This is a genomic window from Streptococcus sp. CL5.50 (genome assembly GCF_049738015.1).
GTDB lineage: Bacteria > Bacillota > Bacilli > Lactobacillales > Streptococcaceae > Streptococcus > Streptococcus mitis_CA.
The window spans coordinates 1-44671 of record NZ_JBKOTR010000014.1; the positions used below are offsets into that span (position 1 = coordinate 1).

The 44671-nt window shown below is 40.9% G+C and carries 44 protein-coding genes and 2 tRNA genes; 39 read left to right on the top strand and 7 right to left on the bottom strand.

The window, feature by feature from the left end; all coding sequences use genetic code 11:
* Nucleotides 1–70: 70 nt before the first annotated feature.
* Nucleotides 71–301 carry a DUF1797 family protein gene (locus tag ACLNCV_RS08385; RefSeq protein ID WP_000443570.1) on the bottom strand — a complete coding sequence of 77 codons (231 nt, stop codon included), beginning with the start codon at nt 299–301 and terminating at the stop codon, nt 71–73.
* A gap of 189 nt (nt 302–490) precedes the next feature.
* On the opposite strand from ACLNCV_RS08385, the gene ACLNCV_RS08390 reads away from it, so the two are divergent.
* The 5 genes from ACLNCV_RS08390 (at nt 491) to ACLNCV_RS08410 (ending at nt 4696) form a co-directional block, all read left to right on the top strand.
* Nucleotides 491–1174, top strand: a complete 684-nt coding sequence (locus ACLNCV_RS08390) for an amino acid ABC transporter permease (protein WP_001011642.1) — start codon at nt 491–493, stop codon at nt 1172–1174.
* Nucleotides 1174–1908, top strand: a complete 735-nt coding sequence (locus ACLNCV_RS08395) for an amino acid ABC transporter ATP-binding protein (protein ID WP_000140955.1) — start codon at nt 1174–1176, stop codon at nt 1906–1908. The genes ACLNCV_RS08390 and ACLNCV_RS08395 overlap by 1 nt, the downstream gene beginning before the upstream one ends.
* A gap of 177 nt (nt 1909–2085) precedes the next feature.
* Nucleotides 2086–2946 carry a bifunctional methylenetetrahydrofolate dehydrogenase/methenyltetrahydrofolate cyclohydrolase gene (locus tag ACLNCV_RS08400; RefSeq protein WP_424845084.1) on the top strand — a complete coding sequence of 287 codons (861 nt, stop codon included), beginning with the start codon at nt 2086–2088 and terminating at the stop codon, nt 2944–2946.
* Between the two features lie 63 nt (nt 2947–3009).
* Nucleotides 3010–3831: a phosphate ABC transporter ATPase gene (locus tag ACLNCV_RS08405; protein ID WP_261008807.1), complete on the top strand. Its 822-nt coding sequence runs from the start codon at nt 3010–3012 to the stop codon at nt 3829–3831.
* 13 nt (nt 3832–3844) lie between these two features.
* Nucleotides 3845–4696: an NAD(P)H-hydrate dehydratase gene (locus ACLNCV_RS08410; RefSeq protein WP_424845085.1), complete on the top strand. Its 852-nt coding sequence runs from the start codon at nt 3845–3847 to the stop codon at nt 4694–4696.
* Nucleotides 4697–4720: 24 nt separating this feature from the next.
* Here the strand turns inward: ACLNCV_RS08410 and ACLNCV_RS08415 are convergent, their stop codons facing one another.
* Entirely contained in the window at nt 4721–4906 is a 186-nt protein-coding gene (locus tag ACLNCV_RS08415) for a hypothetical protein (protein WP_001068558.1), read from the bottom strand.
* Nucleotides 4907–5136: 230 nt separating this feature from the next.
* On the opposite strand from ACLNCV_RS08415, the gene rpiA reads away from it, so the two are divergent.
* The 6 genes from rpiA (at nt 5137) to deoD (ending at nt 10822) form a co-directional block, all read left to right on the top strand.
* The gene (gene rpiA / locus ACLNCV_RS08420) at nt 5137–5820 is read left to right on the top strand and encodes a ribose-5-phosphate isomerase RpiA (RefSeq protein WP_261239679.1); all 684 of its coding nucleotides are present in this window, start codon (nt 5137–5139) and stop codon (nt 5818–5820) included.
* Nucleotides 5821–5843: 23 nt separating this feature from the next.
* Complete coding sequence (locus tag ACLNCV_RS08425; RefSeq protein ID WP_261239678.1) at nt 5844–7055, top strand: phosphopentomutase; 1212 nt, start codon at nt 5844–5846, stop codon at nt 7053–7055.
* A 1-nt stretch (nt 7056) separates the two neighbouring features.
* The gene (locus ACLNCV_RS08430) at nt 7057–7599 is read left to right on the top strand and encodes a DUF1697 domain-containing protein (protein WP_261239677.1); all 543 of its coding nucleotides are present in this window, start codon (nt 7057–7059) and stop codon (nt 7597–7599) included.
* A gap of 15 nt (nt 7600–7614) precedes the next feature.
* Nucleotides 7615–8424, top strand: coding sequence for a purine-nucleoside phosphorylase (locus tag ACLNCV_RS08435; RefSeq protein ID WP_084929861.1), 810 nt, complete (start codon nt 7615–7617; stop codon nt 8422–8424).
* 2 nt (nt 8425–8426) lie between these two features.
* Entirely contained in the window at nt 8427–9710 is a 1284-nt protein-coding gene (locus tag ACLNCV_RS08440; RefSeq protein ID WP_424845086.1) for a chloride channel protein, read from the top strand.
* Between the two features lie 401 nt (nt 9711–10111).
* Nucleotides 10112–10822: a purine-nucleoside phosphorylase gene (gene deoD / locus ACLNCV_RS08445; RefSeq protein WP_153198799.1), complete on the top strand. Its 711-nt coding sequence runs from the start codon at nt 10112–10114 to the stop codon at nt 10820–10822.
* Nucleotides 10823–10847: 25 nt separating this feature from the next.
* Here deoD and ACLNCV_RS08450 read toward each other — a convergent pair whose 3' ends face one another.
* From ACLNCV_RS08450 to coaA, 3 genes are all read right to left on the bottom strand, one after another.
* Nucleotides 10848–11372: a DNA topology modulation protein gene (locus ACLNCV_RS08450; protein ID WP_153198800.1), complete on the bottom strand. Its 525-nt coding sequence runs from the start codon at nt 11370–11372 to the stop codon at nt 10848–10850.
* A 52-nt stretch (nt 11373–11424) separates the two neighbouring features.
* Nucleotides 11425–11661: a 30S ribosomal protein S20 gene (gene rpsT / locus ACLNCV_RS08455; RefSeq protein ID WP_001274000.1), complete on the bottom strand. Its 237-nt coding sequence runs from the start codon at nt 11659–11661 to the stop codon at nt 11425–11427.
* 67 nt (nt 11662–11728) lie between these two features.
* Nucleotides 11729–12649: a type I pantothenate kinase gene (gene coaA, locus ACLNCV_RS08460; RefSeq protein ID WP_020902939.1), complete on the bottom strand. Its 921-nt coding sequence runs from the start codon at nt 12647–12649 to the stop codon at nt 11729–11731.
* A gap of 200 nt (nt 12650–12849) precedes the next feature.
* Here coaA and ACLNCV_RS08465 point away from each other — a divergent pair, with 200 nt between their 5' ends.
* The 9 genes from ACLNCV_RS08465 to ACLNCV_RS08505 all read left to right on the top strand — a co-directional run bounded on the left by ACLNCV_RS08465 (nt 12850) and on the right by ACLNCV_RS08505 (nt 21212).
* Nucleotides 12850–13254, top strand: a complete 405-nt coding sequence (locus ACLNCV_RS08465) for a hypothetical protein (RefSeq protein ID WP_424845087.1) — start codon at nt 12850–12852, stop codon at nt 13252–13254.
* Nucleotides 13255–13459: 205 nt separating this feature from the next.
* The gene (locus ACLNCV_RS08470) at nt 13460–14050 is read left to right on the top strand and encodes a class I SAM-dependent methyltransferase (protein WP_282184772.1); all 591 of its coding nucleotides are present in this window, start codon (nt 13460–13462) and stop codon (nt 14048–14050) included.
* A complete protein-coding gene (locus ACLNCV_RS08475; protein WP_265480661.1) occupies nt 14047–15324 on the top strand; it encodes a pyrimidine-nucleoside phosphorylase in 1278 nt (425 codons plus the stop codon). Before ACLNCV_RS08470 ends, ACLNCV_RS08475 begins: the two co-directional genes overlap by 4 nt.
* 19 nt (nt 15325–15343) lie before the next feature.
* Nucleotides 15344–16006 carry a deoxyribose-phosphate aldolase gene (deoC, locus tag ACLNCV_RS08480; RefSeq protein ID WP_424845088.1) on the top strand — a complete coding sequence of 221 codons (663 nt, stop codon included), beginning with the start codon at nt 15344–15346 and terminating at the stop codon, nt 16004–16006.
* Entirely contained in the window at nt 15993–16382 is a 390-nt protein-coding gene (locus ACLNCV_RS08485) for a cytidine deaminase (protein ID WP_000246088.1), read from the top strand. Before deoC ends, ACLNCV_RS08485 begins: the two co-directional genes overlap by 14 nt.
* Nucleotides 16383–16471: 89 nt before the next feature.
* Nucleotides 16472–17524, top strand: coding sequence for a BMP family lipoprotein (locus tag ACLNCV_RS08490; protein WP_424845089.1), 1053 nt, complete (start codon nt 16472–16474; stop codon nt 17522–17524).
* 142 nt (nt 17525–17666) lie between these two features.
* A complete protein-coding gene (locus tag ACLNCV_RS08495) occupies nt 17667–19202 on the top strand; it encodes an ABC transporter ATP-binding protein (RefSeq protein ID WP_424845090.1) in 1536 nt (511 codons plus the stop codon).
* The gene (locus ACLNCV_RS08500; protein WP_023942990.1) at nt 19195–20253 is read left to right on the top strand and encodes an ABC transporter permease; all 1059 of its coding nucleotides are present in this window, start codon (nt 19195–19197) and stop codon (nt 20251–20253) included. Before ACLNCV_RS08495 ends, ACLNCV_RS08500 begins: the two co-directional genes overlap by 8 nt.
* Before the next feature lie 2 nt (nt 20254–20255).
* Nucleotides 20256–21212 carry an ABC transporter permease gene (locus ACLNCV_RS08505; protein ID WP_033677420.1) on the top strand — a complete coding sequence of 319 codons (957 nt, stop codon included), beginning with the start codon at nt 20256–20258 and terminating at the stop codon, nt 21210–21212.
* 34 nt (nt 21213–21246) lie between these two features.
* On the opposite strand, the gene plsY is transcribed toward ACLNCV_RS08505, so the two are convergent.
* Nucleotides 21247–21888, bottom strand: coding sequence for a glycerol-3-phosphate 1-O-acyltransferase PlsY (gene plsY, locus ACLNCV_RS08510; RefSeq protein WP_424845091.1), 642 nt, complete (start codon nt 21886–21888; stop codon nt 21247–21249).
* Between the two features lie 135 nt (nt 21889–22023).
* Here plsY and parE point away from each other — a divergent pair, with 135 nt between their 5' ends.
* The 17 genes from parE to sufB all read left to right on the top strand — a co-directional run bounded on the left by parE (nt 22024) and on the right by sufB (nt 40480).
* On the top strand, nt 22024–23967 hold the full coding sequence (parE, locus tag ACLNCV_RS08515) for a DNA topoisomerase IV subunit B (protein WP_424845092.1): 1944 nt from the start codon (nt 22024–22026) through the stop codon (nt 23965–23967).
* Nucleotides 23968–23994: 27 nt separating this feature from the next.
* Complete coding sequence (locus ACLNCV_RS08520) at nt 23995–24813, top strand: aminoglycoside 6-adenylyltransferase (RefSeq protein WP_424845093.1); 819 nt, start codon at nt 23995–23997, stop codon at nt 24811–24813.
* A 340-nt stretch (nt 24814–25153) separates the two neighbouring features.
* The gene (parC, locus tag ACLNCV_RS08525) at nt 25154–27625 is read left to right on the top strand and encodes a DNA topoisomerase IV subunit A (protein WP_424845094.1); all 2472 of its coding nucleotides are present in this window, start codon (nt 25154–25156) and stop codon (nt 27623–27625) included.
* 134 nt (nt 27626–27759) lie between these two features.
* Nucleotides 27760–28782, top strand: a complete 1023-nt coding sequence (locus ACLNCV_RS08530; RefSeq protein ID WP_424845095.1) for a branched-chain amino acid aminotransferase — start codon at nt 27760–27762, stop codon at nt 28780–28782.
* Nucleotides 28783–28804: 22 nt separating this feature from the next.
* Nucleotides 28805–30772: a peptide ABC transporter substrate-binding protein gene (locus tag ACLNCV_RS08535; protein ID WP_424845096.1), complete on the top strand. Its 1968-nt coding sequence runs from the start codon at nt 28805–28807 to the stop codon at nt 30770–30772.
* 97 nt (nt 30773–30869) lie between these two features.
* Nucleotides 30870–31100, top strand: a complete 231-nt coding sequence (locus ACLNCV_RS08540; RefSeq protein WP_000037113.1) for a DUF2969 domain-containing protein — start codon at nt 30870–30872, stop codon at nt 31098–31100.
* Nucleotides 31101–31149: 49 nt separating this feature from the next.
* Nucleotides 31150–31230 (top strand) — tRNA-Tyr (locus ACLNCV_RS08545).
* A gap of 9 nt (nt 31231–31239) precedes the next feature.
* A tRNA-Gln gene (locus ACLNCV_RS08550) sits at nt 31240–31311 on the top strand.
* A gap of 161 nt (nt 31312–31472) precedes the next feature.
* Nucleotides 31473–32675: a 30S ribosomal protein S1 gene (rpsA, locus tag ACLNCV_RS08555; protein WP_001001631.1), complete on the top strand. Its 1203-nt coding sequence runs from the start codon at nt 31473–31475 to the stop codon at nt 32673–32675.
* Nucleotides 32676–32760: 85 nt separating this feature from the next.
* Nucleotides 32761–33258, top strand: coding sequence for a GAF domain-containing protein (locus ACLNCV_RS08560; RefSeq protein WP_424845097.1), 498 nt, complete (start codon nt 32761–32763; stop codon nt 33256–33258).
* Nucleotides 33258–34913, top strand: a complete 1656-nt coding sequence (gene dnaX, locus ACLNCV_RS08565) for a DNA polymerase III subunit gamma/tau (RefSeq protein ID WP_424845098.1) — start codon at nt 33258–33260, stop codon at nt 34911–34913. Before ACLNCV_RS08560 ends, dnaX begins: the two co-directional genes overlap by 1 nt.
* Nucleotides 34914–34940: 27 nt before the next feature.
* Complete coding sequence (locus ACLNCV_RS08570) at nt 34941–35135, top strand: DUF3272 domain-containing protein (protein ID WP_001081602.1); 195 nt, start codon at nt 34941–34943, stop codon at nt 35133–35135.
* A gap of 150 nt (nt 35136–35285) precedes the next feature.
* A complete protein-coding gene (gene sufC / locus ACLNCV_RS08575; protein WP_000114489.1) occupies nt 35286–36056 on the top strand; it encodes a Fe-S cluster assembly ATPase SufC in 771 nt (256 codons plus the stop codon).
* A 27-nt stretch (nt 36057–36083) separates the two neighbouring features.
* Nucleotides 36084–37346, top strand: a complete 1263-nt coding sequence (gene sufD, locus ACLNCV_RS08580; protein WP_424845099.1) for a Fe-S cluster assembly protein SufD — start codon at nt 36084–36086, stop codon at nt 37344–37346.
* A 10-nt stretch (nt 37347–37356) separates the two neighbouring features.
* Entirely contained in the window at nt 37357–38583 is a 1227-nt protein-coding gene (locus ACLNCV_RS08585) for a cysteine desulfurase (RefSeq protein ID WP_125454569.1), read from the top strand.
* Nucleotides 38570–39010: a Fe-S cluster assembly sulfur transfer protein SufU gene (gene sufU / locus ACLNCV_RS08590; RefSeq protein ID WP_125454570.1), complete on the top strand. Its 441-nt coding sequence runs from the start codon at nt 38570–38572 to the stop codon at nt 39008–39010. Before ACLNCV_RS08585 ends, sufU begins: the two co-directional genes overlap by 14 nt.
* A 57-nt stretch (nt 39011–39067) precedes the next feature.
* Nucleotides 39068–40480 (top strand): Fe-S cluster assembly protein SufB, encoded by a 1413-nt coding sequence (gene sufB, locus ACLNCV_RS08595; protein ID WP_125454571.1) that lies wholly within the window; start codon nt 39068–39070, stop codon nt 40478–40480.
* A gap of 198 nt (nt 40481–40678) precedes the next feature.
* Here the strand turns inward: sufB and pbp3 are convergent, their stop codons facing one another.
* A complete protein-coding gene (gene pbp3, locus ACLNCV_RS08600) occupies nt 40679–41920 on the bottom strand; it encodes a D-alanyl-D-alanine carboxypeptidase PBP3 (protein ID WP_261035587.1) in 1242 nt (413 codons plus the stop codon).
* A gap of 102 nt (nt 41921–42022) precedes the next feature.
* Between pbp3 and ACLNCV_RS08605 the strand changes: the two genes are divergently transcribed.
* Entirely contained in the window at nt 42023–43132 is a 1110-nt protein-coding gene (locus tag ACLNCV_RS08605) for an AI-2E family transporter (RefSeq protein ID WP_023947789.1), read from the top strand.
* A gap of 206 nt (nt 43133–43338) precedes the next feature.
* Nucleotides 43339–44535, top strand: coding sequence for an elongation factor Tu (gene tuf, locus ACLNCV_RS08610; RefSeq protein ID WP_001040726.1), 1197 nt, complete (start codon nt 43339–43341; stop codon nt 44533–44535).
* Nucleotides 44536–44671: the final 136 nt, after the last annotated feature.

A 44671-nucleotide genomic window follows, 5' to 3' on the forward strand; every position in this document is an offset into this window, starting at 1 on the left:
AAAAATCCTATTTGTGAGACAAAAAGGATTTTGGTTAGACATGCAGGGTGTAATCCCAGCTTGTTTTGTATTAGTAAAGGAGTTCGTAAATCTCCATTGCAATCAAGTCAATGCTATCAAACGTATATGTTTCGCGAGCTTCGACATCACGAAGGGTAAAGATTGAGCCGTTTTCTTCGTCGTGGCTGTATGCAACTTCTGCAACAACAACTCCTTCGCGTTCAAAATTACGTTTTAAATTTCCGCCGTCTTTTGCCATTGCTTCAAGGCGGTTGATGATTCTAACCAAATGTGATTCCATTTTGATTCTCCTTCATTTCTTATCGTTACTATTTTACCATAAAGGAGGCCAACTTGCCTAGAAAAAACTAAGATTTCTCGCTAATTCTACCAGCTTAAAGTTTTTTGAATAAATTGGATAAAAGGTTTGAATTTTAATTCAATACATGTTATAATCATACAGTATTCTATTTTAGAAAGCAGTGTGACTATGAATTTTTCTTTTTTACCTAAGTATTTACCTTATTTTAACTATGGGGCTGTCGTGACGGTTCTCATTTCTATCTGTGTTGTCTTTTTGGGAACTATTTTGGGTGTTGTCTTGGCTTTTGGGCAACGTTCAAAGTTTAAACCGCTTGTCTGGCTCGCCAACTTGTACGTTTGGATTTTCCGTGGGACACCGATGATGGTTCAGATTATGATTGCCTTTGCCCTTATGCATATCAATGCTCCGACTATTCAGGTTGGGATTTTGGGTGTTGATCTTTCTCGCTTGATTCCAGGGATTTTGATTATCTCTATGAACAGTGGTGCTTATGTTTCTGAGACTGTTCGTGCCGGAATTAATGCGGTGCCTAAGGGGCAGTTAGAGGCGGCTTATTCGCTAGGGATTCGTCCTAAAAATGCCATGCGCTATGTGATTTTGCCACAAGCAATCAAAAATATCTTGCCAGCATTGGGGAACGAATTTATCACCATTATCAAGGATAGTTCCCTCTTATCAGCTATCGGTGTTATGGAGTTGTGGAATGGAGCTACAACAGTTTCTACAACAACCTATCTACCTTTAACACCACTTTTATTTGCAGCCTTTTATTACTTGATTATGACCTCTATTTTGACAGTAGCCTTGAAAGCTTTTGAAAAACGTATGGGACAAGGAGATAAAAAATAATGACAGAAACCTTGATAAAAATTGAAAATTTACATAAATCCTTTGGAAAGAATGAAGTATTGAAGGGCATCAACCTCGAGATTAAAAGAGGAGAAGTTGTCGTTATCATCGGTCCTTCAGGGAGCGGGAAATCTACCTTGCTTCGCTCTATGAATTTGTTGGAAGAAGCAACAAAAGGGAAGGTTATCTTTGAGGGAGTTGATATTACGGACAAGAAGAATGACCTGTTTGCTATGCGTGAGAAGATGGGCATGGTTTTCCAACAATTTAACCTCTTTCCTAATATGACTGTGATGGAAAATATCACCTTGTCACCTATCAAGACCAAAGGTGAGAGCAAGGCAGTGGCTGAGAAGAGAGCCCAAGAACTTTTGGAAAAAGTTGGTTTACCAGATAAGGCAACTGCTTATCCACAGAGTTTGTCAGGTGGCCAGCAACAGCGGATTGCTATTGCGCGTGGTTTAGCTATGGAACCTGATGTTTTGCTCTTTGACGAGCCAACTTCAGCCCTGGACCCTGAAATGGTAGGTGAGGTGTTGGCTGTTATGCAAGACTTAGCCAAGTCAGGAATGACCATGGTTATCGTAACACATGAAATGGGATTTGCTCGTGAGGTGGCAGACCGTGTCATCTTTATGGCAGATGGTGTGGTTGTTGAAGATGGAACACCTGAACAGATTTTTGAACAAACCCAAGAACAACGGACTAAAGACTTCTTGAGTAAGGTTTTATAAGTTAGTTTTGTGGAGCTATTTGTAGCTAACTTTACATATAAAGTATAGATTAATGAAAAGCTCGACTAGAGCTTTTTCTTATAGTTTGAAACTATAGGATAGCCTAGGAAAGAAGTGTTAGAGGGGATTAGCAGTTTTTGGTATAATGGAAGATATTTGAAAGAAAAGAGAAGTGATATGACACAGATTATTGATGGGAAGGCTCTAGCAGCTAAGTTACAAGGACAGCTGGCTGAAAAGACTGAAAGATTAAAGGAAGAAACGGGGCTAGTACCTGGTTTAGTAGTGATTTTGGTGGGAGATAATCCTGCCAGCCAAGTCTACGTTCGTAACAAGGAACGTTCTGCCCTTGCGGCAGGATTCCATAGTGAAGTTGTGCGAGTTCCAGAGACCATTACTCAAGAGGAATTGTTGGACCTAATTGCTAAATACAATCAAGATTCAGCTTGGCATGGGATTTTGGTCCAGTTACCTTTACCAAAACATATCGATGAAGAGGCAGTTTTGTTGGCCATTGATCCTGAGAAGGATGTAGATGGTTTTCATCCCTTAAATATGGGGCGTCTCTGGTCTGGTCATCCGGTCATGATTCCTTCGACACCTGCAGGAATTATGGAAATGTTTCATGAATATGGGATTGACTTGGAAGGTAAAAATGCGGTCGTCATCGGTCGTTCAAACATTGTTGGAAAACCCATGGCCCAGCTTCTTTTAGCCAAAAATGCAACAGTGACCTTGACCCACTCACGCACCCATAATCTTGCCAAGGTGGCTGCAAAAGCTGATATTCTTGTGGTAGCAATTGGTCGTGCTAAATTTGTGACTCCTGATTTTGTGAAACCAGGTGCGGTTGTCATTGATGTAGGGATGAACCGCGATGAAAATGGTAAGCTCTGTGGTGATGTTGATTATGAGGCAGTTGCCCCACTGGCTAGCCATATCACGCCAGTTCCTGGAGGTGTTGGTCCTATGACCATTACCATGCTGATGGAGCAAACCTATCAGGCAGCCCTTCGGACTTTGGAGAGAAAATTTTAAAAGTAAGTTTATAAAAGGAGGTATGCGCTTCCTTTTTGTTGTATAATGGAGTGAGGTGATTAGATGATTTTAAAAATTTATAATGGAGAATATAGTTTACAATGGGATAGAATATACTACTTAGCACTAATTGATTATCCAAATATTCAAGAGTGGGAATTAGAAAAAATTGCTAAATTTATAGCTTACGAAAAACTTCATAGACGTCAAACAAGTATTGAGTGTGCTGATTCTTGTTTAAAAAAAGAAATTTTAGATTACATCTGTCAGCATCCCTTTCTGCCACCATTTACCCCTACAGATAAAAGAGTAGCCTCGACTTATGATCTACATAAGAGGTTAGTGACTTCAGACTACTGTAGTCATACTACGACTATAGATGCAGCGATTTCTATCTTTAAAACAGGTCAGATTTTATCTGCTGTGAAAGCCTTTGGGCGAGATGCTGAGGAGTTGGTTTTGGATAGTAGAAATGCTGCATCGGATCCGATAGATTATTTTGACTATGTCATGTTAGGGTGGTCAAATACAAGTTCTGGTTATCGATTAGCGATGGAGCGTTTATTAGGTCGAGCTCCTTCAGAGAAAGAATTACAAGACAAGTTTATTCCTGGAGTAAGTTTTCATTTTATCTATACAGATTTGATTAAAGTTCCTGGTTATATTTTTGATGGTTACCATGCTGTAAAAATTAAGGACATGCTTAATTTATTAAGTGAGTTGTATATTTGCATTATTCCAACTCATAATAAGAGCCAATTTGAAAATATTATTCCAACCAAAATACAAGATAGGGTGTATTATCTTGACTATGCTGGAGAAGACTTAGAAGAGTGGACTAAGAAAGTCTATCAAGTTGTTTTAAAACAATCAGATAAAGGATAGTTGAGGAAAAACGATGAGAGTGATTGAGCAAGCATTATTAGAAAAAGTCATTATTGAACGTTCTCGCACCAGTCATAAAGGAGACTATGGTCGTTTGCTGTTGCTTGGTGGGACTTATCCTTATGGTGGTGCTATCATCATGGCTGCTTTGGCGGCTGTTAAAAGTGGAGCTGGTTTGGTGACCGTTGGAACGGACAGGGAAAATATCCCTGCTCTACACAGCCATTTGCCTGAGGCTATGGCCTTTTCTCTGCAAGACCAGCAATTGTTACAAGAGCAATTGGAGAAGGCAGAAGTTGTCTTGCTGGGACCTGGTTTACGAGACGATGCTTTTGGAGAAGATCTAGTAAAACAAGTCTTTGTTAATTTAAGCCAAAATCAGATTTTGATTGTAGATGGTGGTGCCCTGACCATTCTTGCTAGAACAAGTTTGTCATTTCAATCTAACCAGCTTATCCTAACTCCCCACCAAAAAGAATGGGAAAAGCTGTCTGGTATTGCTATTGAAAAGCAAAAGGAAGCTGCAACGGCTAGTGCCCTGACTTCCTTTCCTCAAGGAACAATTTTGGTGGAGAAAGGTCCAGCTACTCGTATTTGGCAAGTTGGCCAATCTGATTATTACCAGTTACAGGTTGGTGGTCCCTATCAGGCGACTGGGGGAATGGGAGATACACTGGCTGGAATGATTGCAGGATTTGCAGGCCAATTTCGACAGGCCAGTCTCTACGAACGTGTGGCAGTAGCGACTCATCTTCATTCAACAATAGCCCAAGAACTATCTCAAGAACATTATGTGGTATTGCCGACGGAAATTAGCAGTCATCTTCCCAAAATAATGAAAAAAATATTTCAAAAAGGCACCTGATCGTTTCAGGCGCCTTTATATCTTTTAGAAAAATCCTTTAATCTTTCCAACGAGGCCATCTAGACCTTCAGAACCAGAAATCAACTGTTGAGCTTGAGAGAAGTATTCTCCAAGCTGTTCTTGATTTTCTGCAACAAATGTTTTTGCAGCTTCGAAATCTTTTGTTTCGATTAACTCTTTTACTTGATTAAACAAATCTAATGGGTTCATCCTATTTCTCCTTTTCTGTACTTAACTATTTAACCATCTTTATGATAAAAAATCAACTGTTGCTGCTTTTGGCTAGGACCTGTTTTATCTACAAGTTCTCATATCTAAGATTCTAACTACCAAAACAAGGTGGACATAAAAATAAAAATGTTCGGGTTTTTCTAGTGTATCCATGAAATAAAAACGGATACATGTTATAATAAAAGTAGCTCTTTAATGGAGGTGTTTGAGTGGAAAATCTGAAGAAAATGGCAGGCATCAAGGCTGCTGAGTTTGTCAATGATGGGATGGTTGTCGGACTGGGAACGGGTTCTACTGCCTATTATTTTGTCGAAGAAATCGGTCGTCGTATCAAGGAAGAAGGGTTGCAGATTACAGCTGTAACGACTTCTAGTGTGACTAGTAAACAGGCTGAAGGGCTTAATATCCCGCTCAAGTCTATTGACCAAGTAGACTTTGTCGATGTGACAGTCGACGGGGCGGATGAAGTGGATAGTCATTTTAATGGAATCAAAGGTGGTGGTGGTGCCCTTCTGATGGAGAAGGTTGTGGCAACGCCCTCAAAAGAATATATTTGGGTGGTGGATGAAAGCAAGCTGGTAGACAAACTAGGTGCTTTTAAATTGCCTGTGGAAGTGGTTCAGTATGGCGCAGAACAGGTCTTTCGTCGTTTTGAGCGAGCTGGCTACAAACCAAGTTTCCGTGAAAAAGACGGCCAACGTTTTGTGACCGATATGCAGAACTTTATCATTGACCTTGCCTTGGATGTCATTGAAGATCCAATTGCCTTCGGGCAAGAATTGGACCATGTCGTTGGCGTCGTGGAGCATGGCTTATTCAACCAAATGGTGGATAAGGTCATCGTTGCTGGACGAGATGGAGTTCAGATTTTAACTTCAACAAAAGCAAACTAATCAAAGTAATAAGGAGACATACTATGCCAAAATTTAATCGTATTCACTTGGTGGTACTAGATTCTGTAGGAATCGGTGCTGCACCAGATGCTAATAACTTTGTCAATGCAGGGGTTCCAGATGGAGCTTCTGACACACTGGGACACATTTCAAAAACAGTTGGTTTGAATGTCCCAAACATGGCTAAAATCGGTCTAGGAAATATTCCTCGAGAAACTCCTCTTAAGACTGTTCCAGCTGAAAGCAATCCAACAGGATATGCAACAAAATTGGAAGAAGTATCTCTTGGTAAGGATACCATGACTGGACACTGGGAAATCATGGGCCTTAACATTACAGAACCTTTCGATACTTTCTGGAATGGATTCCCAGAAGAAATCTTGACGAAAATTGAAGAATTTTCAGGACGTAAGGTCATTCGTGAAGCCAACAAACCTTACTCAGGTACAGCTGTTATCGATGATTTTGGACCACGTCAAATGGAAACTGGAGAGTTGATTATCTATACTTCAGCTGATCCTGTTTTGCAAATTGCTGCCCACGAAGATATTATTCCTTTGGACGAATTGTACCGTATCTGTGAATACGCTCGTTCAATTACACTTGAGCGTCCTGCCCTTCTAGGTCGTATCATTGCCCGTCCTTATGTTGGTGAGCCTGGAAACTTCACTCGTACAGCAAACCGTCGTGACTTAGCCGTTTCTCCATTTGCACCGACTGTTTTGGATAAATTGAATGAAGCTGGTATCGATACTTACGCTGTTGGTAAAATCAATGATATATTTAACGGTGCTGGTATCAACCACGACATGGGCCATAACAAGTCAAATAGCCATGGAATTGATACACTATTGAAGACTATGGGCCTTGCTGAGTTTGAAAAAGGATTCTCATTCACAAACTTAGTTGACTTTGATGCCCTTTACGGCCACCGTCGCAATGCTCATGGTTACCGTGATTGTTTGCATGAGTTTGATGAACGCTTGCCTGAAATTATCGCAGCCATGAGAGAGAATGACCTTCTCTTGATTACTGCGGATCACGGGAACGATCCAACTTACGCAGGAACAGACCACACTCGTGAATATATTCCATTATTGGCCTATAGCCCTGCCTTTAAAGGGAACGGTTTGCTACCAGTCGGACATTTTGCAGATATCTCAGCGACAGTTGCGGATAACTTTGGTGTTCAAACTGCCATGATTGGTGAAAGTTTCTTAGATAAATTGGTGTAAGATGACTCGCTATGCTTTGCTAGTGAGAGGCATCAATGTTGGTGGTAAGAATAAGGTCGTTATGGCGGAGATTCGTCAAGAATTGACAGACTTCGGACTGGAAAAGGTTGAGACCTACATCAACAGTGGCAATGTTTTCTTTACTTCGACAGACTCAAAATCCCAATTGATTGAAAAGTTAGAGGCTTTCTTTGAAGTCCGTTATCCATTTATTCAAAGTTTTTCTTTACTGAGTCAAGAAGACTATGAAGTAGAAGTGGAGAATCTACCAGCTTGGTGGAACGAAGACTTGACACGAAAAGACGTTCTCTTTTATACAGAGGGTTTAGATGTGGATCAAGTCATTGAGAAAGTAGACAGTTTAAAACTGGAAGATGAGGTGCTTCATTTTGGAAAACTTGGGATTTTCTGGGGAAAATTCTCTGAAGAATCCTACTCTAAGACTGCCTATCATAGGTACTTACTCAAGATGCCTTTCTACCGCTACATTACTATTCGTAATGCTAAAACCTTTGACAAAATTGGTCAAATGCTAAAAAAATAATAAAGGAGACACACAATGACATTTTTAGACAAAATCAATGAAACAGCTGCTTTCCTGAAAGACAAGGGAATCCAAGCGCCTGAGTTCGGTCTAATCCTTGGGTCAGGACTGGGAGAATTGGCAGAAGAAATCGAAAATCCAGTTGTAGTAGACTATGCTGAGATTCCAAACTGGGGCCGTTCAACAGTAGTCGGTCACGCTGGTAAATTAGTATATGGGGAACTGGCAGGTCGCAAGGTCTTAGCTCTTCAAGGGCGTTTCCATTTCTACGAAGGAAATCCTCTGGAAGTGGTGACATTCCCAGTTCGTGTCATGAAAGTTCTCGGATGTGAAGGTGTCATTGTAACCAATGCAGCTGGCGGTATTGGATTTGGTCCTGGTACCTTGATGGCTATCTCAGACCATATCAATATGACGGGGCAAAATCCATTGATGGGTGAAAACTTGGATGATTTTGGTCCTCGTTTCCCAGATATGTCTAAGGCCTACACACCAGAATACCGTGCTACTGCCCATGAAGTGGCTAAGAAACTTGGTATCAAGCTTGACGAAGGTGTTTATATCGGTGTTACTGGTCCGACTTATGAAACACCAGCAGAAATCCGTGCTTATAAGACACTGGGAGCAGATGCAGTTGGTATGTCCACTGTTCCTGAAGTTATTGTGGCAGCCCACTCAGGCTTGAAAGTTCTAGGAATTTCATGTATTACTAACTTTGCAGCTGGATTCCAAGAAGAACTCAACCACGAAGAAGTTGTAGAAGTGACTGAACGTGTTAAAGGCGACTTCAAAGGCTTGCTTAAAGCGATTCTTGCTGAATTGTAATCATGTTAATAGAATTGAGGAGTATTTTTCGAAAAATCCCTTATAATTTTAGATTACTCATAGCAGTAATTCTGCAAGGAATAGTTTCGGGTTTATCTGGTATATTTCTCCATTATCTTTTAGAGATGGTGGAGGAGCTAGCTTTTGGTCGGTCAGAGCATCATAGTGGATTTTTGACAGATGGAGTTTCCTCCTCAAGAATAGGACTAAGTTTAATAATCGTGGGTCTTGGCTCATCCTTTGTCTGGTATTTCTTGCAAAAAGGGTCGAAGATTTATTCCATCAAAACTCAGATGAAGGATGAGACTTCACAATACAAGCTTCATTTTTTAAGACAGCTATTTCATTCAATTTGGCAGATCATTTCAGTTGGAGGGGGAGCCCCTATTGGCAAAGAAGCTGCACCACGAGAAATTGGAACTCTATTTGCAGGACAAATTGGAAAAGTATGTTTTCTCTCTAAGAAGGATCAAATCTTTCTCCTTTCTTGTGGTGCTGGTGCTGGTTTAGCGGCTGTCTATCAGGTTCCATTAACAAGTGTCTTCTTTGTTTTTGAAACCCTAGGAATTGCTCTATCTATTAAACGATTTGTCTTAGTCGGTTTGACTACCTATGTTTCAACCTATATAGCAGGCTTGGTTATTTCAGATCAGGCTCTCTACCAGATTCCAGCCATCTCATGGTCATTAAAGGAAATATGGATTATTCCCTTATTACTTTTTTTCTTAACCCCACTAGCTTGGCTTTTTGGTCGCTTAAGTAAAGAAGTGTCTTCAAACAGGATAAAAGATAAACGAATACTTCTCACATTGCCTATAGCTTTTCTTTTTCTTGCTGGGTTGGCAAGTTATTTTCCACATCTACTTGGAAATGGACGTATGATGGCTCAGGAAGTATTGAATGGTAGCAATGGCAAAACAGTATTCCTCTTGTTTATCCTAAAAGCACTGGTCGTTCTTATTATTCTGTGGGCAGGGGCCTATGGTGGTACACTTACGCCATCTTTTGCCTTGGGGATGGCTGGAGCTGCTCTCTTTGGAATGATTCTAGGTGGGGATAGCCATCCAACCGTTTTACTTTTTGGGTCGGTTTGCTTTTTGTCTGTGACTTTGAGGGCTCCCTGGTCTGCAACTGGATTAGTAATAGGCTTCACTGGTATCGGTTTAGATTCTCTTCCATATCTCTTAGTAACAGCTTTCCTAGCTTATGGTTTTGCAAAAGTGTTAGATAGCTTTCCTTGGGCTAGCATACTGTGTCAGAAGTCAAAGAATAAAGTAATAAGATAGAGAACGACCGTTTCTTCTAATCAAAGATTTATCTTAAAAGATTAAAAACTATTGTCAGTTTATCAATAACTGTTTTAAATAAAAATGTAGTAGGCTTATCGGAGTCATGATTGAATCCGATTTTTCCTAGCTATGAAATATAAAAATAAAAAAAGAAAGGTAGAGCGAGATGTTCTGATTTGAACACGAGCGGAAAACTTTTCTAAAAACTCAGAAGAGAAGGGAGTTCGGATTTGAATAAAAGCCGGTCTAATCTTCTCAATATCATCAAAATTAAGAAAGAAAGGAATTGAACCCACCCTAAAAGCAGTGGGAAAAAGATAGTTGGTCTAGCGAGCATCGCTCACTGCACCCAACTCCTATTTTCCCTTTGCTTTTTGACGGGTTTGGTATCTTATATTATGTCTATCCATATTGCTGCTCAGCAGGGTGAAATTGCTGATAAAATTCTTCTTCCTGGGGATCCTCTTCGTGCGAAATTTATTGCGGAGAATTTCCTTGAAGATGCTGTTTGTTTTAACGAAGTGCGTAACATGTTTGGTTACACTGGTACTTACAAGGGCCACCGTGTATCTGTTATGGGAACTGGGATGGGGATGCCATCTATTTCGATTTATGCGCGTGAGTTGATTGTTGACTACGGTGTGAAGAAATTGATCCGTGTGGGAACAGCAGGTTCATTGAATGAAGATGTTCACGTCCGTGAATTGGTTTTGGCGCAAGCAGCTGCAACCAACTCTAACATCATCCGCAATGACTGGCCACAGTACGATTTCCCACAAATCGCTAGCTTTGATTTGCTGGACAAGGCCTACCATATCGCTAAAGAACTTGGTATGACAACCCACGTTGGGAACGTTTTGTCTTCTGATGTCTTTTACTCAAACTACTTTGAAAAGAATATCGAGATTGGTAAATGGGGAGTCAAGGCTGTGGAAATGGAAGCAGCAGCTCTCTACTATTTGGCTGCCCAACATCATGTTGATGCCCTTGCTATCATGACTATTTCTGATAGTTTGGTCAATCCAGATGAAGACACGACTGCAGAAGAACGTCAAAATACCTTCACTGATATGATGAAGGTCGGTTTGGAAACCTTGATTGCAGAATAATTATAGCCAAAAAGGAAGCCCTTCTTTATGAATTGGAGGACTTCCTTTTCTTATCCAGAAATTGATCTAGTTCTTTCTGATTTCGAAGAATAGTGACTTTATGTGAGTATTCTTGGCAAAGTTTTTGGTAATTTTCTTTTTGAGCTTTAGCCCGCCCCTCCCAAAGAATCCATCTGATAAACTCCCAATTAAATTGTTCTTGACAACCAGCTGCCATACTTTCTCTGACCTTGCCTCGGTATGTGAGGTATCGTTTAAAGGCTCGTAGCAGACAATTCCAGCGAGAAAAATTGAGAAAGATGATTTGGTCAGCATCCTGCATTCTTTCCTCATAGAAACACCAAGAATAATTCCCATCAATGACCCAAGCTTCATGCTTTGTGAGAAAATTTTCCATCTCGGTCAACATCCATTCACGATCACTGTCTTGCCAACCGGGTTGAAATTGGAGTGTGTCCATGTGAAGTTTTGGGATGGAGTAGCAGTGAGACAGCTTTTCAGCTAGAGTTGACTTACCAGCACCAGAATATCCGATAATTGCGATTTTCATTTTCTACCTTTTCCTATTTGGGGACAAAAAAACAGCCTCTATGGACTGTTTCTTATTTAGCAAGTTTAGCTGAAAGACGAGCTTTATCGCGGCTTGCTTTGTTTTTGTGAATCAAACCCTTAGTTTCTGCTTTATCGATAGCTGAGCTAGCAGCACGGAAAAGTTCTTCAGATGGGTTTGCTTCGAAAGCTTTGATAGCAGTACGCATAGCTGATTTTTGAGCTGAGTTCTTTTCGTTTTGTTTAACGTTCAATTCAGCGCGTTTGATAGCTGATTTAATGTTTGCCAATGTTCTTACCTCCATATTTACTAACTATACCATTATATCTGAAAACTTACGTTTTGACAAGGGAAAATTATTTTTTTAAGTAAATTTCATCGATTTCATGGTTCTTTGTTTTATGAAGAATCACTTCTGCACGATTTCTAGTTGGTTCAATATAATTTTGTAAATTTGTGAGATTGATACTGGTCCAGACCTGATGGGCAAAGGATTCCACTTCCCCAATCGGCATTTGTGTAAAACGATAATAGTAGCTATCAGGGTCGTTTTGGGCTAGGCTCAGCATTTTCAAGAAACGGTCTAGATACCAACTCTCGATGTCATCGACTGCAGCATCAACATAGATGGAAAAGTCAAAGAAGTCAGTAATGTAGAGACGCTCATTTTGTGGATTTTGAAAGACATTTATTCCCTCAACAATGACAAAATCAGCAGCTTTGACGCTCTGCTTTTCCTCAGGTACGATGTCGTAGACTTCATGAGAATAGACAGGAATATCTACATCTTGTCCATTTTTGATGTGATCCAGGAAGTTGAGAAGAGCTTCCATATCATAGCTTTCAGGAAATCCCTTACGATTTAGAATCCCTTGCTCAATCAAGGTCTGGTTGGGATAGAGAAAGCCATCGGTTGTTACCAACTCAACCCTAGCATCTGTAAGTGTACGGGACAGTAGGATTTGAAGTAGGCGACTGGTTGTGGATTTTCCAACGGCAACACTCCCAGAAACCCCAATGATAAAAGGCTGGGACTTGCTTTCACGTTGAAGGAAAATCCCTTTTGAAAAGGCCAAATCATCCTTGGTACGCTTGTAAATCTGGATGAGATGGGCTAGGGGGAGATAGACATCGGTAACATCCTGCAAGCTAATCTGGTCATTAAAACTCTTGATGGATTCTAATTCCTCTTCTGTCAAAGGAGGTGTTGTCTTTCGATGTAACGATTGCCAAGTCTGGCGGCTGATTTTTTCAAAATGTAAAAATTCGTTGGTCATTTGTTTTCCCCTAGATATTTTGTTTATCATACCATAAAAAGCTAAAAAAATAAAGCGGTTTCTTGATGATAGTAAGCCAATATCGTATAATAGAGGTAGATAGAGGTTGACCAATTTATTGATGAAGTAGGAGCTGGTTTATCCTGACTTATAAGCTAATAAGGGAGGCTTTGAGGGTTACAACTTATAGGAGGTGTACTATGAAAATCTTAAAACGTTACATACTGGAACTTTGTTTTATTTTAAGTTTTGCACTACCTTTTATAAAAGGGGCGAATGCGGATAATGGTAGACGCTTTGTGGAAATCTATTACGGTTTTACTTTTTTGATGGAACATGCTATTGTAACAGTTGTCTTTATCTGTTCGCTCTTGATTGCTTGGCTACTAAAAAAACGGTGGACGAAATGGCTTGCTGCTGGTAGTTATGTCTTTTTAGTTCTATGGATTGCTACAGAGGGTTATTTCTTCCGCATGTCGCTAGAAGATTTGGTACGACTTTGGACAAGTTGGGAAATCCTGACAAAAACGTATCAGTTGGGCTTTTATCTAAACATCCTGTTGGGAATTTTGTTGATAATTAAGTATCTGAAGGTTAAGCAATAGTAATAAGAATGCGCCTAATTATAGATGATAAACATTTTGTTATATCCTAATTATGATATCTCTAGTTCTAAATGGCTTATTATTTATAAGTGTTTAAAGAGATTGAAGAAAATGTTTTACTTACTAGCTTTCTTCAGTCTTTTTCGTTTTATGATCAATTTGTAAACGATTTACAATTTAAGTCAAATTATGGTAAAATAGTTTCATGAGTAAAATGTATTATGCAGAAAATCCTGACGCTGCTCACGACATTCATGAGTTGAGAGTGGACTTGTTGGGAGAAAAAATGACCTTTTTGACAGATGCGGGTGTTTTTAGCAAGAAAATGATTGACTTTGGCAGTCAACTTTTGCTCAAGTGTCTTGAGGTCAACCAAGGAGAGACTGTCCTTGATGTAGGCTGTGGTTATGGGCCTCTGGGCTTGTCCTTGGCTAAGGCTTATGGAGTTCAGGCGACCATGGTCGATATCAATAATCGTGCCTTGGATTTGGCGCGACAAAATGCTGAACGAAATAAAGTAGAAGCGACGATTTTCCAGTCCAACATCTATGAACAAGTTGAAGGGGAATTTGACCATGTCATTTCCAATCCTCCTATCCGTGCGGGCAAGCAAGTGGTTCATGAAATCATTGAGAAAAGTAAAGATTTCTTGGAAACTGGTGGAGATTTAACAATCGTTATCCAGAAAAAACAAGGGGCCCCAAGTGCTAAATCCAAGATGGAAGAGGTGTTTGGCAATTGCGAAATCTTAAAAAAAGATAAGGGATACTATATCCTTAGAAGTGTGAAAGAATGAGAGCAGTTGATTTAATCCAAAAGAAACGAGATGGTCAAGAACTGACTTCGAGTGAAATTGAGTGGCTGGTTGAAGGCTATGTGTCAGGAACTATCCCTGATTATCAGATGTCTGCTTTTGCTATGGCTGTCTATTTCAAAGGAATGACGACTCGAGAAATCTCTGACCTAACTATGAAGATGGTCAAGACAGGGCAAGAGTTTGATTTATCAGCTATTGATGGGGTTAAGGTTGACAAGCATTCTACGGGTGGTGTTGGTGATAAGGTAACCTTGATTTTGGCTCCTCTTGTTGCTAGCTTTGGTGTGCCTGTAGCCAAAATGAGTGGTCGTGGTCTCGGCCATACTGGTGGGACAATTGATAAATTGGAGTCCATTAAGGGCTATCAAGTAGAGCGTAGTCAAGAAGATTTTATTCGTCAGGTTCAGGATATTGGTGTATCTGTCATTGGGCAATCAGACCAGCTGGTCAAAGCAGATAAGCTTCTCTATGCCCTTCGTGATGTGACCGCAACTGTCGACACGATTCCTTTGATTGCGAGTTCGGTGATGAGCAAGAAAATCGCGGCAGGAGCGGATGCTATTTTGCTTGACGTAACTGTCGGAGAGGGTGCTTTCATGAAGACGGTTGATGAGGCACGCGAATTGGCTCAAACCATGGTGGATCTTGGTAAGGCTGTTGGTCGGAAGACGGTAGCAGTCATTACGGATATGAGTCAGCCCTTGGGACGAGCGATTGGAAATCGCCTTGAAATCCTTGAGGCATTGGAGATTTTACAAGGTCAAGGCCGTCAGGATATTACCCACTTCATCTGTGAATTGGCTCAAATTATGCTTGGTCTGGCAAATGTAAATAAAACAGTTGAAGAAGTTCGCCAACATCTTGAAAATGATCAAGCGCTAGCTAAGTTTGAGGAGATGGTCCAAGCCCAAGGTGGAGACTTGGAAGACCTCTATCGTCCTGTAAATGTAGCCCATGTGGTGGAAATCCCTGCCCAGGAAACGGGTATTATCTCAGCTCTTCCAGCCATGGAATTTGGTCTTTATGCCATGAGACTGGGTGCTGGTCGTGCAGTTAAGTCTGATGCCTTGGACTATGAAACAGGAATTGTTTTTGAAAAGAAAGTTGGAGATTCCGTTCAACAGGGAGAAATTGTTGCAAAAGTATACACAAATGGGAAAATTTCTCCTCAGCTAGTTACAGATTTTCAAAAATATGTTAAAATAAATGATAGGGTGCAAAGTTTACGAGAAATTATAGAAATTATCTCATAAACCGCAGGAGAATCCGAATATGAAATTAAATAAATATATCGATCATACGCTTTTAAAACAAGATGCAACAGAAAATCAAATTGATTGTTTGTTGTCTGAAGCTAGAGAGTATGATTTTGCCAGTGTTTGCGTTAATCCGACCTGGGTCGAACATGCTAAAAAAGGGCTTGAAGGCACCGATGTCAAGGTCTGCACAGTAGTAGGTTTCCCTTTGGGAGCAACAACTTCAGCTGTGAAAGCTTTTGAAACCAAAGAAGCTATTCAAAATGGTGCAGACGAGATTGATATGGTGATCAATGTTGGAGCTCTCAAAACAGGTAATCTTGATTTGGTTGAGTCAGATATTCGCGCAGTCGCGGAAGCAAGTGGTGACAAGTTAGTGAAAGTCATTATTGAAGCTTGCCTTCTGACCGACCAAGAAAAAGTTGTGGCTTGCCAATTAGCTCAAAAAGCAGGAGCTGACTTTGTCAAAACATCTACTGGCTTTTCAACTGGTGGTGCTACGGTAGCAGATGTTACATTAATGCGTGAAACAGTTGGTCCTGATATGGGTGTCAAGGCTGCTGGTGGAGCTCGTTCTTATGCAGATGCTCTTGCATTTGTGGAAGCAGGGGCGACCCGTATCGGAACTTCAGCTGGGGTAGCCATTTTAAAAGGAGAATTGGCAGATGGCGACTACTGAGTTGATTGAACTGGCAATTGAAACCAGCAAACATGCCTATGTCCCCTATTCTCACTTTCCTATCGGAGCAGTTTTAGTGGCAAAAGACGGAAGTGTTTACACAGGAGTGAATATCGAAAATGCTAGCTATCCTTTGACCAATTGCGGTGAGAGAACAGCCATTTTTAAGGCTATATCTGAAGGACAAAGAGAGTTTTCAGAATTGATTGTCTATGGACAGACTGAAAAACCGATTTCACCATGTGGTGCTTGTCGCCAAGTAATGGTCGAATTTTTTGAACAAGATCTAAAAGTGACCTTAGTCGCAAAAGATAAATCGACGGTCGAGATGACGGTCGGGGAATTACTTCCATACTCTTTTACAGACTTAAACTAGTCTGAGTCGCTCTCTGAGTGACACGGTCCTTGTGGCCAACCAATCCATACTTGCAACATCGTTGCACATCTTATTTAGGAGGTTCAGTAATGAACAAGAAACAATGGCTAGGCCTTGGTCTAGTTGCAGTGGCAGCAGTTGGACTTGCTGCATGTGGTAACCGCTCTTCTCGTAAGGCAGATTCATCTTCTGATGTGAAGACAAAAGCAGCAATCGTCACTGATACTGGTGGTGTTGATGATAAATCATTCAACCAATCAGCTTGGGAAGGTTTGCAGGCTTGGGGTAAAGAACACAATCTTGCAAAAGATAAAGGTTTCACTTACTTCCAATCAACAAGTGAAGCTGACTACGCTAACAACTTGCAACAAGCGGCTGGAAGTTACAACCTAATCTTCGGAGTTGGTTTTGCCCTTCACAATGCAGTTAAAGATGCAGCAGAAGAGCACACTGATTTGAACTATGTCTTGATTGATGATGTGATTAAAGATAAAAAGAATGTTGCTAGTGTAACATTTGCTGATAATGAATCTGCTTATCTCGCAGGTGTTGCAGCGGCTAAAACAACTAAGACAAAACAAGTTGGTTTTGTAGGTGGTATGGAGTCTGAAGTTATCTCTCGTTTTGAAGCTGGTTTCAAGGCAGGTGTTGCCTCGGTAGATTCATCTATAAAAGTACAAGTTGACTATGCTGGTTCATTTAATGATAATGCCAAAGGTAAAACAATTGCAGCGGCACAATACGCAGCTGGTGCAGACGTTGTTTACCAAGTAGCTGGTGGTACAGGTGCAGGTGTCTTTGCAGAAGCAAAATCACTCAACGAGAGCCGTCCTGAAAGTGAAAAAGTTTGGGTTATCGGTGTTGACCGTGACCAAGAAGTAGAAGGTAAATACACTTCTAAAGATGGTAAAGAATCAAACTTCGTTCTTGTATCTACTTTGAAACAAGTTGGCACAACTGTAAAAGATATTGCTAACAAAGCAGAAAAAGGTGAGTTCCCTGGCGGTCAAGTAATCGTTTACTCATTGAAAGATAAAGGTGTTGACTTGGCAGTAACAAACCTTTCAGAAGAAGGTAAAAAAGCTGTTGAAGATGCAAAAGCTAAAATCCTTGATGGAAGCGTAAAAGTTCCTGCAAAATAATGGATGGAAGTCATTTCTTAGGAAGCGGTCCTCGGCCGCTTTTTAAGAGTTGAGACAAAGTCATTTTGTCTCAGTAAAGCTTGCTACTAGACAAACTAGCAAGTTTTATTGAAATAAAATAAGACTCTGAAAGGAAGAGCACATGGCACACGAAAATGTCATTGAGATGCGTGATATTACCAAGGTGTTTGGTGAATTTGTTGCCAACGACAAAATCAACCTGCACCTACGAAAAGGTGAAATTCATGCACTTTTAGGAGAAAATGGGGCTGGTAAGTCCACGCTCATGAACATGTTAGCAGGCCTTCTTGAACCAACTAGTGGTGAAATCGCGGTCAACGGTCAAGTTGTCAACCTTGACTCCCCATCTAAAGCAGCTGGCTTGGGAATCGGAATGGTTCACCAGCACTTTATGTTGGTAGAAGCCTTCACAGTGGCTGAAAACATCATTTTAGGTAGTGAATTGACTAAAAATGGTGTGCTAGATATCGCTGGAGCTAGCAAAGAAATCAAGGCTCTTTCTGAACGTTATGGCTTAGCTGTTGACCCTTCTGCCAAGGTGGCAGATATCTCAGTTGGAGCCCAACAACGTGTAGAAATTTTAAAAACCCTTTATCGTGGGGCTGATATTCTTATCTTTGACGAACCAACGGCTGTCTTGACTCCATCAGAAATTGATGAGTTGATGGCTATTTTGAAAAATCTTGTCAAAGAAGGAAAATCAATTATCTTGATTACCCACAAGTTGGACGAGATTCGAGCAGTTTCTGACCGCGTTACAGTTATCCGTCGTGGGAAATCAATTGAAACCGTTGAAATTGCAGGGGCTACAAATGCTGATTTGGCAGAAATGATGGTAGGACGTTCTGTTTCCTTTAAAACCGAGAAGCAAACCTCTCAACCCAAAGAAGTGGTCTTGTCTATTAAAGACTTGGTGGTCAATGAAAATCGAGGTGTTCCAGCTGTTAAAAATCTGTCCTTGGATGTTCGTTCTGGAGAGATTGTTGGGATTGCGGGGATTGATGGAAATGGTCAGTCTGAACTGATTCAAGCCATTACAGGTCTTCGCAAGGTTGAATCTGGTAGCATTGAGCTAAAAGGAGATTCAATTGTAGGCTTACACCCACGTCAGATTACAGAGTTGAGTGTTGGGCACGTTCCAGAAGACCGTCACCGTGATGGTTTGATTTTAGAAATGATGATCTCTGAAAATATTGCCCTTCAAACCTACTACAAAGAACCACATAGTAAAAATGGAATTTTGAACTATTCAAATATTACTTCTTATGCTAAAAAGCTAATGGAAGAGTTTGATGTTCGTGCTGCAAATGAATTTGTTCCTGCAGCTGCACTCTCAGGAGGAAATCAACAAAAAGCAATTATTGCTCGTGAAATTGATCGTGATCCTGATCTCCTTATCGTCAGCCAGCCAACTCGTGGGTTGGATGTCGGTGCCATTGAATATATCCACAAGCGCTTGATTGAAGAGCGTGATAATGGCAAGGCTGTCCTTGTTGTCAGCTTTGAATTGGATGAGATTTTAAACGTCTCAGACCGTATTGCCGTTATCCACGATGGTAAGATTCAAGGTATTGTATCACCAGAAACAACCAATAAACAAGAACTTGGTGTCTTGATGGCTGGTGGAAACTTGGGAAAGGAGAAGAGTGATGTCTAAAAAATTACAACAAATTTCGGTTCCCTTGATTTCTGTATTCCTTGGAATTTTACTTGGAGCCATTGTCATGTGGATCTTCGGCTATGATGCTATTTGGGGCTATGAAGAATTGTTCTATACAGCCTTTGGTAGTCTACGCGGGATTGGGGAAATCTTCCGTGCTATGGGGCCTTTGGTCTTGATTGGTCTGGGTTTTGCCGTTGCCAGTCGCGCAGGTTTCTTTAACGTCGGGCTTCCTGGTCAGGCTTTGGCAGGTTGGATTCTCAGTGGTTGGTTTGCCTTGTCTCATCCAGATATGCCACGTCCTTTGATGATTTTAGCAACTATCGTGATTGCCCTGATTGCTGGTGGGATTGTCGGAGCGATTCCAGGTATTCTTAGAGCCTATCTAGGGACGTCAGAGGTTATCGTAACCATCATGATGAACTACATCGTATTGTATGTAGGGAATGCCTTTATCCATGCCTTCCCTAAAGACTTTATGCAAAGTACAGATTCGACCATTCGTGTTGGGGCTAATGCAACCTATCAGACACCTTGGTTGGCTGAGTTGACTGGTAATTCGCGGATGAATATTGGTATTTTCTTTGCCATCATTGCCGTTGCAGTTATTTGGTTCATGCTCAAGAAAACAACCCTTGGTTTTGAAATCCGTGCGGTTGGTCTTAATCCACATGCTTCAGAATATGCTGGTATTTCTGCAAAAAGAACGATTATCCTCTCAATGATTATCTCAGGTGCCTTGGCAGGTCTTGGTGGGGCTGTTGAAGGTTTGGGAACCTTCCAGAACGTTTATGTTCAGGGGGCGTCATTAGCTGTCGGATTTAACGGAATGGCGGTTAGTCTGCTTGCGGCCAACTCACCAATTGGTATTCTCTTTGCAGCCTTCCTATTTGGTGTTCTCCAAGTTGGAGCCCCTGGTATGAATGCGGCGCAGGTACCGTCTGAGCTTGTCAGCATTGTAACAGCGTCTATTATCTTCTTTGTCAGTGTTCATTACCTTATCGAACGCTTTGTCAAACCGAAAAAACAAGTTAAAGGAGGTAAGTAAAGATGTCTATTACAACCTTGCTCACCCTCTTGGTGTCTTCTATGCTGATTTACTCAGCGCCCCTCATCTTTACAAGTATTGGTGGTGTTTTCTCTGAACGTGGTGGTGTCGTAAACGTCGGCCTTGAAGGAATTATGGTTATGGGTGCCTTTTCTGGAGTTGTCTTTAACCTTGAATTTGCAGAACAATTTGGAGCAGCAACTCCATGGCTATCCTTACTTGTAGCAGGATTGGTAGGGGGGCTTTTCTCCATCATCCACGCAGCAGCGACGGTTCATTTCCGTGCAGACCATGTTGTCAGCGGTACGGTATTGAACTTGATGGCGCCAGCCTTGGCTGTTTTCTTGGTGAAAGTACTTTATAACAAAGGACAAACCGACAACCTAAGTCAGACTTTTGGACGCTTTGATTTCCCAGTCTTGGCAAATATCCCAGTGATTGGTGATATCTTCTTCAAGTCAACTAGTCTACTTGGTTATCTAGCGATTGCCTTCTCATTCCTTGCTTGGTTTATCCTCTTCAAGACTCGCTTTGGTCTTCGTCTCCGCTCTGTCGGTGAACACCCTCAAGCAGCGGATACTTTGGGAATCAATGTCTACAAGATGAGATATTTAGGGGTTATTATTTCAGGTTTCCTAGGTGGAATTGGCGGAGCAATTTATGCTCAATCCATCTCAGTTAACTTCTCAGTGACAACTATTGTTGGACCTGGATTTATCGCTCTTGCTGCGATGATCTTTGGGAAATGGAATCCAATCGGAGCTATGCTTTCTAGTCTTTTCTTTGGACTTTCACAAAGTTTGGCTGTTATCGGTTCTCAATTGCCGTTCCTACAAGGTGTGCCAACAGTTTATCTTCAAATCGCACCTTATGTCTTGACAATTCTTGTCTTGGCAGCCTTCTTTGGAAAAGCAGTTGCACCAAAAGCAGATGGTATCAACTATATCAAATCGAAATAAGCATACAAAAAAACGTCAGTACAGAACTGGCGTTTTATTTTTTAGGATTTTGATGGGTTAAGTTCAGTCCCCAAGGGACCAAATTTTCAGTTTTATTTTTGATACGAGCGATATTGTCCTTATGGCGAATGATAATCAAGCTAGCAAGAGCTAGGATAATAGCGATGAAGAGAGGGTCATAGTTGCTCAGGATAAAACCAAAAAGTGGAAAGAGTAGAACTCCGATGACAGCCGCGATAGATGCTGTGACACTAGATAGCGAAATCATACTACCAAGATAGAGGGTTCCAAAGAAAACAACCGCAAGGTAGAGGCAGAAGATAGGCGCAAATCCGAAAACCACTCCAGCACTAGTTGCGACAGCCTTGCCTCCCTTAAATCCTGCAAAGATAGGAAAGGTATGGCCAATGACAGCTAAAAGTCCAAAGATAAGAGGCGAAACGCCTTGCAGATGAAACATAATTGGAAGAAGCGTTGCTAGGGTTCCTTTGAAAAAGTCAATCACAAAGGTCGCCATACCAGCTTTTTTACCTAAAATGCGGAAGGTATTGGTCGTTCCAGTGTTACCAGAACCATGCTCGCGCAGATTGATTTGAAAGAATACTTGTCCAATCCAGAGACCAGACGGAATCGAACCCAGCAGATAGGCTAGGATTAATAAAACTATTGTAATCATACTCCTATTATATCATGAAATGGAGAAGAAAGGCAGAGAATCTCTTCTGAAATTGTCACATCGGAGAAAGAAAAATTTTGCAAAATCCTTGGAAAACCTGTAGAATAGTAAAGATGAACGAATAGGAGGTTCCTTGTGTCAAAAAAGGAAATCAATATTAACAATTATAATGATGATGCCATTCAGGTGCTAGAAGGGTTGGATGCGGTCCGAAAACGTCCAGGGATGTATATCGGATCGACCGATGGTGCTGGTCTCCACCACCTCGTCTGGGAAATCGTCGATAATGCTGTCGATGAGGCCTTGTCTGGATTTGGTGACCGTATTGATGTGACCATCAATAAAGATGGGAGTTTAACGGTTCAAGACCATGGTCGTGGGATGCCGACTGGTATGCACGCTATGGGAATTCCAACTGTTGAGGTTATCTTTACCATTCTTCATGCCGGAGGAAAATTCGGTCAAGGTGGTTATAAGACATCAGGTGGACTTCACGGGGTGGGTTCTTCCGTTGTTAACGCTCTTTCAAGTTGGCTAGAAGTTGAAATCACTCGCGATGGTGCAATCTACAAGCAACGTTTTGAAAATGGTGGAAAACCTGTCACGACCTTGAAGAAAATCGGTACAGCACCCAAGTCTAAAACAGGTACCAAGGTTACGTTTATGCCTGATGCGACGATCTTCTCTACGACAGACTTCAAGTACAATACCATCTCAGAGCGTCTTAATGAATCAGCCTTTCTCTTGAAAAATGTGACCTTGTCTTTGACGGACAAACGTACAGATGAAGCGATTGAGTTCCATTATGAGAATGGGGTACAGGACTTTGTTTCTTATCTAAACGAAGACAAGGAAACCTTGACACCGGTTCTGTACTTTGAGGGGGAAGATAATGGTTTCCAAGTGGAAGTAGCTCTTCAGTACAATGATGGATTTTCAGATAATATTTTGTCCTTTGTCAATAACGTTCGTACCAAAGACGGTGGAACACATGAGACAGGACTCAAGTCTGCAATTACCAAGGTCATGAATGACTATGCGCGTAAGACGGGGCTTCTCAAGGAAAAAGATAAAAACCTTGAAGGTTCAGACTATCGTGAGGGACTAGCGGTCGTTCTTTCTATCTTGGTTCCTGAAGAACACCTCCAGTTTGAAGGTCAGACCAAGGACAAGCTAGGAAGTCCACTAGCTCGCCCAGTTGTGGATGGAATTGTGGCGGATAAGTTGACCTTCTTCCTTATGGAAAATGGTGAATTGGCTTCTAACCTCATCCGCAAGGCTATCAAGGCGCGTGATGCACGCGAAGCGGCGCGTAAAGCACGTGATGAAAGCCGAAATGGTAAGAAAAACAAGAAAGACAAGGGCTTGTTGTCTGGGAAATTAACGCCAGCCCAGTCCAAGAATCCTGCTAAGAATGAACTCTATCTAGTCGAGGGGGACTCTGCCGGCGGTTCTGCCAAACAAGGCCGTGACCGCAAGTTCCAGGCAATCTTGCCTCTTCGTGGTAAGGTTATCAATACAGCCAAAGCCAAAATGGCGGATATCCTTAAAAATGAAGAAATCAATACCATGATTTATACTATTGGCGCGGGTGTTGGGGCTGACTTCTCCATTGAAGACGCCAACTATGACAAAATCATTATCATGACCGATGCGGATACCGATGGAGCTCATATCCAGACTCTTCTTTTGACCTTCTTTTATCGCTATATGCGTCCGCTAGTTGAGGCGGGACATGTCTATATTGCCCTTCCGCCTCTTTACAAGATGTCCAAAGGAAAAGGCAAGAAAGAAGAAGTGGCCTACGCTTGGACGGACGGAGAGCTAGAAGAACTCCGCAAGCAGTTTGGAAAAGGCGCTACCCTCCAACGCTACAAGGGACTTGGTGAGATGAATGCGGATCAGCTCTGGGAAACAACCATGAACCCAGAAACGCGTACCCTCATCCGTGTTACGATTGAAGACCTAGCACGCGCCGAACGCCGCGTCAATATCCTCATGGGCGATAAGGTCGAACCACGCCGTAAGTGGATTGAGGATAATGTCAAGTTCACGCTGGAAGAAGCGACAGTATTTTAAGTTAGTTTTTAATGAATGGGTATAAACATGAGAACTGAAACAGAGATGCTCGATGTAATTTTAAAGACTGCTGAAACCTTACAAGTCGAGGCCGTAGCTATGTCTGGTTCACGGACAAATTCACAAGCACCACAAGATGAATTTCAAGACTATGATCTTGTCTATGTAGTAGATGACATAGACAATCTAACGAGTGACCTTTCTTGGCTGGACCTGTTTGGGAAGCGCATTATTGAGCAAGAAGTTGGTTTTGGTCATCGCCGTCTATTTCTCATGCTCTTTGAAGATGGCAATCGCATTGATTTGACTCTCTGCCCTAAAGACCACATTCAAGAGTGGGTGGATAGCGAGGCTGGATTCACTGTTTTTGAAGATCCAGAGCATTTATTTGAACCCTATTCCCCAAATATAGAGCGTTACTGGACAAGCCCAGCTAGTGCGATAGAGTTTGAAAAAATCTGCAATGAATTTTGGTGGGTATCAACTTACGTGGTCAAAGGAATCTGTCGCAAGCAAGTCATCTATGCCACTGACCATCTCCACGGTATTTGTCAGCAAGAACTTCTAAAGGTCTTGGCTTGGCAAGTTGCAACTGATAAGGGGATGGTTGATATTGGCAAGAACTATAAATATCTCTTTAAGTATTTACCTACTGAGAAAGGAAAGGAATTCTCGAATCTGCTTGATTTTTCAAGCATAGATAAAATCACTCAGTCTTTGTTTGCTACGATGAATTTTTTCCACCAAGAGGCTCAGTCCCTTGCTCAAAAGAAGGGTTTTGACTATGATATGGAAGTAGCTGAGAAGATGATTGAGTATGCTGAGGAGAGACTTCTTAATCGCTAACTAACTAAAGACCTTAATTTAAAAGATTAAACTACAGAAAGGGTCGTTTGGTTATTTGTAGTAACTGAACACGGGACTAATTTTATTCGGAAAAAGTCAAATCGTCTTGACTTCATCGAGCCCTACATCGATTTTCTATTTTTTACAGACATTTTTGGCAAGCCAAATCGTCCCTTTATATCTTAACTGAACACCTTTTCTGTAAAAACCTACTCTACATTCTTTGAAAGGAGTTGAACACGCCCTAAATGCTAGGTGAAAAAGATAAATTCTCTTGTGAGCTTGCTTACTTCAAGAATTTTCTATTTTCACTTTGTATTTTAAGGGCTCTGTATCCTATATGAGTAACATTCAAAATATGTCCCTGGAGGACATTATGGGAGAGCGCTTTGGTCGCTACTCCAAGTACATTATTCAAGACCGGGCTTTGCCAGATATTCGTGATGGCTTGAAGCCGGTTCAGCGCCGTATTCTTTATTCGATGAATAAGGATGGCAATACCTTTGATAAGAGTTACCGCAAGTCGGCCAAGTCTGTCGGTAACATCATGGGGAATTTCCACCCACACGGTGACAATTCTATCTATGATGCCATGGTTCGTATGTCACAGGATTGGAAAAATCGTGAGATTCTAGTCGAAATGCACGGTAATAACGGTTCTATGGACGGAGATCCGCCTGCGGCTATGCGTTATACTGAGGCTCGTTTGTCAGAGATTGCAGGCTACCTTCTTCAGGATATCGAGAAAAAGACAGTTCCTTTTGCTTGGAACTTTGACGATACCGAGAAAGAGCCGACAGTCTTGCCAGCAGCCTTTCCAAATCTCTTGGTAAATGGATCGACTGGTATTTCAGCTGGTTATGCGACAGATATTCCACCTCATAATTTAGCTGAGGTCATAGAAGCGACGGTTTACATGATTGACCACCCAACTACAAAGGTTGATAAACTCATGGAATTCTTGCCTGGGCCAGATTTCCCTACAGGAGCTATCATCCAAGGCCGTGATGAAATCAAGAAAGCCTATGAAACTGGGAAAGGGCGCGTAGTTGTTCGTTCCAAGACTGAGATTGAAAAGTTAAAAGGTGGTAAGGAACAAATCGTTATTACTGAGATTCCTTATGAAATCAACAAGGCCAATCTAGTTAAGAAAATCGATGATGTTCGTGTCAATAATAAGGTGGCTGGTATTGCTGAGGTGCGAGATGAGTCTGACCGTGATGGTCTTCGTATCGCTATTGAACTTAAGAAAGACGCTAATACGGAGCTTGTTCTTAATTATCTTTTCAAATACACTGACCTGCAAATCAACTACAACTTTAACATGGTGGCGATTGACAATTTCACACCTCGTCAGGTCGGTATTGTTCCAATCTTGTCTAGCTATATTGCCCACCGTCGTGAAGTGATTTTGGCGCGTTCACGCTTTGACAAGGAAAAGGCTGAGAAACGTCTCCATATCGTCGAAGGTTTGATTCGCGTGATTTCTATTTTGGATGAAGTCATTGCTCTTATCCGTGCTTCTGAGAATAAGGCGGATGCCAAGGAAAATCTCAAAGTTAGCTATGATTTTACAGAGGAGCAGGCTGAGGCCATCGTTACCTTGCAATTGTATCGTTTGACCAATACCGATGTGGTTGTCTTACAGGAAGAAGAAGCAGAACTTCGTGAGAAGATTGCCATGCTTGCAGCTATTATAGGTGATGAGCGGACTATGTACAATCTCATGAAGAAAGAACTTCGCGAGGTTAAGAAGAAATTTGCGACTCCACGTTTGAGTACTTTAGAAGACACAGCAAAAGTAATTGAGATTGATACAGCTAGTCTGATCGCCGAGGAAGATACCTACGTCAGCGTGACCAAGGCAGGTTACATCAAGCGTACCAGCCCACGTTCCTTTGCGGCTTCCACTCTGGAAGAAATTGGCAAACGTGATGACGACCGTTTGATTTTTGTACAAGCTGCTAAGACAACCCAGCATCTCTTGATGTTCACGACGCTTGGAAATGTCATTTATCGACCAATCCATGAATTGGCAGACATTCGTTGGAAGGATATCGGTGAGCATCTGAGCCAAACCATTACAAACTTTGAAACTAACGAAGAAATCCTTTATGTGGAAGTCGTGGATCAGTTTGATGATGCGACAACCTACTTTGCGGCGACTCGTTTCGGTCAAATCAAGCGTGTAGAACGCAAAGAATTCTCTCCATGGCGGACCTATAAATCTAAGTCTGTCAAGTATGCTAAGCTCAAAGACGAGACAGACCAGATTGTAGCAGTGGCTCCGATTAAACTGGATGATGTTCTCTTGATTAGCCAAAATGGTTATGCCCTTCGTTTCAATATCGAAGAGGTACCAGTTGTCGGTGCTAAGGCTGCAGGTGTCAAAGCTATGAACCTGAAAGCAGATGATGTCCTCCAATCTGCCTTTATCTGTAACACCTCATCCTTCTACCTCTTGACTCAGCGTGGAAGTTTGAAACGTGTTTCTATTGACGAAATTCCGGCAACTAGCCGTGCAAAACGTGGGTCACAAGTCTTGCGTGAGCTAAAAAATAAACCGCATCGTGTCTTCTTAGCAGGAGCGGTTGCAGAACAAGGCTTCGTTGGTGACCTCTTTAGTACAGAAGTGGATGGGAACGATCAAACTCTGATTGTTCAATCTAACAAAGGTACAATCTATGAAAGTCGACTACAAGACTTGAACCTGTCAGAACGCACTAGCAACGGAAGCTTTATATCAGACACCATTTCTGATGAAGAAGTTTTTGACGCTTATCTTAAAGAAGTATTTACAGAAGCCAAATAAGTGAAATGAAGAATCAGTTCTCAGAGCTGGTTCTTTTTATTGAAGAAATTTTCTGAAAATTACAAAATATACTTGCTATTTTATAAAAATAGTGTAGAATAAAAGAAATAGGTTTTTAGAATAAGGAGTGGAATATGACAGTAACGATTGATTGGGAAAACCTTGGTTTCTCCTATATGAAATTACCTTATCGCTATATTGCTCATTTTAAAAATGGACAATGGAATCAAGGAGAGCTTACAGAGGATGCAACTTTGCATATTTCAGAGTCTTCTCCAAGTCTTCACTATGGACAACAAGCATTTGAAGGTTTGAAAGCTTATCGTACTAAGGATGGCAGTGTTCAACTGTTCCGTCCTGATGAAAATGCCAAACGTCTGCAACGTACATGTGACCGTCTCTTGATGCCGCAAGTTCCGACAGAAATGTTTGTAGAAGCTTGTAAGGCAGTTGTTCGTGCGAATGAAGAATATGTACCTCCATACGGAACAGGTGGAACCTTATATCTTCGCCCTCTTTTGATTGGTGTCGGAGATATTATTGGGGTTAAACCAGCAGAAGAGTATATTTTCACCATCTTTGCCATGCCAGTTGGTAATTACTTTAAAGGCGGTTTGGTTCCAACCAACTTCTTGATTCAGGATGAATACGACCGTGCAGCGCCAAATGGTACAGGTGCAGCTAAAGTTGGTGGGAACTATGCTGCCAGTCTCTTGCCAGGGAAATTGGCCAAGTCACGTCATTTCTCAGATGTTATCTATCTAGACCCATCAACTCATACAAAGATTGAAGAAGTCGGATCAGCTAACTTCTTTGGAATTACAGCTGATAATGAATTTGTAACACCATTGAGTCCATCCATCTTGCCATCTATTACTAAGTATTCTTTACTTTATTTGGCAGAACACCGCTTGGGCTTGACTCCTATTGAGGGTGATGTCCCAATTGATAAGCTTGATTGTTTTGTAGAGGCAGGTGCCTGTGGTACGGCAGCAGTTATTTCACCAATTGGTGGAATTCAGCACGGTGATGATTTCCATGTATTCTATAGTGAAACAGAAGTTGGCCCTGTGACTCGTAAACTCTATGATGAATTGACAGGTATTCAGTTTGGTGATATTGAAGCGCCAGAAGGTTGGATTGTAAAAGTAGATTAAAATAAACTAAAGGAGATTTTTTATGAAATCGAAAAAGTGGCTCTTAACAGCAGGAGTGGTCCTGAGCACAACAGCTCTTTTAGTGGCTTGTGGAAAAGCTGATAAAGAAGCAGATGCACCGACAACATTTTCATATGTCTATGCAGTAGATCCAGCATCTCTGGACTATAGTATAGCGACTCGTACATCTACAACAGATGTCATCGGGAACGTGGTTGATGGCTTGATGGAAAACGACCAATACGGAAATGTTATTCCTTCCTTGGCTGAAGATTGGTCTGTCTCAAAAGATGGTTTGACTTATACCTATAAACTTCGTAAAGGAGTTAAATGGTACACTTCAGAAGGTGAAGAATACGCAGAAGTAACAGCCCATGACTTTGTAACAGGATTGAAACACGTAGCTGACGGCAAGTCAGACGGTGTTTCTCTCATCCAAAATTCAATCAAGGGCTTGGATGCCTACATGACTGGTGAGACCAATGATTTCTCTACAGTTGGTGTCAAGGCCTTGGACGATTACACAGTTGAATATACCCTAAACAAACCAGAAAGCTTCTGGAACTCTAAAGTCACCACAGCAACGATGTTGCCTGTAAATGAAGAATTTTTGAAGGCATCAGGTAAAGATTATGGAGCAGTTACTCCAGCAGGAATTCTCTACAATGGTCCTTATATCTTGAAGACCTTGACGTCTAAATCGTTGATTGAATACGAGAAAAATCCAAATTATTGGGATAAAGAAAAGGTAAAAATCGAAAAGATTAAATTGACTTACTACGATGGTTCTGATCAGGAATCGTTGATTCGTAGCTTCTCTTCAGGTGCCTATACGACAGCCCGTCTCTTCCCAAGTAGCTCAAACTTTGCTTCAACTTTGGAACAATACGGAGATAAAATCACTTATAGCCCACAGGACTCAAGTAGTTATTACTTCACCTTTAACGTAAATCGTCAGTCATATAATAAAACTGCGAAAACAAGTGAAGAGCAAAAGACTTCTACTAAAGAAGCTATGCTTAATAAGGACTTCCGTCAGGCTATCAACTTTGCCTTCAACCGCCATTCTTATGCTGCCCAGCTAAATGGTGAAGACGGTGCGGATAAGATTATTCGTAACAGCCTTGTTCCTGACAACTTTGTACAAGCAGGTGGGAAAAACTTTGGTCAAATCGCTCAAGCAGAGTTGGTGAACTATGGTGACCAGTGGAAAGGTGTTGAGCTAGTTGACGGTAAGGATTCTATCTACAACCCTGATAAGGCTAAAGCTGCGTTCGAAAAAGCTAAGAAAGACTTGGAATCTAAAGGGGTAACTTTCCCAATTCACTTGGATGTCCCAGTTGAACAAACAGACACCATCGCCGTTCAACAAAGTAACTCTTTCAAACAGTCAATTGAATCAACTCTTGGTGCTGAAAATGTTGTCATCGATGTTCTTCAAATGACTGATAATGAAAAGGAAACAATCACTTCACAAGCGCGTGTTCCTTCTCAAAAAGACTATGATTTGAACAGTACAGGATGGGCTCCAAGCTATCAAGACCCAGCATCTTACTTGAATATCATGGATCCTAAATCAGGTTCTGCTATGAAACACCTTGGTATTACTAAAGGGAAAGATAAGGAAGTTGTAGCTAAACTTGGTTTGGACCAATATAAGAAATTATTGGATGATGCCGATTCAGAAACTACGAATCTTGAAGAGCGCTATGAAAAATATGCTAAGGCTCAAGCTTGGTTGACAGATAGTTCATTATTGATGCCGACAGCCTCATCTGGCGGTTCTCCAGTTGTAAGTAATGTAGTGCCATTCTCAAAACCATACTCACAAGTTGGTATTAAGGGTGACCCATATATCTTTAAAGGAATGAAATTGCAAAAAGATATCGTTACGACAAAAGAATATGAAGAAGCACTGAAAAAATGGCAAAAAGAAAAATTGGAATCAAATGGTAAGTACCAAAAAGAACTAGAAAAACACATTAAATAAAGCGGAGAACTCTATATCAGACAAGCCTGATGTAGAGTTTTTTCTTGCTAGTTTTAGGATTTTCTTGTAAAATAGAAAAAGTGAAGAGAGGTATGAAATGAGTAAGAAAGATAAAAAAATTGAAATTCAAGTAGCAGATGCCAAGGTTAATGTAGGAAAAGACAGTTTTGAAGGTTATACATTGACTATCGGTAAAAAAGTTATCGGAGAAATTGCCGAATTAGATGGACAATTTGCCATTATAAAGAATGGGAATGTCGATAGTTTTTATAAAAAATTGGAAAAAGCTGTGGAAATTTTGATTGAAAATTATAATTTAGCAAAATAAGTCTTGTTTTTTTGAAATTTTCATGATATAATAGTCCATGTTGATTGTAGGAGAGATAGCGAAGAGGCTAAACGCGGCGGACTGTAAATCCGCTCCTTCGGGTTCGGGGGTTCGAATCCCTCTCTCTCCATTTCATCAATGGGGTATAGCCAAGCGGTAAGGCAAGGGACTTTGACTCCCTCATGCGTTGGTTCGAATCCAGCTACCCCAGTTCTTAGGTAATAATCAAGATAAAAAGCAAAATATCTTAGGGTATTTTATTTTTATAATTGAAAGACGTGAACGATATGAACATGTCCTTGCGGGTGCTTAGGAAAAAAATTATAAGTATGTCAAGTTTAAGAAAAACTTGATTGTTGGAGGATTTTTTAGATGAACGAATTTGAAGATTTGCTAAATAGCGTTAGCCAAGTTGAGACTGGTGATGTTGTTAGTGCTGAAGTATTGACAGTTGATGCGACTCAAGCTAACGTTGCAATCTCTGGAACTGGTGTTGAAGGTGTCTTGACTCTTCGCGAATTGACAAACGATCGCGATGCAGATATCAATGACTTTGTTAAAGTAGGAGAAGTATTGGATGTTCTTGTACTTCGTCAAGTAGTTGGTAAAGATACTGATACAGTTACATACCTTGTATCTAAAAAACGCCTTGAAGCTCGCAAAGCATGGGACAAACTTGTTGGTCGCGAAGAAGAAGTTGTCACTGTTAAAGGAACTCGTGCCGTTAAAGGTGGACTTTCAGTAGAATTTGAAGGTGTTCGTGGATTCATCCCAGCTTCAATGTTGGATACTCGTTTCGTACGTAACACTGAGCGTTTTGTAGGTCAAGAATTTGATGCTAAAATCAAAGAAGTTGACGCTAAAGAAAACCGCTTCATCCTTTCACGTCGTGAAGTTGTTGAAGCAGCTACTGCAGCAGCTCGTGCTGAAGTTTTCGGTAAATTGGCTGTTGGTGATGTTGTAACTGGTAAAGTTGCACGTATCACAAGCTTCGGTGCTTTCATCGACCTTGGTGGTGTTGACGGATTGGTTCACTTGACTGAATTGTCACACGAACGTAACGTATCACCAAAATCAGTTGTAACTGTTGGTGAAGAAATTGAAGTGAAAATCCTTGATCTTAACGAAGAAGAAGGACGCGTATCACTTTCACTTAAAGCAACAACACCTGGACCATGGGATGGCGTTGAGCAAAAATTGGCTAAAGGTGATGTAGTAGAAGGAACAGTTAAACGTTTGACTGACTTCGGTGCATTTGTTGAAGTATTGCCAGGTATCGATGGACTTGTTCACGTATCACAAATTTCACACAAACGTATTGAAAATCCTAAAGAAGCTCTTAAAGTTGGTCAAGAAGTTCAAGTTAAAGTTCTTGAAGTTAACGCAGATGCAGAGCGCGTATCACTTTCTATCAAAGCTCTTGAAGAGCGTCCAGCTCAAGAAGAAGGACAAAAAGAAGAAAAACGTGCTGCTCGTCCACGTCGTCCAAAACGTCAAGAAAAACGTGATTTCGAACTTCCAGAAACACAAACAGGATTCTCAATGGCTGACTTGTTCGGTGATATCGAACTTTAATCAAATTGAAAATTCATAAAATCCTTTGTTTTCTAAACAAGGGATTTTTCTTTTGTCTGTAAGTCTTTTTTGATATAATAGTTCTATGTTAGAATCAGAAAAACAATCATGTTATCAAATGTTAAATGAGGAGCTCTCTTTTTTATTGGATGGTGAAACCAATGTTTTGGCTAATCTTTCCAACGCCAGTGCTCTTCTAAAATCACGCTTTCCTAATACCGTATTTGCAGGCTTTTATTTGTTTGATGGAAAGGAATTGGTTTTAGGTCCCTTCCAAGGAGGTGTTTCCTGCATCCGTATTGCACTAGGCAAAGGTGTTTGTGGTGAGGCAGCCCACTTTCAGGAAACTGTTCTGGTTGGTGATGTAACGACTTATCCCAACTATATTTCTTGTGATAGTAGCGCTAAAAGTGAAATTGTTGTGCCGATGATGAAGAATGGTCAATTACTTGGAGTTCTGGATTTGGATTCTTCAGAGATTGATGATTATGATGCTATGGATCGAGATTATTTGGAACAATTTGTCGCTATTTTGCTTGAAAAGACAGAATGGGACTTTACAATGTTTGGGGAGAAAGCCTAATGTATCAAGCTCTTTATCGAAAATATAGAAGTCAAAACTTCTCCCAGTTGGTTGGACAGGAAGTTGTGGCTAAGACTCTTAAACAAGCAGTAGAGCAAGAGAAAATAAGTCATGCCTATCTTTTCTCTGGTCCACGTGGAACGGGAAAAACTAGTGTGGCTAAGATCTTTGCCAAAGCTATGAACTGTCCCAATCAAGTGGGTGGTGAACCTTGTAATAACTGCTATATTTGTCAAGCGGTGACGGATGGTAGTTTAGAAGATGTCATTGAAATGGATGCAGCCTCTAATAACGGGGTGGATGAAATCCGTGAAATTCGTGATAAATCTACCTATGCGCCTAGCCTTGCTCGTTATAAGGTCTATATCATAGATGAGGTTCACATGCTGTCTACAGGAGCTTTTAATGCCCTCCTAAAGACGTTAGAAGAGCCAACACAGAATGTGGTCTTTATTTTGGCTACTACTGAATTGCACAAGATACCTGCGACTATTCTATCCCGTGTGCAACGTTTTGAATTTAAATCGATTAAGACACAGGATATTAAGGAACATATTCACTATATCTTAGACAAAGAAAATATCAGTTCTGAACCAGAGGCTGTGGAAATCATTGCTAGACGGGCTGAAGGTGGAATGCGAGACGCCTTGTCTATTTTGGATCAAGCCCTAAGTTTAACACAGGGAAATGAATTGACGACTGCCATTTCTGAAGAAATTACTGGCACTATTAGCCTATCAGCCTTGGATGATTATGTGGCTGCCTTGTCTCAACAGGATGTTCCCAAGGCCTTGTATTGCTTAAATCTTCTCTCTGACAATGGTAAGAGCATGACTCGTTTTGTGACCGACCTTTTGCACTATTTAAGAGACTTGTTAATTGTCCAAACAGGTGGAGAAAACACTCATCATAGTCCAGTCTTTGTAGAAAATTTGGCACTTCCTCAAGAAAATCTGTTTGAAATGATTCGCTTGGCGACAGTCAGTTTAGCAGATATTAAGTCTAGTTTGCAGCCCAAGATTTATGCTGAGATGATGACCATTCGTTTGGCGGAGGTTAAGCCTGAAGCAGCTCTTTCTGGGGCAGTTGAACATGAAATTGATTCGCTGAGACAAGAAGTGACACGTCTCAAACAAGAACTCGCAAATGTGGGAACCGTATCTAAGCCAACAAATCCAGCTCCTAGTCGCCCAGCAGCGAGCAAAACCGTCTATCGTGTGGATCGCAATAAGGTTCAATCTATCTTACAAGAGGCCGTTGAAAATCCTGATTTAGCACGTCAAAATCTGATTCGTTTGCAGAATGCCTGGGGAGAAGTAATTGAAAGTCTAGGGGGGCCGGACAAGGCTCTTCTAGTCGGATCTCAACCAGTTGCGGCCAATGAACACCATGCTATTCTTGCTTTTGAGTCTAACTTCAATGCTGGTCAAACCATGAAACGGGACAATCTCAACACCATGTTTGGTAACATCCTCAGTCAGGCAGCAGGTTTTTCACCTGAGATTTTAGCTATTTCCATGGAGGAATGGAAAGAAGTTCGCGCAGCCTTTTCAGCCAAAGCCAAATCTTCTCAAACTGAAAAAGAAGCAGAAGAAAGCCTGATTCCAGAAGGATTTGAATTTTTGGCTGATAAAGTGAAGGTAGAGGAAGACTAAAGAAAGATTTCATGATACAATAAGTTTATGAATAGACAACAATTTATTATCATCGCGCTGTTTACAGCTGCTGAGACCTATTTTTTCAATGAAGCCTGGATGACTGGTCGCTATATTATGGCAGCCTTTTGGGCCATTTTGCTCTTTAGAAATTTCCGAGTTAGTTACTTGATGGGCAAGATTGTAGATGTCATTGACCAGCATTTAAAAGGAAAAGACTAGTCCTCAGCTTCTAGACAAAATCAAAGCCTTTTAGGCTTTTTTTTGTTATACTATAAAAGTATATTTATTGACCTTTTACCGTATTTTCTAGGGAAATCAAGTATGTTTCCAGTAAGAATTGTAAAGGTCTTGAAAAAGAAAGGAACTATCATGTCAGTATTAGAGATCAAAGATCTTCACGTCGAGATTGAAGGAAAAGAAATTTTAAAAGGGGTTAACCTGACCCTGAAAACAGGAGAAATCGCCGCTATCATGGGACCAAATGGTACAGGTAAATCGACTCTTTCTGCCGCTATCATGGGAAATCCAAACTATGAAGTTACCAAAGGTGAAGTCTTGTTTGACGGCGTAAACATTCTTGAGTTAGAAGTGGACGAGCGTGCGCGTATGGGACTTTTCCTTGCTATGCAATACCCATCAGAAATTCCTGGAATTACCAATGCTGAGTTTCTTCGTGCAGCTATGAATGCTGGTAAAGAAGACGATGAGAAGATTTCAGTTCGCGAGTTCATCACTAAGCTAGATGAAAAAATGGAATTGCTTAATATGAAAGAAGAAATGGCTGAGCGTTACCTCAACGAAGGCTTCTCTGGTGGTGAGAAAAAACGTAATGAAATTCTTCAACTTTTGATGTTGGAACCAACTTTTGCCCTTTTGGATGAGATTGACTCTGGTCTTGATATTGATGCCCTTAAAGTTGTTTCTAAAGGTGTTAATGCTATGCGTGGTGAGGGCTTTGGTGCTATGATTATCACTCATTACCAACGTCTTTTGAACTACATCACACCTGATGTGGTACACGTCATGATGGAAGGTCGTGTTGTCCTTTCAGGTGGTCCAGAATTGGCTGCACGTTTGGAACGTGAAGGATACGCAAAACTAGCTGAAGAACTTGGCTACGACTACAAGGAAGAATTGTAATTCCCTCGTATCTTTTAGGAGAAGTAAATGACTAAAGAAAATATTAAACTTTTTTCAGAAATGCACGCTGAACCAAGCTGGTTGGCTGACCTCCGTCAAAAAGCTTTTGATAAGATTGAGAGTTTAGAATTACCAGTTATTGAGCGTGTCAAATTCCACCGTTGGAATCTGGGTGATGGAACGATTACAGAAAGTGAGCCATCAGTAAATGTTCCAGATTTCACAGCTCTAGATAATCACTTGAAGTTGGTACAAGTAGGAACTCAAACTGTTTTTGAGCAAACTCCAGTTGAGTTAGCTGAACAGGGTGTTGTCTTCACAAATTTCCATTCAGCTTTAGAAGAAATTCCAGAGCTGATCGAAGAATTCTTCATGTCATCTGTTAAGTATGACGATGACAAGTTGGCAGCCTACCATACAGCTTATTTCAATAGTGGTGCTGTTCTCTACATTCCTGATAACGTGGAAATTGCTGAACCAATCGAAGGAATTTTCTATCAAGACAGCGATAGCGATGTGCCGTTTAACAAGCATATTATGATTATCGCTGGTAAAAACTCTAAGATTAGTTATCTGGAGCGTTTAGAGTCACGCGGTGAAGGAAGTGCCAAAGCAACTGCCAATATCACAGTGGAAGTGATTGCACGTTCTGGTGCTCAAGTGAAGTTTGCTGCGATCGACCGTCTAGGTGAAAACGTCACTGCTTACATTAGCCGTCGTGGTAAATTAGGCAACGATGCAAGCATTGACTGGGCAATCGGTGTCATGAACGAAGGAAACGTCGTTGCGGATTTTGATAGTGACTTGATTGGTAATGGTAGCCATGCAGACCTTAAGGTCGTAGCACTTTCAAGTGGCCGTCAGGTACAAGGGATTGATACCCGAGTAACTAACTATGGTTGCAACTCAATCGGAAATATCCTTCAACATGGGGTTATTCTTGAAAAAGCAACCTTGACCTTCAATGGTATTGGGCACATTATCAAGGGTGCCAAGGGAGCAGATGCGCAACAAGAAAGTCGTGTTCTCATGCTTTCAGACCAAGCGCGTTCAGATGCCAATCCAATTCTTTTGATTGATGAAAATGACGTAACTGCAGGACACGCGGCTTCTATCGGACAAGTTGATCCAGAAGATATGTATTACCTTATGAGCCGTGGCTTGGACAAGGCAACTGCAGAACGTTTGGTTGTCCGTGGTTTCCTTGGATCTGTTATCGTTGAGATTCCAGTCAAGGAAGTTCGTGATGAAATGATTGCAACTATCGAAGAAAAATTGTCAAAACGCTAAGGGGGAGCCTATGTTAGATGTAGAAGCGATTCGCAAGGATTTTCCAATTTTAGACCAGATTGTCAACGATGAACCATTGGTCTATTTGGACAATGCTGCGACGACACAAAAACCACTAGCAGTTCTGGAGACGATTAACCGCTACTATGAGAACGACAATGCCAATGTTCATCGTGGAGTTCATACCTTGGCTGAAAGGGCGACAGCTTCTTATGAGGCGGCTCGTGAAACCATTCGTAAGTTTATCAATGCAGGGTCTACAAAGGAAGTTCTCTTTACTAGAGGAACGACAACCAGTCTGAACTGGGTGGCGCGTTATGCTGAGGAAGTCTTGACTGAGGGAGACCAGGTCTTGATTTCTGTCATGGAACACCATTCCAACATCATTCCTTGGCAGGAGGCCTGTCGCAAGACTGGAGCAGAGCTTGTCTATGTTTATCTCAAGAACGGAGCTCTGGATATGGATGATTTGCGAGTTAAATTGACTGATAAGGTGAAATTTGTCTCCCTTGCTCACGCCTCCAATGTTCTTGGTGTGGTCAATCCAATCAAAGAAATTACTCAATTGGCCCACCAAGTTGGTGCCATAATGGTGGTGGATGGTGCTCAATCTACGCCTCATATGAAGATTGATGTCCAGGACTTGGATGTGGACTTCTTTGCCTTTTCAGGTCACAAGATGGCGGGTCCAACTGGTATCGGTGTTCTTTACGGTAAAGAAAAGTATCTGGAACAAATGTCACCAGTAGAATTTGGCGGCGAAATGATTGATTTCGTTTATGAACAATCTGCTAGTTGGAAGGAATTACCTTGGAAATTCGAGGCAGGAACTCCCAATATGGCAGGTGCAATTGGACTGGCAGCAGCTGTGGATTATCTTGAAAACATTGGTATGGATGCCATTGAAGCCCATGAACAAGAATTGATCGCATACGTCTATCCAAAACTGCAGGCGATTGAAGGACTGACCATTTATGGTTCACAGGACTTGGCTCAACGTTCAGGTGTTATTGCCTTTAACCTAGGCGACCTTCATCCGCACGACCTTGCGACTGCTTTGGATTATGAAGGAGTGGCTGTTCGAGCAGGTCACCATTGTGCGCAACCTTTGCTCCAGTATTTGGATGTTCCAGCAACAGCTCGTGCAAGTTTTTATATCTATAATACAAAGGCAGATTGCGACAAGCTAGTCGATGCCTTACAAAAGACAAAGGAGTTTTTCAATGGCACTTTCTAAACTAGATAGCCTTTATATGGCAGTGGTAGCGGACCATTCGAAAAATCCACATCATCAAGGAAAGTTGGAAGATGCTGAACAAATCAGTCTCAACAATCCAACCTGTGGGGATGTCATCAACCTCTCTGTCAAGTTTGATGCAGAGGACCGTTTGGTAGATATTGCTTTTCTAAACTCAGGATGTACGATTTCAACTGCCTCTGCTAGTATGATGACAGATGCCGTTTTAGGCAAGACCAAACAAGAAATCTTAGAACTTGCGACCATTTTTTCTGAAATGGTTCAAGGGCAAAAAGATGAGCGTCAAGACCAACTTGGAGACGCAGCCTTCTTATCAGGCGTTGCAAAATTCCCTCAACGAATCAAGTGTGCAACCCTAGCTTGGAACGCTCTGAAGAAAACAATTGAAAATCAAGACAATCAGTAAGACAAATTTCTTTTGTCTTATGAATCAGTAGAAATAAAGAATGAAAGAAAGGATATTATGGCTGAAGAAAGAGTAGAACCAAAACCAATTGACCTTGGTGAATATAAATTTGGTTTCCATGATGATGTAGAGCCTGTTCTATCGACAGGAAAAGGACTGAATGAAGATGTCATTCGTGAGCTATCAGCTGCTAAGGGAGAACCTGAGTGGATGCTAGAATTCCGTTTGAAGTCTTATGAAACCTTCAAAAAAATGCCCATGCAAACTTGGGGAGCAGACTTGTCAGAGATTGATTTTAATGACCTGATTTATTATCAAAAACCATCTGATAAACCAGCTCGTTCTTGGGATGACGTTCCTGAAAAGATTAAAGAAACCTTTGAGCGTATCGGGATTCCTGAAGCTGAGCGTGCTTATCTAGCTGGTGCCTCTGCCCAGTACGAGTCAGAAGTGGTTTACCACAACATGAAGGAAGAGTTCCAAAAATTGGGGATTATCTTTACAGATACAGATTCTGCCCTCAAGGAATACCCAGACTTGTTTAAACAATACTTTGCTAAGTTGGTACCGCCAACAGATAACAAATTGGCTGCCCTTAACTCAGCAGTATGGTCTGGTGGAACCTTTATCTACGTACCAAAAGGGATCAAGGTAGATATCCCACTTCAAACTTACTTCCGTATCAATAACGAAAATACTGGTCAGTTTGAACGTACCTTGATTATCGTTGATGAGGGAGCAAGTGTTCATTATGTAGAAGGATGTACAGCTCCAACTTATTCAAGTAACAGCTTGCATGCTGCCATCGTAGAAATCTTTGCCTTAGATGGTGCTTATATGCGTTATACAACCATCCAAAACTGGTCTGATAACGTCTATAACTTGGTTACAAAACGTGCGAAGGCTCAAAAGGATGCCACTGTTGAGTGGATTGATGGTAACTTGGGTGCCAAAACAACCATGAAATACCCATCTGTTTACCTAGATGGAGAAGGGGCGCGTGGTACCATGCTCTCTATCGCTTTTGCCAATGCAGGGCAACACCAGGATACTGGAGCTAAGATGATCCACAACGCTCCACATACCAGCTCGTCTATTGTGTCTAAATCCATCGCTAAAGGTGGAGGAAAGGTTGACTATCGTGGACAAGTAACCTTTAATAAAAACTCTAAGAAATCTGTCTCTCACATCGAGTGTGATACCATTATCATGGATGACTTATCAGCATCAGATACTATTCCGTTTAATGAAATTCACAACTCACAAGTCGCTTTGGAACACGAAGCTAAGGTATCTAAGATTTCAGAAGAGCAACTCTATTACCTCATGAGCCGTGGATTGTCAGAATCTGAGGCAACTGAGATGATTGTTATGGGATTTGTAGAGCCATTTACAAAGGAGCTTCCAATGGAATATGCTGTTGAGCTGAACCGTTTGATTAGCTATGAAATGGAAGGATCAGTTGGGTAAAATTTGTTTTTATACTCTTCGAAAATCTCTTCAAATCACGTCAGCTTTATTTACAACCTCAAAGCGGTGCTTTGAGCAACCTACTACTAGCTTCCTGGTTTGTTCTTTGATTTTCATTGAGTATTAGATTTACTCAAAATCAAGGATTTTGAAGATGAACTTGTAACAAAAAAATCGCGGTTTAAAATCGCGATTTTTTTATAATTTTTCGTTGATGAAGCGGATAAACTGATTCCACCAAACTTTTAAGAAGAAGGCTTTTTCTACTTTCTTTTCTGCTACCATTTCAAAACTAGGCCGTTCTGTGGTAATGTAACCTTGACCAATCAAGTCTGAGTCTTCATAAGTCAAATGTCCAACCACTGTTCCGGCTTCAAGTGGTGCTGGAATTGCCTTAGAATCAGGTGTGAATTGAATAGATTGGGAAGCTTGACTCCCAACACGTTCAATTAGAGTGATATCATCTTTGGCAACAGCAGTGACAGTATCTTCTTTTCCATCTTGTACAGGGGCTTTGCTATCTTGATAAGCATCACCTTTCTGAACGATTTTACGAAGTGTGAATGTAGAAGAGATATAATCCATTAGTGAAGATGTAGCTGTGAAACGAGCGTAAGGATTATTGTCTTGATGATCTGCATTCAAAACAACTGTGATAACCCTCATCCCTTTTTCGACGGTAGTACCAACAAAAGATTCTCCAGCCTTGTCTGTTGTCCCTGTCTTAAGTCCATCAAAACCACCACGATGAGCAGGCATGCCTTCTAACATATAGTTGGTAGAAGTGATTGTCATTCCAGCAAAAGTAGAAGAAGTTTTTTTGGTGATTTCCAAGACTTGTGGGTATTTTTTGATGAGGTTGCGAGCAACGATAGCGACATCATATGCACTGAGTTTATTTTCCTCATCTTTTTTAGAGCCTGGGTAAATGTTATCCCCTAGAGTCTCATTGTTAAGGCCCGTTGTATTAACAACAGTGGCATCCTGAATTCCCCATTCCAAGAGTTTTGCACGCATCATATCGACGAAATCTTTTTCTGAGCCAGCAATTTTCTCAGCTAGGGCTATAGCTGCACTGTTAGCACTGGATACTAATGTTGCTTCAAGTAGTTGTTCGACGGTATAATTACGAGCCTCCATAGGAACGTTACTCGCTTCAGAATTTGTCGTTAATTTGTATGGATAATCAGAGATATCTACCGGAGTTGATAGTGTAATACTACCGTTTTCCAAGGCTTCATAGACAAGATAAACAGTAATCAATTTTGTGATCGAAGCAATTTCAACTGGCTGGGTTGCATCTTTCTCATAGAGAATTTTACCGGTATTTGCCTCAACAGCAATTGCATGTTTAGCAGCAATATTAAAATCTTGAGCATCAACAGTAGATGCTGCCCCAATAACGGAAAGGCTTAGGAGAGTTAAAATTATTTTTTTCATAGTAAGTTTATTCTATCATAAAGAAAAAAATATTCCCAGTTTCATGATATAAGAAAGAAGCTTTTTTGAAAGTGTGGTAAAATAGATGAATGGAGGTACTTCATGTTTCGTAAGAATAAATTATTTTTTTGGACCAGTGAGATTTTACTATTAACCATCATCTTTTATTTATGGAGACAGATGGGTGGGATTATAACGCCTTTTGTAAGTGTCGCAAACACTATAATGATTCCCTTTCTTTTAGGTGGTTTTTTATATTATTTGACCAATCCTATTGTAAATTTTTTACAAAAGTATTTCAAAATTAACCGTATCATTGGTATTCTACTAACCTTGTGCGCCTTGGTTTGTGGGCTAGTTATTGGGGTCGTCTATCTCTTACCGATTTTGATTAATCAGCTGACAAGTTTGATTGCTACAAGTCAGACAATCTACAGTCGTCTGCAAGATTTGATTATCGATTTATCCACTTATCCAGCCTTTCAAAATTTAGATATTCAAGCGACTATTCAACAGTTAAATCTCTCTTATGTAGATATTCTACAGAATATCCTAAATAGTGTAACGAATAGTGTTGGAAGTGTCTTATCTGCGCTCTTTAGTACTGTTTTGATTATTATCATGACACCTGTATTTTTAATTTATTTTTTGTTAGATGGCCACAAATTCTTGCCGATGCTTGAGCGTACTGTTTTAAAGCGAGATAAGTTGCATATTACAGGTCTTTTAAAAAATTTGAATACTACAATTGCTCGATATATTAGTGGAGTTGCTATTGATGCGATTATTATTGGTTGTTTGGCCTTTATCGGATATAGCGTGATTGGTTTGAAATACGCTTTGGTCTTTGCCATCTTTTCAGGATTGGCCAATCTCATTCCTTATGTTGGACCAAGTATTGGTTTGATTCCGATGATTATCGCCAATGTCTTTACTGATCCTCATAGAATGCTGATTGCAGTTGTTTATATGTTGATTATTCAACAAGTAGATGGGAACATCCTTTACCCTCGAATCGTTGGTGGAGTGATGAAGGTTCATCCAATTACGATTTTAGTATTACTTTTGTTATCAAGTAATATCTATGGTGTCATTGGCATGATTGTCGCAGTACCAACCTATTCTATCTTAAAAGAAATTTCTAAGTTTTTATCACGTTTGTATGAAAATCATAAAATAATGAAAGAACGAGAAAGAGAATTAGCTAAGTAAAAATCAGGAAATTCCTGATTTTTCTTTTTCATTAAAGAAGTGATGGGAGTAGAAATACCGTTTAGATTAGTAGATTAAGAATAATTCACAAAAACTTTGTAAAACACTTGCAATTTAGCTGAAATTTGATAAAATAGTAAGGAAAGTTAGACTGTATTGCCTACTGTCTATCTATAAAATATATTTTATTGGAGGCTTTTACTCAAATGGCAAAAGAAAAATACGATCGTAGTAAACCACACGTTAACATTGGTACTATCGGACACGTTGACCACGGTAAAACTACCCTAACTGCAGCTATCACAACTGTTTTGGCACGTCGCTTGCCTTCATCAGTTAACCAACCTAAAGACTATGCGTCTATCGATGCTGCTCCAGAAGAACGCGAACGCGGTATCACAATCAACACTGCGCACGTTGAGTACGAAACTGAAAAACGTCACTACGCTCACATCGACGCTCCAGGACACGCGGACTACGTTAAAAACATGATCACTGGTGCCGCTCAAATGGACGGAGCTATCCTTGTAGTAGCTTCAACTGACGGACCAATGCCACAAACTCGTGAGCACATCCTTCTTTCACGTCAGGTTGGTGTTAAACACCTTATCGTCTTCATGAACAAAGTTGACTTGGTTGACGACGAAGAATTGCTTGAATTGGTTGAAATGGAAATCCGTGACCTATTGTCAGAATACGACTTCCCAGGTGACGATCTTCCAGTTATCCAAGGTTCAGCTCTTAAAGCCCTTGAAGGTGACACTAAATACGAAGACATCGTTATGGAATTGATGAACACAGTTGATGAGTACATCCCAGAACCAGAACGTGACACTGATAAACCATTGCTTCTTCCAGTCGAAGACGTATTCTCAATCACTGGACGTGGTACAGTTGCTTCAGGACGTATCGACCGTGGTATCGTTAAAGTCAACGACGAAATCGAAATCGTTGGTATCAAAGAAGAAACTCAAAAAGCAGTTGTTACTGGTGTTGAAATGTTCCGTAAACAACTTGACGAAGGTCTTGCCGGAGATAACGTAGGTGTCCTTCTTCGTGGTGTTCAACGTGACGAAATCGAACGTGGACAAGTTATCGCTAAACCAGGTTCAATCAACCCACACACTAAATTCAAAGGTGAAGTTTACATCCTTACTAAAGAAGAAGGTGGACGTCACACTCCATTCTTCAACAACTACCGTCCACAATTCTACTTCCGTACTACTGACGTTACAGGTTCAATCGAACTTCCAGCAGGTACTGAAATGGTAATGCCTGGTGATAACGTGACAATCGACGTTGAGTTGATCCACCCAATCGCCGTAGAACAAGGTACTACATTCTCTATCCGTGAGGGTGGACGTACTGTTGGTTCAGGTATGGTTACAGAAATCGAAGCTTAATTCGATTTAGTTCCCAGAAGAACAATTATTTAAGTCAGACACTAAAAGAATCTTGCGTAGCAAGGTTCTTTTTTCGGCTCTTTGTCAACTGTAGTGGGTTGAATAAAAGCTAAGATCTAGAAAGGACGAAATTTGT

Excerpts from the sequence above, each read along its gene's own strand:
- ACLNCV_RS08425 (WP_261239678.1), top strand. The coding sequence starts at position 5,844 with ATGCCAAAATTTAATCGTATTCACTTGGTGGTACTAGATTCTGTAGGA.
- ACLNCV_RS08585 (WP_125454569.1), top strand. The coding sequence starts at position 37,357 with ATGTTAGATGTAGAAGCGATTCGCAAGGATTTTCCAATTTTAGACCAG.
- ACLNCV_RS08415 (WP_001068558.1), bottom strand. The coding sequence starts at position 4,906 with ATGAACCCATTAGATTTGTTTAATCAAGTAAAAGAGTTAATCGAAACA.
- coaA (WP_020902939.1), bottom strand. The coding sequence starts at position 12,649 with ATGACCAACGAATTTTTACATTTTGAAAAAATCAGCCGCCAGACTTGG.
- ACLNCV_RS08465 (WP_424845087.1), top strand. The coding sequence starts at position 12,850 with ATGAAAATCTTAAAACGTTACATACTGGAACTTTGTTTTATTTTAAGT.
- sufU (WP_125454570.1), top strand. The coding sequence starts at position 38,570 with ATGGCACTTTCTAAACTAGATAGCCTTTATATGGCAGTGGTAGCGGAC.
- ACLNCV_RS08435 (WP_084929861.1), top strand. The coding sequence starts at position 7,615 with ATGACATTTTTAGACAAAATCAATGAAACAGCTGCTTTCCTGAAAGAC.
- ACLNCV_RS08500 (WP_023942990.1), top strand. The coding sequence starts at position 19,195 with ATGTCTAAAAAATTACAACAAATTTCGGTTCCCTTGATTTCTGTATTC.
- dnaX (WP_424845098.1), top strand. The coding sequence starts at position 33,258 with ATGTATCAAGCTCTTTATCGAAAATATAGAAGTCAAAACTTCTCCCAG.
- ACLNCV_RS08400 (WP_424845084.1), top strand. The coding sequence starts at position 2,086 with ATGACACAGATTATTGATGGGAAGGCTCTAGCAGCTAAGTTACAAGGA.
- plsY (WP_424845091.1), bottom strand. The coding sequence starts at position 21,888 with ATGATTACAATAGTTTTATTAATCCTAGCCTATCTGCTGGGTTCGATT.
- ACLNCV_RS08470 (WP_282184772.1), top strand. The coding sequence starts at position 13,460 with ATGAGTAAAATGTATTATGCAGAAAATCCTGACGCTGCTCACGACATT.
- parC (WP_424845094.1), top strand. The coding sequence starts at position 25,154 with ATGAGTAACATTCAAAATATGTCCCTGGAGGACATTATGGGAGAGCGC.
- ACLNCV_RS08485 (WP_000246088.1), top strand. The coding sequence starts at position 15,993 with ATGGCGACTACTGAGTTGATTGAACTGGCAATTGAAACCAGCAAACAT.
- ACLNCV_RS08410 (WP_424845085.1), top strand. The coding sequence starts at position 3,845 with ATGAGAGTGATTGAGCAAGCATTATTAGAAAAAGTCATTATTGAACGT.
- ACLNCV_RS08395 (WP_000140955.1), top strand. The coding sequence starts at position 1,174 with ATGACAGAAACCTTGATAAAAATTGAAAATTTACATAAATCCTTTGGA.
- sufC (WP_000114489.1), top strand. The coding sequence starts at position 35,286 with ATGTCAGTATTAGAGATCAAAGATCTTCACGTCGAGATTGAAGGAAAA.
- ACLNCV_RS08540 (WP_000037113.1), top strand. The coding sequence starts at position 30,870 with ATGAGTAAGAAAGATAAAAAAATTGAAATTCAAGTAGCAGATGCCAAG.
- ACLNCV_RS08505 (WP_033677420.1), top strand. The coding sequence starts at position 20,256 with ATGTCTATTACAACCTTGCTCACCCTCTTGGTGTCTTCTATGCTGATT.
- rpsA (WP_001001631.1), top strand. The coding sequence starts at position 31,473 with ATGAACGAATTTGAAGATTTGCTAAATAGCGTTAGCCAAGTTGAGACT.
- ACLNCV_RS08385 (WP_000443570.1), bottom strand. The coding sequence starts at position 301 with ATGGAATCACATTTGGTTAGAATCATCAACCGCCTTGAAGCAATGGCA.
- deoD (WP_153198799.1), top strand. The coding sequence starts at position 10,112 with ATGTCTATCCATATTGCTGCTCAGCAGGGTGAAATTGCTGATAAAATT.
- ACLNCV_RS08390 (WP_001011642.1), top strand. The coding sequence starts at position 491 with ATGAATTTTTCTTTTTTACCTAAGTATTTACCTTATTTTAACTATGGG.
- ACLNCV_RS08440 (WP_424845086.1), top strand. The coding sequence starts at position 8,427 with ATGTTAATAGAATTGAGGAGTATTTTTCGAAAAATCCCTTATAATTTT.
- ACLNCV_RS08570 (WP_001081602.1), top strand. The coding sequence starts at position 34,941 with ATGAATAGACAACAATTTATTATCATCGCGCTGTTTACAGCTGCTGAG.
- ACLNCV_RS08495 (WP_424845090.1), top strand. The coding sequence starts at position 17,667 with ATGGCACACGAAAATGTCATTGAGATGCGTGATATTACCAAGGTGTTT.
- ACLNCV_RS08520 (WP_424845093.1), top strand. The coding sequence starts at position 23,995 with ATGAGAACTGAAACAGAGATGCTCGATGTAATTTTAAAGACTGCTGAA.
- sufB (WP_125454571.1), top strand. The coding sequence starts at position 39,068 with ATGGCTGAAGAAAGAGTAGAACCAAAACCAATTGACCTTGGTGAATAT.
- ACLNCV_RS08450 (WP_153198800.1), bottom strand. The coding sequence starts at position 11,372 with ATGAAAATCGCAATTATCGGATATTCTGGTGCTGGTAAGTCAACTCTA.
- ACLNCV_RS08560 (WP_424845097.1), top strand. The coding sequence starts at position 32,761 with ATGTTAGAATCAGAAAAACAATCATGTTATCAAATGTTAAATGAGGAG.
- pbp3 (WP_261035587.1), bottom strand. The coding sequence starts at position 41,920 with ATGAAAAAAATAATTTTAACTCTCCTAAGCCTTTCCGTTATTGGGGCA.
- ACLNCV_RS08430 (WP_261239677.1), top strand. The coding sequence starts at position 7,057 with ATGACTCGCTATGCTTTGCTAGTGAGAGGCATCAATGTTGGTGGTAAG.
- ACLNCV_RS08475 (WP_265480661.1), top strand. The coding sequence starts at position 14,047 with ATGAGAGCAGTTGATTTAATCCAAAAGAAACGAGATGGTCAAGAACTG.
- sufD (WP_424845099.1), top strand. The coding sequence starts at position 36,084 with ATGACTAAAGAAAATATTAAACTTTTTTCAGAAATGCACGCTGAACCA.
- tuf (WP_001040726.1), top strand. The coding sequence starts at position 43,339 with ATGGCAAAAGAAAAATACGATCGTAGTAAACCACACGTTAACATTGGT.
- ACLNCV_RS08405 (WP_261008807.1), top strand. The coding sequence starts at position 3,010 with ATGATTTTAAAAATTTATAATGGAGAATATAGTTTACAATGGGATAGA.
- deoC (WP_424845088.1), top strand. The coding sequence starts at position 15,344 with ATGAAATTAAATAAATATATCGATCATACGCTTTTAAAACAAGATGCA.
- ACLNCV_RS08605 (WP_023947789.1), top strand. The coding sequence starts at position 42,023 with ATGTTTCGTAAGAATAAATTATTTTTTTGGACCAGTGAGATTTTACTA.
- ACLNCV_RS08530 (WP_424845095.1), top strand. The coding sequence starts at position 27,760 with ATGACAGTAACGATTGATTGGGAAAACCTTGGTTTCTCCTATATGAAA.
- ACLNCV_RS08490 (WP_424845089.1), top strand. The coding sequence starts at position 16,472 with ATGAACAAGAAACAATGGCTAGGCCTTGGTCTAGTTGCAGTGGCAGCA.
- ACLNCV_RS08535 (WP_424845096.1), top strand. The coding sequence starts at position 28,805 with ATGAAATCGAAAAAGTGGCTCTTAACAGCAGGAGTGGTCCTGAGCACA.